Below are 57,671 nucleotides of genomic sequence, written 5' to 3' on the forward strand. Positions count from 1 at the left end.
TATTCCTCACTCGCTTGCTTTATGCCGATTTGGCAACTTTGTGCAAATCTACTCATTCCCAACTGTTTACGTTCCAACCTCTCTTATTCTCCTTTGGCTGCTTTAGAGCTTTATGTTAATAATTCTAACTCGCCGTTTTGCGCCCCGCAACTCATACTTTTTCAGAGTGGAAAACATAGAGTTGAGCACTTAAACACTTTGTTTACAATAAAATAGAAAGATACAAAATGGCATAAGAAATCTTCCTCAGTTCCTCAGTTCCTCAGTTCCTCAGTTTTTCTCTGACCCTTCACTTTTATCTTAATTTAGAAGTTTATTATATATGTAATATATATTATATATATAATAAAATATAATTACTTACAATTTGTAAGTATCAAGTATACCCCCTAGAACAAAACTGAGGAACTGAGGAACTGAGGAACTGAGTCATTATCGCAGTGGTTTAAGTACGTGTGTTAGTAGTAACTCGAAAGCTCCAAAATAACTTTTTTCGCTCGTATTTTATGATTATCAATGAAAGGAATAATATTGTAAAATGCTCAATTATTTGCATGTTTCTCAATTTTTATCAGAAAACTCTTGCAGGTATGAAAATAAAATCGTAACTTTGCTGATGCAATAGAAATATTAATAACATTGGGATTATGAAGCAGGTAGAAGAAAGATATATCAATTTTGAAGCCAGCAAGATGGCATATCGTGATATCAAGAATTCGATAGATACCGCTAAGCGAGAAGGGAAAGAAGAAGGCCTGGCTGAAGGCAGGGAGAAGGGCCTGGCTGAAGGCATGGAAAAGGGCTTGGCTGAAGGAATGAAAAAGGGCTTGGCAGAAGGAGTGGAAAAGGGCTTGGCTGAAGGCATGGAGAAGGGCATGAACAAGCGAAGCCTTGAGATTGCCAGAAAGATGCTGGCGAATGGTATGGATGCTGCCACGGTGATGGAAATAACAGGATTGTCGGAGAGTCAGTTACAGCAGCTGAAAGGATAAGGAACTGCCTGGAGAAACGAATGATCTCCGTGGCTGCATCTTTGATATCTATTGTGTAACCGACGATGGCAAGCATTTTATCGTTGAGATGCAGAACAGATGGGTACCTTTCTTTGCGGCTGCTCCCTTTCGGCTTGCCCCACACGCCCTGAAGGGGCAGAAGCTCCTAGCCCAGGGCAACACCCTGGGTATTAATGAAATATAAACCAACGCCCTGTAAGGGCAAAAGCTTCAAAAATATTCGAATTTTAAACTATAGGCTTATGGTACATGTAAATGAAACAATAGTTATAAAGAGCTCTTCTCCCAAGCTGGCAGAATGGGTGAAGAGACTGAAGACTCATAAAGCTGAGCAACTGGAGAAGTTGCGCAACGTGGAGAAGTGTGACTTTGAATTTCAGTTCTGATGCGAGCCAATATATGATACCAGCCTCCCCTAATACTTCCTGATAACTTTTTCTAAAACTTTTTCCCGATTTTCTTGCATGTTTCGAAATATTGTTGTACTTTTGAAGGAGAATATAGAAAAGAAGAATCTTTGCCCGAAGAGACAACATTTGAAGTCATTCCTAAAATATGGGAAGGATATTTCTAAAATGATATAGTAGTTGAGGCTTTGCCTCTTATATATATAGAAAGTGTAATTTAATATATAGGATTATGAGAAATTTTACTTTAAGAAAAGGGTTCTTGGAGAGTAAATGTGGAACCCATAGCTCTTTTAAGGGCTTTGTCATGCTTGTTGTTATGATGCTCATGATGGCAAGTTCTGCGATGGCTGAAGTCATTGATGGACTTCGTTATATGTTGGATTCTGATACGAAGACTGCTATGCTCTTGCCTAAAAAGGATGGTAAATATTCTGGTGATATCGTCGTTCCGGAAAAAGTGAAGGGTAATGATGGTGTAGAGTATGTTGTTACCTCATTGGGTAATGAATGCTTCAGTTATTGCAGTGGTTTGACCTCAGTTAACATCCCTTCCTCTGTTACTTCATTGAGCTATGCTTGCTTCAAAGGTTGCAGTGGTTTGACCTCAGTTAACATCCCTTCCTCTGTTACTTCATTGGGTAGTGGTTGCTTCGAAGGTTGCAGTGGCTTAACCTCTGTTTCTATCCCTTCATCTGTTACTTCATTGGGTAGAAGTTGCTTCTGGAATTGCAGTGGCTTAACCTCTGTTTCTATCCCTTCATCTGTTACTTCATTGGGTGATGATTGCTTCTATTATTGCAGTAGTTTGTCCTCAATCACCATCCCTTCTTCTGTTACGTCATTGGGGAATAGTTGCTTCTCAGGTTGCAGTGGTTTGACCTCAGTTACCATCCCTTCTTCTGTTACGTCATTGGGGAATAGTTGCTTCTCAGGTTGCAGTGGTTTGACCTCAGCTACCATCCCTTCGTCTGTTACGTCATTGGGGAATTATTGTTTCTCTGATTGCAGTGGTTTGACCTCAGTTACCATCCCTTCGTCTGTTACGTCATTGGGTGTTTGTTGTTTCTCTAGTTGCAGTGGTTTGACCTCAATCACCATCCCTTCTTCTGTTACTTCATTGGGTAGTGGTTGCTTCTGGAATTGCAGTGGCTTAACCTCTGTTTCTATCCCTTCATCTGTTACTTCATTGGGTGATGATTGCTTCTCTGGTTGCAGTGGTTTGACCTCAATCACCATCCCTTCTTCTGTTACTTATGTGGGTAGTGATTGCTTCTCAGGTTGCAGTGGTTTGACCTCAATCACCATCCCTTCTTCTGTTACTTATGTGGGTAGTGATTGCTTCATTGGTTGTGATAATATAGAAACTGTTTATTTTAAAGGTAAATATTGTAATTCAAGTTACACTGACTTACATATACCAAAGACAAGTATTATTAAGGTCCCTACTGAATATTTACAGGATTATAAAGATGCTTTTGGATTTAGTTATAAATATATCTATGCCTGGAATCCTAGCGAATCTGGTGATGATACCAAGCCGGTTACTCCATGCGCAACGCCATCCATTTCTTACGAATCCGGCAAATTGAAGTTTGCTTGCGAAACTGCAGGAGCAAAGTATCATTATACTATCAGCGATAAGGATATGGCAACAGATGCACTTAGCGAAGACGGAAATGTATTCCTTTCTGCTGCTTATGACATATCAGTATATGCAACAGCTGATGGCTATAAAGCATCTGATAAGGCGGAGGCAACTCTGTATTGGATTAATGCTAACCTGGATAATGGTACCAACATCAACCAGGTAAGAACACGTGGCGTGGTGGCTTCGGCTCATGATGGCATCATCAGCCTCTCGGGTCTTGACGATGGCGAGGTGGTGAAGTTCTTCGCTGCTGACGGCAAGTATCTCGGCTCTACGGTTGCAGCCAACGGTGCTGCCTCTTATGCCGTATCCGAGTCTTTGGTTATCGCCAAAGTGGGTAAGGATTCTATCAAGATTGCGATGAAATAAGGATTGTGCAGAGCGATGCACCTACCGTAAAATCATAAAAAGTAAGGGGAAGAAGGCGAGTAACGTAAATTGCTCACTTTTTTCCCCTTTTTCTTGTTATTCTATAGTAAAATATAGTTTAAATATTAATGTTTTTGAAAAATATATCCGGCTATTCATGGTAGCTGGGGAGTCGGCTTTGCTGTTCAAATAATTAGTTGTAAATTCGCATAAATTTACACTATTATGTTGGATATTGCAGAACATAGACAAAAGTTGATTCTGAAGAACTTAGCTCAGCTAGACGACAGAATCAATGAGATACAAGAAGAGTGCATCATCTTGTATCTAAAGTCTTTTATAGGTGATGGAGCTGAACTGCTATCTCCATATCAGTTCTCTAATATTACGCATATCAAGTATGATACAGTAATAAATGTGTTGAAAAGAAAAGTGAAGTTCAAGCCTTACCAGCAGCGGCGGTGGTGTTATTGCATCCTTTATCATTGGGATACTATCATTGATACGCTGAATAAGAAACATGTTGCGGAGAGTAAAAATTTTGAAAAAGATAAGTTCGAAAAGAACTTCAATGAGGCTTTTTGGTACTGGGCTACGATAGGGAGAGACTTGAAACAACTTGACAAGTTGAAAGAGAAAGTAGAAGAAATGCAAAGCAATTTTTCACCTCGCAATAAATAATTGAGCAACAAAAAAATATCATGAGATTTTAGCCGTGCATAGTGCTTGCGCAGCTATTATAGAGAAACAATAACAATTAATAACTTAAAAACAGAGTAAAAATGAAAAATTCAACATGAAATCGGGGGAGGCATTCCTCATACTGCTCTGCAGCTCAATGTCTCCGAAGTAAGGATTCACCCTGGAAAACTTTCAGGGGCCACCTCTTCTTCCAAGATTGAGGAAGTAAATTTAGTCTATCTTAAATGGAGAAGATATATGACTAAAATATTTTACGGATTGCCGATCTGTCTGGCACAGGCTGGACTGGTCTGCATCGAGGTAGTTATTAACGTAGAATTTAGTGGCAATAGCAAATTGGTCATTGATTCTGCTAGTTTCAAACAGTTAATGGATATGGAAGATGAGTATTAGAATAGGTAAAATCGTCTTCCGTGATCAATCCAGAATGATTGTTGGTAAAGATGATGATCAGCAAAAGGAGAATGAAGAGAGTGAAGAGGAAGAGACTGGAACGGGGTCTGCAGGAGCGAGAGACAGAGCTCCTACGGTCGACTTGGAAGTGGTGAATGACCAATCTAAACCTGAAAAAGATGAAGAACATACACCGTCTTGTTTCCTATTGGAAGGCAGGGTTGTTCCTTTTGAACTTTGCAATGCCAAAGCAACAAAGATATTCCGACTACTTAGAGACGCTCAAATCCTGAATGATGATTTCAAGCCCGTCAACAAAATGCCGTGGTGGAAAAGAGGGGAACTTGCCGATATACTGGCAACGGAACTGAACATCCAGCACACCTGGAAAGTGTTTGGCATTTTCTGGGATATGGATGCAGAAAGTTTGAGAGGTGGATTCAATAAAGCTAAGGATCATGCTTATAAATATGATTTTGATGAGGAAATCATGGATATTTTGAGATAATTTACCCCCGAAATTCAGAACCGATATGGTCTGAGTTTCGGGGGCTTTTCATAGAAGTATGCTCACTGCAATGCAACTATGGAACAAAAGGACAGTTAGCCTTGCTCCAGCAGTTTTTTACGTTCAAATATCATATTAGAGTACTATTTTTGATACTGGTATCACATTTTACACCGCAAAGATACGGAGAAAAAATGAAATTTGAATAAAAAATATAGAAAAAATCGAATTTCCGCACTTTTTTAACATATGATATTGGGTGTTTCCGCAGTTTTTGTTTTAGCAGTATTATGCTGTTTCCGCAATTTTCTGTAGTTATTCATTTTGAGATAATTTTTGGTACGATGTGGTACGACCGTACTTCATCGTACCATAGCAGTGTCGCAGAATCGCCGTACATTTGCCCCCGGAATTCAGAACCGATATGGTCTGGGTTTCGGGGGCTTTTGTGTATAGGCACATCAACCGTTGTGGGAGCGCCCAACTGTTTTAAAAAGGAATTTATAAGATGAAAGCAATGAAACCTTTTTATTTTGCTCATCCGCAGTACGGAAAACTGAGGGTGGTGGTGATTGACGGGAAAATCTATTACTGCCTGATGGACGTGAAGAACATCTTCAAGAAGTCGGTACAGAAACTCTATGAGACGATTGCTGACTCGGAGGGGGAACTGAAAAATCTGAACATCGTAATGATGAAGAATATGAAAATCAAGTATAACCTCTTCTTCGAGAACCAGGAAATGGGGAAGGAAGAAGCGGAGGCTGAGAACGTGAATGCGGATATCAACTTCTGCGATGAACAGCTGGTGAAGGACCTTGTTGACAAGGATGTTGCCGCCGAGAAACTGGCTGCTAAATGGGTGCTAGGATTCGTCAAGAGCAGACTGAATGATGCCGAGAATGCTTCGCTCTTCGAGGCGAACGGGGTTGACGATATTTCTGATAACTCGCTGATTCTGCCTATCAATGTAAGTTATGGTAGCGGGTATATCATGATTAACAGCGAAGTGTTCGATTAATAAAAATATGGAGGTAAAATGGAGATAGTACATGTAGTGGCAATTAATCCTTATCGTAAGGGAAATAAGGGGAAAGTTTTTTCTTACAATATTGATACTTATGATAAGGTCATCGGGTCGGAGGAAATCAAGAAGATGATTCAGCAGATTCGGGGTGAATTGCCGATTGACGGAGTGGATTTGAACGATGCGCAGGCGGTGAAGAAGGCGCAGGAGAGGCTCAAGAGCGAGCTGCCTTTCTTCTGTCCGCACTACGGCATGTTCAAGAATAATGTGCGCAGACAGGAGAATGCCTTGCCGGAAAGCTTTCTCTTCCAGACGATTATCGATGTGGATGATAAGGAGTATGTGGAGAAGGCTATCGAGAAGGCGCGCGAGTTGAACTGCTCTTCGGGGATATGGAACGGCTCGTTGCTGCATCTCTGCTATAGCGCTCGCAAAAAACTGCATATCGGGATTAGAATGCCGATTGGGATGACCATAGAGGAGACGCAGAAGGCGTATTGTGAGGCCCTGGGCGTGCCTTATGATGAGAGCTGCATCACACCTGAAAGAATGATTTTCCTGACGGATAAGGACTCGGAAATCTACCGGTCTAAAATGTGGTGCGCAGTGCTGAGTAATGAAGAGATTATGAAGCGCAGGCAGGCGTTCCTCGACCGTGGACTGACGGTTGACGGAAGAGGGGATGCAAAAGTTAATAGTTTACAGTTTACAGTTAATAGTAATGACAATGTTCAAAACAATAGACTTTCGGGCAATCATGGCGATTATGCTGCTCCTGCTGGCACTGCTGTTCAGCCTGCCCAATCTGGTAATAGCAATCATGCTGATGATTCTCATCTCGGGAATCCTGGAGGCAATTATGGCACTGGTGAACTGGGAGAGGCCAGTGAGAAGAATCTGATAGCCTTTGATCTGTTCGTTCAGTCGGCTGGGCTTGAGGGGATGGCGATTGATACCGTTGGTTCACGACACTCTTCGCTGCTCGCCATCATGAGCGCAGGCGCTTCGAGGGTGATGAGCGAGGAGGAACTGATGAAGGTGGTGAGGACGAAAATGCCAAGCTACTATCAGGAGGATGACTGCCATCAACTTATCCATGATTTCTATGCGAAATATGCTGACAGCTGCAAGCCGATGTCGAGGGATGTGATAAGGGTGAATGCGCTGGCGGAAAAACAGGCCAGCCAACAAGTTAATAGTTTACAGTTGAAAGTTAATAGGGCAGATGGTAATCATACAGTTCAAAGTTCAAATCTCCAAGTTCAAAGTACCGAGGAGGATTATCCCGAACCGCCAGAGATGCCGGAGAAACTGCCGAAGCTGGTGGAACTGCTGATATCTCGGACACCGGAGATTTATAAGCCGGCTGTGGCGCACGCTATCTTTCCACCGCTCGCTACGCACCTCTGGCAGACGAGCTTCCGGTATATTGATAATGTAGTACATGAGGCTACGCTTTCTACTTGTTTGTTGGCTGGTACGGGTGCAGGTAAATCGTCTGTGGATAAGCCGATTAGGTATATCATGGAGGATATCAGAAAGCGGGATGCGGAGAATCTGAAACGTGAGAAGGAATGGAAGGAGGAGGTGACGCGCAAGGGTGCCAACAAGGATAAGCGCAAACGACCGGATAATCTCGTTATACAGGAGATTGATGCTGATATGACCAGTCCGGCATTCGTGATGCGAACCGCTGAGGCGCAGGGGCGTTTCCTCTATACTTCGCTTAACGAGCTGGACCAGTTTGATGCTCTCCGGGGTAGCGGCAACCAGCAGTTCCGCATCATGTGCCTCGCCTTTGATCCATTCAACCTCTTTGGCCAACAGCGCGTGGGCGTTCAAAGTGTGACAGAAAGGGTAACGATAAGGTTCAACTGGAACGCATCTACCACTATCCAGAAAGGGCAGCGTTACTTCTCAAAAGTTTTGACAGACGGTCCGATAAGCCGTATCAATTTCTGTACCATTCCGGAGCGTGAAATCGGTGATGAAATGCCTGTTTACGGCGATTACAATGATGCTTACCGTGAGGCGCTGAAGCCTTATATCGAGAATCTGAACAACGCCAGGGGACTGATTGACTGTCCTGAGGCATTCCAACTTGCCCTCAAACTGAAGGATGAGAATGCTGAGTTCTCACGTCTGTCGCAGGATAGGGTTTACGAGAACCTTTCTTTCCGTGCCAACGTCATCGCCTACCTGAAGGCGTGTGTGCTGTATGTGGCGAACGGTTGCAAATGGGAGCCGGAGATTGACGAGTTCATCCGCTGGAGCGAGCGTTACGACCTCTACTGTAAGATGCGTTTCTTCGGTGATGCCATCAAGAGGGCGAATGATACAGGCGAGAAGTCGAGCAAGCGAGGACCTTCCAACATGCTGATGCAGTTGCCGGATGAGTTTACTTACCAGCAGGTGATAGACTTGCGTGTAGCAAACGGGATGAGTCAGAAAGGTACTTCCAAGATGTTGGGAAACTGGAAGGATCGCCATTACATCAGGGCTAAGGAGAACGACTCAGTTCCTCAATTCCTCAGTTCCTCAGTTTTTATTAAACTTAAATTCAGAAAGGAGAATTCATAGCGTATGGAAATAGTAGTAAAAAGAATAGCAAAGAAGAAGACTTATACGATAGGTCATCTTTATATCCTGAGCGATAAGGACGTGAAGCGTACCTGGCGTTCGGGGGTAAAAATAGGCGACAAGCGTATCTTTGAGCACAGCTTCGATAAGGCGAAGTTGGACAAGGAGCATTACTTCTGTGATACCCTGGAGCCTACGTGGAGAAACCTCCTGGGTGTCGAACTGAAACCGGAAGAGGAGGATGGACGGTACAGTAGGGTATCGGGTAAGAAAGCCCGCAAGATACCGGGTCATACGGCGATACCGGAGGGCTCGTATCCTGTTGTTATCTCGAAATCGCCAAGGTTCAAGAAGTGGCTTCCGCTGGTGCAGGGTGTTCCTGATTTTGAGGGCATCCGCATTCATGCCGGTAATTATCCCGATGATACGCAGGGGTGCATTCTGGTAGGTGAAAATAAATTACAGGGTGCCGTCTTTAATTCCCGCATCTGGCTGCATCGGCTTATGAATGCCATTACCGCAGCAAGGGAACGGGAGGAGAGCGTTTGGATTACGGTCATTTAGTGTTGAATGTTGATTTTTGAATGTTGAGTTATTAATTTTTAAAAACAAATTATTATGGTAAAGTCAGTTAATACAAATAAAGTAGAAATGGATAAGAAGGCAGCATTTGCTGTCGTGTTTGAAAACTCTGAATTCGGTAAGGTTCGTACCTTGACCGATGAGAATGGGGAGCCATTGTTCTGTGCAAAGGATCTCTGTAATGTACTGGGATATAAGAGAGCGAATGATGCTGTAGATCAGTTAGTTAAACCACTTGATACGGCGAAACGCCGTACATGGGTAGCAACCGGTCTGAAGAAGGATGGAACCTCGGCGATGCGTCGTACTCAGATGCTCTATGTCAACGAGAGTGGTTTCTATGCTTTAGTTCTCGGCTCTAAGCTTTCTACTGCCGTGAAGTTCAAGAACTGGGTTACGGCTGATGTGCTGCCACAGATTCGCAAGACGGGCGGTTATATCCCGGTACAGCAGGGTGAAAGTGATGAGGAGACAATCCGACATGCTGAAGGAATCCTCCGTGCTACGCTCAAGGAGAAGGAGAATCTGCTGAAGAAGCAGCGTCTGCAGATTGAACAGCAGAAGAAGCTTATCGGCGAACAGGATACAGAAATCCGCCGCTTGAATGATGTGGTAGACGAACAGGTGGTTCGCATCGCTAAAAATGGTGATAATATCATCCAGTTGGAGAATCAGGTGGGTAATCTTCTGCCGAAAGCGCTTTACAGCGATAACGTGCTCGATTCCGTTTCCTGCTTCACTACTACGCAGATTGCGAAGGAACTCGGTATCACAGCGCAGGAACTGAACCGCTCGCTCTGCGCTCTGCATATCCAGTACTACCAGAGCGGTCAGTATCTTCTTTATGCCGATTACGCCCACATGGGTTTAGCCAAGAGCCGTACCCGCTACAGCGCCTTCCTCGACCCGAAGAGCGATGGCAGACAAGAAAAGATGGGCAGAGCCTACACCCATACCTATCTCGTATGGACCGAACGAGGACGAAAGTTCATCCACGACCTTGCCCAGCGATACTGGGAACTGTGTGAAGTTTATAGTTAATAGTTTATAGCCCCTGGTGTGTTCTTACATCAGGGGCTTTTTGCCTTCGGGGGACCAGCGATGGAATCGCTGGGGACGGGGACGAACGGGGGTAGGCCTTTTTTTACCTTTTTACCTTTTTACTTTTTTACCTTTAAAAGCCCCTTCAGGTCGGCGATGATGGCCTGGGTGTAGGCTCTTATCTGAGATTCTGACAGATCGCTGATATGCTCGGGAGCGAGGGCGGCGATGTGCTGGCGGGTCTCCATCTCTATCATCGTGGCGATAGGGAGGAGCTTGTGGGCTGTCTTGCCGATGGCTTCTATTGATAACTCGCCTTCTGTTGCCTGCTGGAGGTTCTGGAGATGGGATGACAACTCCTGCTTGACGGTGCTGAGTATCTCGGCTTCTGCCTCCGGATCGCCTTCTGCAAAGGTCAGAAGGGGTGCAAAGCGGGAATTCTTATTGGTTTTCTCTGCAATATCCTCTGCTGCTGATGATGTTTTCTCTGCCATATCCTCTGTTTCTGCTGCTGCATCCTCCAAACCGAGGATTTCTTTCAGCTTCTCTGTGCTGAACGGCTTGAAGAGGCAATCGTCGAAACCGGCTTCTTTCAACTCTCTGATGATGCTGGCATCGTGGGCGGTCATCGCTACTACCTTCATGTGGCTGTGGTTGATGTGCTGAATCATCCTGATGCCGTTCATCTCGGGCATTTCGATATCCATCATCATCAGCGCAGGATGCTCGTTGTGGAGCACGGTGAGCGCCTCGGCTACATGCAGACAGGCAAAGACTTGCCAACTGTCGCCTACCAGCTTCTTCAGCATTTCCTGAAGCAGACGGAGCTGCAACGGGTCGTCATCGAGCAGCAGTATCTTGTGATTTTCGAAATGGGGCTTGGTTGGGGCGAGCGGCTTCTGCTCTTCTGCCTCTTCTACTGCAGGAGCGGTGCCTAAGGCAAGCGGAATGGTGACGGTGAAGGTGCTGCCCTTGTCCTTGACGGATTCCAGACGCAGGGTGCCCTGAAGCAGATTAACCAGTTCCTGGGTGATGTTCAGTCCGAGACCGGTGCCCTCGATGCCCTGGGCACTCTTCAGACGGGTAAACGCCTGGAACACCTTCTGGCGCTCTTCGGTGGTCATGCCCTTGCCGGTATCCCTTACCGAGAAGGTGAGGAGGTGCTGGGGACTGATGGCTGCCTGGATGGTGACGCTGCCCTTATCGGTATACTTGATGGCATTGCTAACCAGGTTGTTGAGTATCTGACGGATGCGGAAGGCATCGGCACGGTAGTAGGTCTGAGGACTGCTGATGCCATCGAGCTCCAGATGCAGTTCCAGTCCCTTCTCACGGCTCAGGATCTGCATCTCTCCGGCACACTGGCGGAACATGTCGGCAGGCGAGAAATCTACCGGGTTCAGCTTCATCAGTCCGTTTTCCAACTGGTGATAATCGAGCAGGGCGGCAACGAGCCGGGAGAGATGGGTGGCAGAACCCTTGATGCTGTTGAGACAGGAGATGCCCTGCGGGTTGTCGACATAATCCTTCATCAGGTCGATGAAGCCCGAGATGCTGGCAGCCGGAGCCTTGATGTCGTGGGTGATGGTGAGGAGCAGGCGCTCGCGCTGGTTCATGATGCGCCTGATTTCCTCGTTAGCCTCTTCGAGATTCTCGCGGTAGATGCGTTCCTTCTGCGTATCGCGGTAGATGTAATAGACGAGGATGACGGCGGCTGTGATGGCTACGATGGCAAGCAGACCTATCTGCCAGAGTAGATTCTGGCGCGCCTGCATCGCCTGGTTGATAGCCTGCTGCATCGCCTGACGTTCGCGCTGGTGGATATCGTTGAGCTGCTGGGAGGAGCGCAGGGCGAGGCGGGCATTGGTTATCTGCAGGTCTCTCACCTCGCGGTTGATGGCTTCGTGGTTATCGTGCGTAGACTGCTTCTCCTTGCGGTCAATCTGTTCCAGGATATCGGCTACGTTTCCGGCTAAGTTGACCGGGGTAGAGAGGGTATCGGTGACAGCCTGGTTGCTGTCGCGTCTGATGCTGAGCGTTTCGGCATGTTCCTTCTTGAAGGCATCGGCAAGGCGGCGGAAGAAGCCCTTGCGGGTTTTCATCACTTCTACGGTGGTGTTCTTTGCCACATGAGTCTTGGGTGCCTTGGAATGCACGACAACGGAATCTTCGCCACTGTTGAGGCTGTTCATCTTCTCGTGCAGATAGTTGTGGGATGACTTGCCCTGCATGGCGCGGGTAAGCTGCTGCAGATTGGTCTGTTCCTCCTTGAGCAGGTTGGACATGGTACTGTCGGCTGCCTGGCGCTTTTCGATATAGTCGCGGGTTGCCTGGTTGATAGCGAGCAAGGTTGTGGTGTTGCGATATACCAGCCCTATCGCCAGAATCAGTACGATGGCGACGATGATGTAACCCAGGGCTACCTTGAAAGGAACGTTTGTTTGCTGCATCTTCTTATCTTTTAATGTTTTGAGTCTTTTTGCTATTTGCGTGCAAAGTTAATCAAAAATGCGATATAAACCAACGAAAACAGGAGATAAATGCCAAAATCTGGTCATCTATCTCCTGTTTCATTGAAAGCGACGCGTAATTACTATTTTCTGAAGGTGGATTTACTCTGCTACGGTTGAATCCACTGTTGCAGCTGTCGTGTCTGTAGGAGTCTCTGCTGGAGTCTCAGCTGGTGTTGCTGTTGTGTCGGCTGGAGCTACTGTGTCTACTGGTTCTGAACCTGCAACGTTTACCATTCTGTTACCTGCAAATACATTGCTAACTGATACCATTGCTACTGCTGCGATAACTGCAAATACTAACTTTTTCATAATTCTTTTGTTTTTTAATTGTGAATATTATTGTTTATTAATTCTCTTGCTGAAACTCTTTTGCGAGTTCGCTAAATAATATCACAATAGGCGTGCCAGAAAATGGTGAATTTGGTTAAGTATCTGATAATCAGTGAGGATGGTGTTTTGTGCCAGAAATGGGATGTGGGGAAAGTGGGGAAAAGGTGTAGAAAAATTCCCCAATATAGTGTGGAATATATTGGGGAATCGGGGTGTGGCATGTTTTACTCCATGCCGTATTTCTTCATTTTGTTGTAGAGTGTCTTGCGGTCGATGGCAAGCAGTTGGGCAGCCTTGCTCTTGTTGCCGTGGGTGGCTCTCAGGGCAGCGGCGATGCTTTCCTGTTCCGACTGTTCGCTGTGCAGCTGCATATTGATTGGTCGGGCTGTGGAGGTCTGTGCCATCGTCTTCTCCAGTTCCTGGGCACCGATATACTTGCCCCGGGTGAGCAGGGTGGCGCGCTTCATCACATTGTTCAGTTCGCGCAGGTTGCCCGGCCAGTCGTATGAGGCAATGATTTCTGAGGCTTTGGCATCCATTCCGAGCACATTCTTGCCCAGTTCCTGGTTGGCATGCTTGATAAAGAGGTTGGCAAAGAGGAAGATGTCGGCACCTCTGTCCTTGAGGGCAGGCATGTAGATGGTAAACTCGTTGATGCGGTGATAGAGGTCCTCTCTGAACTTGCCTTCGGCTACCGCCTGCGCCAGATTCTCGTTGGTGGCACAGATGAGTCGGATATCCACATCAATCTCCTGCGTGCTGCCCAGCGGACGGATTTTTCTCTCCTGCAAGGCTCTGAGGAGCTGCACCTGTACTTCGTAGTTGAGGTTTCCCATCTCATCGAGGAAAACCGTTCCGCCGTTAGCTATCTCGAAGGCACCCTTCTTATCCTGTTCGGCTCCGGTAAAGGCACCCTTCTTATATCCGAAGAATTCAGATGCCGCCACCTCCTTAGGAATGGCGCCGCAGTCGATGGCATAGAAAGGTTTGTCCTTGCGCAGACTCTGTTCGTGGATGCTGCGCGCCACATATTCCTTTCCGGTGCCGCTGGCTCCGAGAATGAGCACTGACATCGGGGTTGGGGCAACGAGCGAAACGAACTCGTAGAGCTGTTTGGAAGCCTCGCTTTCACCTTTTATATATCTAGGCACTTCCGTAGCGCCCTGCTGCTGTTCTTGGGGCGCATCCTGCATGGCGGCAGATTCCGCACGCTGAGGGGCTGAAACCGCAGAAGCAGCCGACTGGATAGCCTCATGGATTTTCTCTAAGAGGATTTCGGGATGGAAGGGTTTAGCCACGTAATCGGTAGCACCCGATTTCATGGCACATACAGCATTCTGAACCTCTGCATAGCTAGTCATTACGATAAAAGGCAGGTGGGCATCGGTCTTTCTGATATGCTGGAGCAATACCAGTCCGTCATGGTCGGGCAGGCGCAGGTCGGAAAGAACCAGATGGAATGCATCGCCGGCTCCCATCGCTTTGATGGCAGCGCCTACAGATGTTACCCTTTCTACATCGAATCCTTTCTTTTTGAGCCAAGTCTGTATCATTGTTCCGAATGCCAAATCGTCTTCAACAATCAATATCCTCTTCATAATGTTCTGTTTTATCCTCTTCTAAAATATCGTTATATATAACTTTGTGCAAAGGTACGGAAAAGTTGTATGGAAAGCTATTTAATTCACATTATTTAGCAATAAAACCTACTAAAATTCTACAAACCCTGTTCTATTATCTTATTTTTAGTGAAAAGAACAATTGTTTTCGGATAAAAGCATGCTAGTTGCTTTATTTTTTGTATCTTTGCATAAGATAAATAAGATTTAGAGTCATGAATCCGATAGTACAAACCATCATATTGTCAGCTTCGGCGGTGCGCATGTTGCCGCATATCGCTCTGTATCTGCTCCATAAGAAGGAGATAGATGCCGACCTGCTGAAGGTGCAGGACAGGAAGCCTACGGTGCTCAACCTGATTAAGGCATGCACCCGCGAAAGGAGTTTCCGCAATCTGTTTTATTACCGCATGGGCGAATACCGTTCGGTTTTCATCAGCTGGCTGTTGCCTCCCGAGCGCACGATGACCATCTGGTGCCCGCATATCGGGAAGGGTGCGCATCTGGAACACAGCTATGCCACCTATCTCAATGCAGAAAGCATAGGCGATGACTTCTACTGTCTGCAGATGGTGACGCTGGGCAACGGCAAGGGCGGCAGGCCTACCATAGGAAATGACGTGAAGATTTATACCGGAGCCACGGTCTTCGGCGGCATCCATATCGGCAACCACGTGACGATAGGAGCCGGTGCCGTGGTATTCCAGGATATTCCCGACGGGGCTACCGTGGTAGGGAATCCGGGGAGAATCATTCAGAAATAATCAATTTAAAGATAGAGAATATGAACTATGCATTGATCATAGCCGGAGGTTCTGGCAATAGAATGGGACAGGACATCCCAAAGCAGTTTATGCATGTAGACAACTGTCCTATCATCATCCATACGATGATGGCTTTTCAGAAGCATCCTGATATTCAGGGTATTGCTGTGGTATGTCTGGCAGGTTGGGAAACGGTACTGCAGTCGTATGCCAACCAGTTCTGCATTACCAAGCTGAAATGGATATTCCCTGGCGGAAGCAATGGTCAGGAGTCAATCCACAATGGTATCTATGGCTTGAAAGAGGCGGGATGCGGTGATGACGACCTGGTGCTGGTGCATGATGCCGTGCGCCCACTCTTGTCGCAAGACATCATCTCATCCAATATCGCCATCTGCCAGAAGTATGGCTATGCCATTACGGGTATCAAATGTAGAGAGGCTATCCTGGAGAGCGAAGATGGTTTCACGACTAACACCAGTATTCCGCGCGACAAACTGATCCGTACCCAGACACCCCAGACCTTCCGTTTGGGCAATCTGATAGCAGCCCACGAAGAGGCTAAGGAGAAGGGCATCACCAATTCGGTGGCATCCTGTACCCTGATGGCAGAACTGGGAGGCAGACAGATGCATATCGTGCCTGGTTCAGAGAAGAACATCAAGATAACCACCGTTGAGGATCTGGAGATACTGAAGGCACTGATGAAGGTTCAGCCTGAGGCTTGGTTAAAATAAACATGTTATGATAGGAAATTCACCATATAAGGAAGATATTGCGCGCCTTTTCCGGGAAGGTTTGGAATTGGGGCGTCTGCATGGCAAGACCATTCTTGTGGCTGGTGCTACAGGATTGGTAGGAGGCTGTGTGGTTGATGTGCTGATGCAGAATCCTGCCCGGTGCTACAAGGTGATAGCAGCCGGAAGAAACAAGGAACGTGCCCGACAGAAGTTTGCTGCCTATTGGGAGGATGAATCTTTCTTCTTTGCAGAGATAGACGTTACCCAGCCTGTCATCAAGAGCATGGACAGGATGATAGGGGAACCTGTCTATAATGAGTTGGCTGAGGGCGCTGATTACATCATCGATGCAGCCAGCAATGCGAGTCCTAACTTCTTTAAGCAGAACCCTGTAGAGGTGATGAAGGCAAACATCAACGGCGTATCCAACCTGCTGGAATATGGATTGAGTCACCGCATGCAGCGCATGGTTTATATCTCTTCGGGTGAAATCTATGGCGAGGGCGATGGCTCTGAATTTACCGAGAAGAGCAGCGGCTATGTGGATTGTGCATCGGTGCGTGCCTGCTATCCATCTTCCAAACGTGCTGCCGAAACGCTCTGCATGGCATACGGAGCAGAGTATGATGCCGATGTGGTGATAGCCAGACTGAGTCATACCTACGGCCCGGGCTTTACGGAGAGTGACAATAGGGTGTATGCCCAGTTTATCCGCAATGTTCTGAAGGGTGAGGATATCGTCCTGAAGAGTAAGGGTGAGGCTTTCCGCTCCTGGCTTTATGTGGTAGATGCCGCCCATGCCATCTTGCGCCTCCTGCTGGATGGCGAGAGGGCAAATGCCTATAATGTGGCTCATTCAGAATCGAATATCTCCATCCGCCAACTGGCAGAGCTGATAGCCCGGAAAGCGGATAGAAAGGTGGTGTTTGATATTCCTGAGGCGGATGCGCAGCAGGGCAATACCACGCCTATCACCAAGGCAACCTTCAGTACGGATAAGCTCAAGGCTTTAGGCTGGAAACCGCTCTTTGATGTAGAAGAAGGTTTCGGACATACCTTGCAGGAAGTGAGGGAAGGCTAAAGCTTTCTTTTAATCTCATCCCATGTTTCCCGCTTTTCCATGTTCAGATAGTAGCGAAGGTGTTTCTCTACTCTCTGTTCTACGGGTGGAAACTTCATATAGTCGCCAAAGAAGTGGCGCAGATAGGTATCAGCCTGCTCCGGCAGCAAGACGGTGGTATCCTCGAACGGGAATTCCTTGCCCTTGCCGAGCCATTCCTTCGGGAAAATCTCCTTATAGTGGTAGGAACCTGTATTCACCAGTACGTTCTTCGCCTTATCGAAGTCATACCGGTGACTCATCTCGTCCATCTGCTGGATGAGGCGGTGGCGCATCTTGCTGCGGCAGAAGAAGGCGATCGTCTTGATGGCAAAGCGGCCCCAGGTTTCCTTGTGCAGGAGCAGGGAGATGTACTCAAAGAAAGTATTGTGGGTGGTTACGGCGTTCAGACGGTTGATGGTCTTAGAGTATTTGCGATACAGCGCCTTTGCCGTTTCCAGGTCATCGTCGGTGGCATCAAGAGGGAAGATATCTACGTAAAGACCGATGATGCAGGGACGCTCCTTCTCCTCGATAAGGGTGGTTTCGCGATTCACGAGTTTGGAGAAATACAGAGGGTATGACTCGTTGTTGTACGGAGTTACTACCTCGTATTTGCCAAAGTCTTCATGCTTGGCGATTTCGAGCAGACGGTCGTAGTCGGGGCGTGGCATCAGTACGTCGATGTCATCGTCCCAGGGAATCATTCCGTGGTGACGGGCGGCTCCGATGGCGGTGCCGGCACAACAGTAATATCTGAGGTGATACTTGTTGCAGATTTCGATGAAAGCCTTCAATATATCGAGTATTGTGGCGTTCCATTCCTTCTTGATGTTCTTAATATCCATACTTTTTCTGTTTTACGGCTGCAAAAGTAAGCAAAAAGTTTTGAACTTCAAACTATTTATGCTACTTTTGCATTCTAAAAAGTAAAAACAAGTAATATTCCATATTTATCAGATAGAAACGATGGCAGAATCATTAAAGGAAAAAACCGCCAAGGGATTGTTCTGGGGAGCGATGAACAGTGGCTCTACCCAGGTACTCAATATCCTCTTTGGCATCTTCTTGGCGCGTTTGTTGTCGCCAGCCGATTATGGTATCATAGGCATCCTCACCATATTCACCCTGATAGCGGGCAATCTGCAGAGTAGCGGGTTTACCCAGGCACTGGTGAATATCAGAAAACCCACCGACAACGATTATAACTCGGTGTTCTGGTTTAATGTCCTGGTGAGTCTTACCATGTATGTGGTGCTCTTTTTCTGTGCGCCGCTGATAGCAGATTTCTTCCATCAGCCTTGTCTCACCTCCCTGTCACGCTTCGTGTTCCTGAGTTTCTTCATCTCTTCGTTTGGCATCGCCCAGAACGGATATATGATGAAGAACATGATGAACAAGGAGATTACCATCGTTAATTTCATGGCTCTGATCAGTTCGAACGTCGTGGGACTGGTACTGGCATTCAACGGCATGGCTTACTGGAGTCTTGCCTGGCAGCAGGTTATCTTTATCCTCGTGCTGAATATAGGAAGATATTATTATACGGGATGGCGCCCGAACTTTCATATCGATTTCGGACCGGTGAGGAAGATGTTCGGATTCAGCGTGAAACTTCTGGTTACCAACATCATCAATACGGTGAGCAACAATGTGTTGACCTTTGTCTTCGGCAGGTTCTATCCGATTAATGATGTGGGTAACTATAGTCAGGCATACAACTGGGACACCAAGGCTAATTCGTTTGTTGCCAATACGGTGGGACAGATAGCTCAGCCCGTCTTGGCTTCTATCCAGGACGATAAGAACCGCGAGTTGCTGGTGTTCAGAAAAATGCTCCGTTTCACGGCATTCCTTTCTTTCCCTTTGATGTTCGGCTTGACTTTGGTATCACGTGAATTCATTCTGATTACGATTCATGAGAAATGGATAGCCAGTGTGCCGCTGTTGCAGATTCTCTGCGTGAGCGGTGCCTTTATGCCTATTTACACGCTTTATCAGAATCTGGCTATCAGCAAGGGGCGTTCTGATGTATATATGTGGTGCAACATCGGTCAGGTAGTGGGTTTGCTCGCCTTGGTATTGTTCTGTCATCAATATGGCATCCAGACCATGGTGATAGCCTATACCGTATTTATCATCGCCTGGCTTCTGGTCTGGCAGTGGATGATGAAGCGTGTTGCCGGATTGCGGTTCCTGGATGTGGCAAAGGATATACTGCCATTCATGCTCTGTGCGGCAGCCACGATGGTAGTTACCTATTTCATGACCCGCAGCCTGCAGAACATCTATCTCCTGCTGCTGGTTCGTCTGCTGGTTTCAGCCACCATCTACTTCTGTATCATGAAACTGCTGAAGGTGCAGATATTAGAAGAGTGTATAGCTTTCTGTAAGCGAGGTAGATAAGATTCACCCTCTTGACAGGTACCCCCTTTTTGATGAACTTGATGATGAGTCGGATGAGGCAACTCTTAGGCTTGTAGTCGAGCGCCTGATCCACCTTTTCGAAGGCTACATGAGCGTTTGCTGCCCAGCGGTAGGCATTGACGATGCCTATCTCTGTGGCTCTGAGATACTGATGTTCCGTATCGTTCTGCTCAAAGAAATCGATGAGTCGGCGGGTTGACTTGAAGTATGACAGGAGGTTCTTTTCAGAGATGTTGTGATTGTAGGAATTCTCATTGTCGGTACGGTAATAATATACTGCATCATCGATGTTCATCTTTTTGCCATAGAACATAAACTGGGCATTCCAGAAAAGATCTTCCGCATAGTTGATGCCCTCTTCAAAGAATATCCTGTGCTCCATGATGAGCGAACGCTTATAGATTCTGCCCCACAGCCGGTTGGTGATGATGTTCTGGCAGACAAGCAGTTTGAGCAGCTTCTCATCAGAAACTTCAAAAGGTTTCTGGAGCATTCCTGCCTTTCCATCGCACCACTCCCGGTAGCCGCCATCAATCAGGTCGGCATGGCTACTATCTGCCTTTCCTGCCAGTTTCTCCACAGCATCTTCCGGCAGCATGTCATCGCTATCGGCAAATAAAAGATAATCGCCTGTAGCCGCCATCAGTGCCGTCTGTCTTGCAGCTCCCACGCCCCGGTTTCTGTCGTGGTGGATGATGCGTACCTGTTGTGCTCTTTCAGGATATTCTTTCAGGAGCGCTTGCAGGATACCGATGCTTTTATCAGGGGTACAGTCATCTACAAAGATGTATTCGATAGACGCATACGACTGCTCGAACAGTGAACGGGCGCACTGTTCGATATATTTTTCTACTCCATAGATAGGGGTTAAGATACTTATTTTCAGCATGATGGTTTTAATCTAAGATACTTTTTTATCTTGTCGGGTTCTCTTTTTTTATCTTGTGAGATACTGGAATATCAGCGTGCTGTTATAGAAGAACAGGAAGATGGTGATAACTGCGAGTGTTCCACGAAGATAAGGCAGATATTTCTCCTTACAGTTTCTGATGATATATCCGATACAGATTGGAATGATGAACGCCCAATGGGCAGCCATGATATAAACCTCGTTCAGTCCGAATCCCATGACCAGATGAATGAAGGCATCGCATGCCACCCATGAGGCTGTGAGCCAGAGAAAGGCCGATCTTCTTCCCATCCAAAAGCCCATACACAGCAGAATCACGATGATTCCCTCTATGATATAAGGAATAGGGGTCTGGTATTTCACGAAAATCGGGCGATGGCTGTGGATATCTTCCAGCAGATGTTCTCTGTGCAGAATAAGCGATTCGCCAAAAACGTTTTCAACCAATGATTCAGAACGGGAGATAGACATATCTGCCCATGAGAGCATGCCCCGTTTCTGGATATTTTTGCCAGCGATAGCCTTATCGTGCTTCTGTTTCTGGTCCATTTTTGCCCTAAAAGTACTGTCTTTCGCAGCTTTCTGAGCCACGAGCCGTTCTCCTTCCAGGCGATTAGGAATAATGAATGCCTTATTCTGGTAGATGCCTGCAGCACCTATCAGAAGGGTAGGCAAGATGATGCCCAATGCCAGATATTTCGGGCGGAAGAGTTTTTTGCCATTGGTAAAGAGGGCGGCAAGGAAGGTCTTGGCGCCATTGCTCAGCGTGATGCCTGCCGTGAAGAAAAAGAGCAGGGCTGTTTGCCACCAAGGCATGCTGCGGTGTTCCTGCTGCTGTTTGCCTGCCAGATAAAGTGTCATCGACAGGAAGAAAAGCGACATGCCGAAATGGTCATCTACAAAGGTGACGAGCAGCACGTAGGCAAAGGAAAAAAGCATCGCTGTGAGCACATTGCTGTCTATAGCCTTCAGCTGCATCACCTCTCTGAAGATTCTTCTGAAGAAGAGGGTGGAGTAGGTGGAGAAGAATGTCATCATCACCGCCACGATGGAAGTTGCCCAGTTGCGGGAGGTGAGTTCTATCAGCCAGCCGTTCAGTAGCGAGAAAGGATAGAGGAAGAAAGGGAGCATGGGATGGCGATACTCCGTGTAATACACCTTCCACTTCGAGAGGGTAAGGTAGGTGTAGGGGTCGAAACCTGAAATCTGAAAGTTTTTGGTGAAGAGCGTCCAGAATCCTGCTTTCGGTTTGCCGAAATCATCAAAATGATAGGTTATCATCAGCACATTGAAGGCGATGATAACGATGAGTGTAATCAAGGCAAAGAGCCTTTCTTCTTTTTTAATTCTAAATATATTGTTCATTCTCTGATTATTTTTTTGCTGGGCTGATGCATGCCGCATCTCCTTCTTAGCGCTGCAAAAGTAATTGTTTTTTCTGAATATTCAAAAAGAAAGGCTCTATTTTGTGTCTTTTTTCTGATAAAAACGGAGTTTTATTTTGTATTCTCTTTTATTTGGTGTATCTTTGTCGCAATGATGATGAAAAAGTCATCAGAACGGACAGTTGGATAATAAAGATAAATAATGACAATGAAACATGCTTTTTTGATAATGGCTCATGGCAGTTTACCGCTTCTGAGGGTATTGCTGTCGATGCTCGATGATGAGCGTAATGATATATTTCTGCATATCGACCGGAAATCGGATATGCTGGATGGTGCTGAACCGCTGGTTCTTTCCAAGGCACGCCTCTTTTTATTGGAACAGAGGGTGGATGTGCGTTGGGGAAATCTGAGCCAGATTAAGGCGGAGTATGTGCTTTTCGAGGAGGCTTTGAAGCATGGACCTTATGCCTATTACCATCTGCTGAGTGGTCAGGATTTACCTATCAAATCGCAGGATTACATCCATCAGTTCTTTGAGGAGCATCAGGGTAAGGAATTTGTGGGCATCAATCATGGTGAGGAATTTGAATGGGATTGCCGCCGGAAGATGATGCGTTATTGGCTATTTACCAGTCTTACCCGCTCGAAGTATGGGGCTTTGAATGCCATTACCAGGCGACTGAATAAATATCTTTCGATGCTGCTCATGCCGTTCCTGCATCGCCAGAAGATGGATTTTGCCAAGGGTGCCAACTGGGTGAGCATCACGCAGGCATGCGTGGAGTATGTGGTGAGCCAGAAGCCGTTTGTAGTGAAAAGATTCAATTATACTTTCTGCCCTGATGAATTCTTCCTGCAGACCCTGGTATGGAATCATCCCGATTTCCGGGCCGCCTTGTACTCAGAAAAAGATGAATATGAGGGCTGTATGCGACTCATTGACTGGAAACGGGGCAATCCATACGTCTGGACTTTGGCAGACAAAGAGGAGCTGGAACAAAGCAACCGCCTCTTTGCCCGTAAGTTTGATATGAAGCATGAGGATATCATCCGCTGGATCAAGGCTTCTTGCTAATATTTATCCTAGCATGTAGCCTGCCAGCAGATATCCGTTGCTTATCCACAGATAGAGGGTGATGGCGAGCATCAATCCTCTGAAGCCCCATTTCAGGCTCTTTCCTTTTGCCTTGAGCGCCAGGAAGGCGATGGCGATAGGAAGGGCATACATATAGTGGGCAGTCATGATATATACCTCGTTGATACCGAAGCCCAAACCGATATGTAGGGCAGTATCCATCAGGAAGAATGTCAGGGTGAGCCAGAGGAACTTTGATTTTCTTCCGGCAAGGATGCCAAGTAAGAAAAACACAACGATGCATGCCTCTACCACATAATTGACCGCAGACTGGTATTTCACGATAACCGGACGGTTGCGCAATACATCGCCCAGAAGGTTCTGCTGGTGCAGCATGATGCTTTCACCGAAGAAATTCTCGACCAGAGTTTGCGAGCGGGAAGTCGTCTTGTCGGTCCAGTTCATGAATTCGCCCTTGGCGATAGGCTTGCCCGTGTTCTTGTTCCATATCTGTTTATGGTCACGAACATATTTGGCATGCGCTTTATCCTTGATGATTTTCTTGACGGCAGCTTCTACCTTTGCCGAGTCTTTCACGCCAGTGCTGTCGCGGTATTGCTGGTAAATCTTGGCTGTGGCTTCCTTGTTTTTCTTCATCTTAGCCTCGTGTCTTGCCATCTCATTAGGCCATACGAAGGTGCGGTATTCCCATCTGGCGAAAGCCCACATGAGTGCGGCAGGAAGGATGACTCCTATCAGGAAGTATTTGATACTGAAGAACTTTCTGCCATTGGTGAAAAGGGCGGCAAGATAGGTCTTCAGACCATTGTTGAGCGATACGCCCGCTGTAAATACAAAGAGCAGGATAGTCTGCCAGATGGTAAGCTGTCTGCCTTTCTTCATGCATACGCCTGTGATATACAGGGTACAGAGGAGTATGATCATCGACATGATGAAATGGTCGGGTACCATCGCTGAAACCATCACATAGGCGAAAGAGAAATAGAAGGCAGAGAGCAGATTGGCATCAAAGCGCTCTGTACCAATCACTTCTCTGAATATACGGTAAAGAAAAATGAAGGAATAGAAGGCGCAGAACACCAGGATAGCTCCCACGACAAACTGAACGCAGTTGATGCCGGTAAGCATCATCAATCCTTGATTTATCTGATTCGGGATATACATGAAGAACGCCAGCAGCGGGTGGCGGTATACGTTATATTCTGTGTCCCAGTGAGATACGATGCTATAGGTAAGCGGGTCGAAACCTGCCACATGGAAGGTCTTGACAAAGAGTTTGTGATAATTATCTGTAATCTGCGAGAACTGGCTGTGGTATTTGATGACAGTCAGGGCATTGAGGGCACATGCTATGATGAGTGCGACGAGTGCTGAAACTCTTTCTTCTTTCTTGATTTTAAAAATATCGAATATCTTTTTCATATCTTTCTTTTATCGTGTTTTGGGAATCCCCTTATTTCTTCAGGAAGAACCTTACCAGGAGAAAGTTTACCGGGATGCAGATGCAGAGGGTGGGTATCATAGCCAGCTGTTTGGCTAGACCCAAGCCTACGAAGAGGTTGAGGCAGAGGGTCTGCATCGAGTAGTTGACGATGTGGGAGAGGGTGAATCCTGCTCCGCGTTTGGCATTCGCCTTTACCTTGAAGGTATAGCGGGTACTGGCGATGAAATTGAAGATGAAACTCACGATATAGGCGATGGTGTTGGCTGTAGTAGCCAGACTGTGGTCGCCCATGTTGGGGATGAAATGGGTCAGTGCCGGCATCATAGCCAGGTAGATGACATATTGCAGTACCGTAGCCAGTCCGCCTACGATTCCGAATCTGATGACTTCGCCCAGCTTCTCTCGCTTGGCATCATCCATATTATTTATCTTGTTCTTGATATTCATGTTGCAAAAGTACTTCAAAATCTCCAAATTACCAAATATATCCTGGTATTATTTATCTCAGCATCTTTCCTTTTCCGAAGAGATAAGCCAGATGGGTCTTCTCCATCATCTTGGCGATGCCGATGCTTCCGGCTATAGCGATGAAGATGGTAACGAGGGCAAAACAGATTTCGCTCCTGTCCCAGCTAAAGAGGGGATGATAAAACTTGGCTGCCATCGTAAAGATAGGGTGGAAGAGGTAGATGGGCAGCGTGTTGCGGCCTATATATAATAAGGTGTCTTCTGTCTTTCGGACGCAGGCATTATCCTGTAGGCGTTTGATGAGGCTGTGTATCCACATCAGGGATGAAATGCAGCACCAGCAGGAGAAGACGATGGCGAGCGTGCCCCAGTCGTACCATTCTTCTAAGCCCAGCAAGTTGATCCAGAGCAGCAGGGCTACCGGTGAAGGACGGAAAATTCTGTCAAAGCCGATATGGCATTGTCTGAGTACCGCTCCGATGAAATAATAGGTGGCGGCACTGGGCGAAAGAGCGGGTGTCTTGGACAGGAGCAGGAGTAGGGTGGCGAAGATGAAGAGGTTTGTGGTGGTGCTCATCGTCGTTTTTCCCTGTCTGAGGGCTCCCCAGGTTGCTCCCTTGAAACTGACGTAATAGAGAATGCCGCAGATAATCATGGTCTGGATGAACCAATAAGGACCGATGGAAGTAACGAATATCTTCTCGCAAATCTGAGAGAGTGACAGTTCCGTGATGCCATCTCTCACCGGCATGAAATAGGAGAGGACAGAGAAACCGGTTACCATGATGACGTAAGGCAAAACGAGACTCATCAGGTATCTTCCCATCTCCTTTGGGCTTTTCTCGATATTCACGAGATAGCCCGTGATGATGAGGAAGGTAGGCATCATGAACGAGAGAATGCCTGCCTTGAGCTGGGGGTATGCGTTGCCGAAACTCACGATATGAATCAATATCATGAGAATAATGAGTATGGCTCTTATCCAGTCGATGTCTGTATTCCTTTGTTTCATAATGAATATATTCAAAATCTTTACTTGTTGATGTTACAATTGGGGGCAAATATACATAAAATATTCTTTTCCTCAAAATCTTTTTGCCTAAAATCCCCCAAATTCTCAAAATCTTTTTGGTTGAAATCCCCCAGATTCTCAAAATCTTGCCTGTGTAAGTCTTAAAGAACTGTACGGCACGGGCTGAAAGCTCAAAAGCTCTTTGCCCAAGGGGATAATAGCAATCTACAAGGCATTCTATAGCCAAATCGAAGGAAAATTACTCGATTTGGCTATAGTATAACCTATTCTTTAGCCAAATCGAGTTAAAATTCATCGATTTGGCTAAAGAATCCTTGTTTTTCTTGAATAATTATCTTATATTTGCACCATCATTAAAGTTAGATTAAAAAGGTATGGAGCAAATTATCGGACGAAAGAAAGAAATCGAGCTGTTGACAGAATATTATCATTCTGGCAAAGCTGAGTTTGTGGCTGTATATGGCAGGCGTCGTATCGGCAAGACTTATCTTGTGAGAAATCTCTTCCGTGATAAGTTTGCCTTTGATATGTCTGGGTCTATAGAGGCACCAGCTGAGGCGCAACTCTCTAATTTCGGGTTTGCGCTGAGGGAATATGGAGATTCCAAACAGCCTATTCCTACGAATTGGACAGAGGCTTTTGAGGCATTAAAACAGTTGTTAAAGGCAAAAATGAAAGGAGAACGACTCGTTGTTTTTATCGATGAACTACCATGCTTGGATACGCCGAAATCTGGTTTCCAACAGGCTTTTGAGCACTTTTGGAACGGATGGGCAGCTTACCAAAGTGAAATCATGCTTATCGTTTGTGGCAGTGCCACGTCGTGGATGATAGCCAATCTGATAGATAGTCATGGTGGGCTTCATAATAGGATAACGCACGAGATGTATCTTGCTCCTTTTACTCTTCGTGAGACGGAACTGATGCTGCAAGCTTATGGATTCTCATGGACTCGCATTTCTATCCTTCAGATATATAGCATCCTTGGTGGGGTGCCTTATTATCTCAGTTTGTTGGATAAAAAGCAAGGTGTGGAAGGGAATGTCGACAGATTGTTTTTCTCATCCCATGCTGAACTGAAGCGAGAATATGGAAGACTATATTCGTCCTTGTTTAGAAATTCTGAGGTCTATATGCGTGTCATAGAGGCACTTGCCTCATGCAGACAAGGTATGACCCGAAAGGAAATCATGGAGAAATTGAAGCTGAAATCGGGTGGAACTTTGACAAAGGTTCTTAGTGAATTGATAAATTGCGATTTCGTAAGAGGGTATAATACCAGGGATAAGAAGATAAAGCAGAAAGATCAAATCTTTCAGCTCACCGACCTCTATACATTATTTTATATGACGTTTTGCCATCCTGGTACGACGGACACGGAATATTGGACTCACTTGATGGGAAAACCTCGTCAAAATACTTGGTATGGCTTGGCTTTTGAGCGAGTTTGCATGTTGCATATTCCTCAAATCAAGCATTTCTTGGGGATAGACCAAATCCATACCGAGTATTATTCTTGGCGAAGTAAGGTTTCAAAGCCAGCTGCGCAAATCGACTTACTGATAGAACGTGCCGATAATCTCGTGAATCTATGCGAAATCAAGTATTCGCAGATGCCTTACACGATCACTAAGGAGGAGGATATGCGCATTCGTAATCGTATGGCTGATTTCGTGGCAGAAACAGGGATAAAAAGTGGCATTATCCCAACGATGATTACTACTTTTGGCGTGCGCCTTACACAGTATGCAGCCTTGGCTCAAGTACAAATCACAATGGACGACCTGTTCGTATAAATTCGTATAAACAAATGGTGCTGTGTCATAAGTCCGTAATACTGGTTTGTAAGTCCGCTAGGCGTTGTTTGCCTTGACTTTTGGATAAAATCAGCCATTGTTTGCCTTGACTTTTGGATAAAAGCTGTATTCTTGGAGGCGTATATAAACACCCCAAAAGATACATAATCTTTACAATTCTATCTTTCGAAAGAATGCGGAAGATTAAATCAAAACAGGCTAACAAATGTTACATATAGGGACAGCATAACGAACATGCTGCCCCTTTTTTCTTATTGTTGGCATTACGCAAAATGGACTTTCGGGAGGCTCTGAGAGACGGAAAAGAGTGACTATCCGGCTACAAATGCTGCTCCGGATGACAGGAAGCCTAAATTGCTAATTTTTGTAAAACACCAGAGAGAAGCGACATTTTTATCGAAAAAATCCCTTTTAGTTGTCGCATTCCCCCACCAATGCGACACCTAAATGATAGGAATGCGACACCTAGGCAGGGGAATGCGACACCTTTTTCCAAATTATTTTTGTATATTTGCAGCATGATTGCTAGATTGGAGCCATGCCGGTTTGCTGTCCGACATACCTGTTCATCATACAGACAAGCCTCTTATGTTTCCAGGAATGATCTTCGCTCTGATGATCCAATGGACATGATAGCGAAGCCTATCCCATCATAGAGGAAATCTCCTGATCTTTGCGATAAACTGGCAAGCAGATATATAAGACAAAATATTAACATTAATCATTTATAACAAAACGTGTATGAAAAAGAAACAATTACACAAACCGAATTGGGCCGTCACGATGCTGCTGCTCGTGATGGCTATCCTCATGCCTTATGGGGGGGGCATGGGCACAAACACCGAAGCGGCCTGCCAGTGGTGATGGCAAAGTAGACAGTCCTTATAAGATATCCACAGCTGCCGAACTGGCGTGGTTCCGCGACCAGGTGAATAGTGGTTATACTACTATTTCAGCCACGCTGACTAAAGATATTGACTTGGCAGAGTTCTGCCATGCGAAGGATGGCACCAAGTATACTAAAGAAGTCAGTTGGACTCCTATCGGTAACTCTGATAATATTGAAAATATGTACCAAGGTACATTTGACGGCAACGGGAAGACCATCAGAAATCTCTACATCAATGACATCTCTGAGTTTATCGGTATCCCCTGCGAAGCCGGTTTCTTCGGCTATGCAGAAAAGGGCAGCATCAAGAACATCACTTTCGACAATGCAAAGGTAAAGACTACTGCTGATGATTATCGTACTGGAATTTTGGTAGGAGTTGCAGGCTCTTGTATTGAAAATATCAAGATCTTGGCTAACTGTTCGGTAGAAGGAAAAAACTACGTTGGCGGAATAGCAGGAATGGCAAGTGGCGACATCGGCAACTGCGAAAACCATGCAAAGGTGAATGGTGCAAATGTTGTAGGAGGTATTGTAGGTAACTATTGGCAATCCGTCAAATCCATCATTTCATGCGCCAATTATGGTGTCGTAACAGGAAGTGAGGAATGCGTTGGCGGCATTGCTGGATATTTTAACTCAGGAACCATTCAGAATTGTGCCAACTATGGCGATATAACTGGAGCTGATTTTGTCGGAAACCTGATAGGAGATGGTTATATATGTAATCTGAACAATGTGCTTGGCACTGGTAATGTTATTGCTACTTCTGATACAGAGAGTGCCGGTCTCCTTGTTGGACGCATACAAGATTCCTCCAGCACCGCTTCTGGCATCTTGGCATACAACAGCAGCGCGAAGCTTACCATCAATAAAATTGAGCAGACAGGTAATGCTGTCAAGGCTATCGGAAAAGGCTCATTGACTTATCCTGCCGGTAAGAATGAAGCTGACGTGGTCAAGGCATTCACCGCAGAGCAGCTGAACAGCGGCGAGGTGGCTTACCTGCTCAACGGAAGCAAATCAGAAGGTGAACTGGCTTGGTATCAGAAACTCGGCACAGATGCTTATCCTGTGCTTGTTGCAGAAGAGGGCAATACTGTATATAATGGAACATTCAATTACTGCGATGGAACGGCTTCCTCATATAGCAACAGTTCTTCTGATAGTGAATTAATTCACGTAGCATCTGCCACTATAACCAGTCCTGAGTTCGACTCAGCCAAGCACATCTACCACATGGGCTGCCGCAACGAAGGCTGCACTCTTCATAAGTATTTCGCAGATGCAGATGGAACACTGGAGGCTAAGGCAGAAGATGGCAAGTTCTATGTCAAGGATCTGATCCTTACCGATGATGCTTCTTTAGCCATCAACACCCAGGCTAAGTTCACGGTAAAGGACCTGCAGTATAGCCGTCAGCTTACTGAGGGACAGACGGGTTATGTAACACTCTGTCTTCCTTTCGATATCAAAGCAGCTGATGTTGCTGGTGCAGAGAAGTGCTATCCGGTAGGAGATATGATGATTCACATGCCTACAAATGATGCAAGTGTATTGAAATTCGTTCTTATGCTCGATGAGCAGACTGTTATCAAGGCTGGTACACCGATGATTGTTAAGCTTGGTGCAGAGGGCACTGCTCAGAAATTGGTTGCAACGGCACAGAATGTAGAGTACAACGCCAACTTCTTTGCAAATCCAGCAGCCAAGTCGCTGACTCTGAGAGACTGGGATGGCAAGTCGGGTATGATGCCTATCTGTCATGACTTGGCGAGTGCCACAATAGGCGGTGTCTATACAGCTACAACTCTGGGAACAGGAAGCTACAGTTTGCGTGAAGGTGGTAAATTCGGTGTTCACGAAGGCGAATTGTCTCCTTATCGTGTATATCTGAACATTCAGACATCACAGTCGGCTCCTTCCCGTGCCATGATGTTCAGCATCGGCATGCCAGACGACAGTTCTACCACCGGCATCCGCATCATCAATATGGCGGATGGCATGCAGACGGGTTCGTCCGTAAAGTCAGCAGCCATCTATACCTTAGAGGGTCAGCGCGTAAATGGCACCCCTGGCAAGGGCATCTATATTAAGAATGGAAAGAAATTTATTGTTAAATAATTAAACGATAAGGAATTATGAAAGAAACAATGAAAGGAATCATGAAGAAGAAAGAGTATTTTGCACCATCAATTCAGGTAATCGAGATGGAGCATTCCTGCAGCATCTTGGCAGCGAGTGGAGAAAAGCCAGAGGAGGATGATTACGAGAACTGGGGACCGGGTTATGGAACTAATGATCCAAGATATCCAGGTCAGGGATTGTAATCTGAGGATTCGGATTCTAACATAAGTAAGGGCTGCAAATGGTAGCAATGCCGTTTGCAGCCCTCGTTGTTTTAATGGCTGAAGCATCGAGATGCCATCTTGATTAATCCTGTTTAATCATTCAATATTATTCGTGTTCAATGTTACCGCCCAACGACTTTATTTTCATATCTGCAAGAGATTTCCGGTAAAAGTTACAGAAAAAGTTTCTATGGTTGCACGCAAGTACATGAAGAAGAATACTCAAGTGGCTCAGTCAGCCAGCTCAAGTGGCTCAGTTAAGCAATTCAAGTGGTTCAGTCAGCGAGTTCAGACGTCTCAGTTAGCTGATGCAGACGTCTCGATAAGCTTACGGATACGTCTCAGTTAGCTTACGCAGTAATATCTGTAACCCGATGCAGTCATATTCGTAACCCGATGCAGCCGTATCAATAACCCTGCGCAGCCTTCATATGAATAAGTTTTATGTAATCATCTATCATCCATCACGATTTACATCTATTATACATCTTAACATGCTAATATACAGATACTTGAATGGCGTGATAGATACTTCAAAAATGGAAAAATCCATCACGCTATCCATCACGATTTTGGGTTATCCCTCACGATTTTCAGGAAAGTCAACGTGAATTATAAATAAGTTTTAACCGAGTCAACTCGTCTTACAAATAAAACAAAAAGTGATCAACTAAAATCGTTAAACCACAAAGGTTACGGTTTCATGGCATGAAATATTTTATTTCATACCACGAAACTGTTCGTTTCAAGCGGAGAAACACTTTGTTTCATCCTGTGAAACGAACCGACACGTCTCGTGCCTGCTTTCGTCCATCTGCAAAGGATTTTGCTTTACTCGTAAATGAATTCGGTTACTTCTGCATAATGATTAGCAGAAAAACGTGATAGATAACCCAAAATCGTGATGGATAGCGTGATGGATATTGTAAACTTTTTGTTAATCTATCACGCTAAGTAAAAGAGATAATATCCTCATTATCAAATGGTTAAAGTTTTAAAAATAGAAAACGTGATGGATGTGAGGGATAAAACAGATTTTAAACTAAAAAAATGATGGTATTCTATTAGATACGCGAGTCCGTTAGGCGTTCTATTAGAAACGCAAGCCCGCTAGGCGTATCTCCCTAACGCCTAGCGGGCTCGCGTATACTTGATACGGCGTTTCGCCGTACATGGGTAGTTGGCAAGATACAGGCTCGTTTCTAAATTCTGAAGGGCTTGTAATGTCCTTTGTTGGCGAAGGCGAGCATCTCCTTGTCGCCTCGGCTGTCGCCAAATGCCTCTATCTCGTATTGCGCGCGGTCGAAAGATAATGAGGGGGTGCCGTAGGCATTGGCAGAGGTGGTCAGTGCCTCACAGATGCGATGCACCTTTTCCTCGCCATAGCAGTTGTTGCTCTTGAACTTGCCGGTAAGTCTGCCGTCAATCACTTCTATCTGGGTGCCTAAAACCCAGACTCCATCTAGACCGCGAACTTTAAAGAACGGGCGGACCCAATTGTCGATGCTGGCACTTACGATGAAAACCTGAGCACCTGCAACCAAGGCTTCGTGTACCAGCGTAACACCTTTGGGGCGCAACAGATGCTGGTATTCTTCGGCAAAATCGCGGCAGAGCGCATCAAACTTCTCGATACGCATGCCGGCAAAAAGATGGGCAAAGATGAGTTGCTTCGCCTTCCAGTTGGGAAAGAGATGCAGCTTCATTAGTACCAGGAGCGGACTGTACATCAGGAAAACCATCAGAAAGCGACCGGTACCCTTGGCATATCTGATGAATTCCAGCAGGGTATCGCTTGTTGTCAGCGTTCCGTCGAAATCGAAACAATATAATTTTTTCTTCATTTTCTTATACGATATAAATAAGAATCAGGAAGGAGAGCAACCAGGCAAGCACGATAAACTGGGTGATGCGGTCGCGCAGGATAATCTTCGTAGGGTCACCACTCTTCTGGTCTACCACAGCTATCTGGATGTATCTCAGCAAACCAACCAGCACAAAGACACTCGTAAGATAGAGATAATCAGTATGGAATTTATCAATCACCTCCGGACTCACCGTATACATGATGTAACATACCAGGGTTACGGAAGCCGTAATCGTAATAGCCTGGTTGATGAAGGTGAGGTTGTAGCGGATGGTATTCTTGCGTGGAGCCTCGCCCGTCTTCTCCATGCGCAGCACATCATCGCGGCGCTTGGCAAAACTCATGAAGAGGGTGATGAGGAAGGTCATCAGCACAATCCACTTACTGAGTACGATGCCCGTTGCTACACCACCTGCCAGCAGACGGAGTACGAAACCGAAAGCCACGATACACACATCGATGATGGCATATTGCTTGAATTTGGCGCAGTAGCCGAGATTCAGAAGCCAATAGAAAATGATGATTCCCATCGTCTCCCATGATCCGAGCAGGCTGCATACACCCATAGAGAGGGCAAACATCAGGAACATCAGTCCGTATGCCTGTTTGATGCTGACCGCTCCCGATGCTATCGGACGATGACATTTGACCGGGTGGCGGCGGTCGGCCTCCACATCATAGATATCGTTGAAACAATAGATGCTTGATGCGGCAAAACTGTAGGCGAAGAAAGTAATCAGACCCGCCAGCAGGGCATCTGTATGCAACAGGGCGCCGCCAAAGAACAGCGGTAAGAAGATAAAGCCATTCTTGATCCATTGTTTTGGGCGAACCAGTCGCAGCAGCGCAGCAAAACCTTTACTGTCTTCCAATTTATTCTCGTTCATAAAACTCCTATTTTTCTTAATAAATAAACTCCTTTTTACTTGATAAACTTAGCTAACTCTTTAGAAATCCATCCGGCTATCTTGCTCAGAATCCATGCTGCAGGCAGGGTGATGCCTATGCAGATGAAGAAGGTAGGCCAATAGCCCAAGTGATGCGGTTCTAGGTATTTCAGCACGAAGTGGATATGGAGCAGATAACACTCCAGACTCAGCGCTCCCACAAACATGAACCCCTTGTTAAACCAGCTCGGGGTGCGGCGGAAGATGCGGTTCAGCAGCAGGATGCTGGTAATGGTAAGCGGGATATAGAGCATGCGTTCGAGGAAGAGCGGAAACATGCCGTGCTTCTCCTGTTCCAGGAAGATGCTCGCCAGCAGCGTCATCAGGAACATGAGCCATATCATCCATATCGAAGCGCCGTCGAGCGTCTGTTTCTGTCTGACCATCTCACCCATGTTGATGCCGATGAAGAAGATAGGCACGCGGCTCCAGAAAATCTCCAGGTGTCCTACAGCCTGATGTATCGGGGTAACATATTGTACCAGGATGCACCACATGATCATCACCACCGGCAGCCAGCGGTAGATAGGATGGCGCTTGATGAGTTCCATGTAGGCAGGGGCAAAGAGATAGAGCATCATCGTAGCTGGGATGTACCAGAAGTTGAGCTCATCATGCAGCCAGAACCCCCAGTTGATGGTTATCTCGCCAAAGAGATAGATCCAGTTCCAAGTGCTTCCGCCCTGGAAAGAAGGGATATAGAAGAGGCAGGCTATGATGAGCCAGGTAGGGTAGATGCGCAGATAACGACGGATGAAGAAATGCTTGGCAGAAGGATTCTTCATCCACGAGAACCAGAGACCTATTCCGCTGAGAAAGAGGAACATGTCTACACCGACATTGCCCATTCTGCGAAGCCCGAAAAAGGCATCTTCTCTAGGCAATGCCACATGAAAGAGGATGATGAACAGCATGGCTGCTCCCATCAACTCGCCGCGAAACCGGCTGATATTCGCCAGTTCTATATCTTTTATCTTCATGATTTTCTTTTAATATTTCGGGTTTGGAATCTTCTTCATCAGTTGGGTGAAGAGCCATGCCAGGCAGATGCTCGATATGATGTAGAGGAGCAGACCGGCATAGATGTCGCCCTGACGGCTGATAGGGATGAATATCTTGCGGGTGATAGGGTGGCATACGAAGAGGGCGGCGGAGATGCTGCCCATCCACTCTAATACTTTATAAATACCTGATAGCCAGCTGATGTTCTGGAGCAGGTCGGCTACCAATACGCTCAGCAAACAGAAGAAGAAAGGCACGAAGGTCCAGCCAACCATGCTGCCGCTCAGACTGTAGATAAGCGATAAACAGAAGATGCAGCCAAAGAAGTTGGTGATAGGCGAATGGAACGTCATGAGTATCTTTTCGCCATATCTGGCATAGAGTATGCCCAAACCGAATGGCAGCATGCCGCCCATAAAGTTGTAGCGGTAGCGGTTCATCACTTCACTCTCCGGATTGTCAAAACCCAGGATGAGCTGGATGCCGATGCAGATGGCCATCAATCCTACGGTCCATCCCCAATGACGGCGATAGAGCAGCAGTTGATAGACGATGTAAAGTTGCAGCATCAGACCGAAGAACCAGTACGGACCCGGCCAGATGATGTTATCCGGATTTGGCAATACATTATTGAACATGCCCAGCATCGCAACGATGTCGAGCGCTGCATAGTGGTGAGAGCCAGGCGTGATAAGGTCGAGCATCGTGAATGCCACGAAACCTACTATCATCATCTTGAAGAGTTTCAGATAGTGATAGCGGATAAAGTGGAGCGGTTCGCGCCAGTTGATGCTTCCTGTAAGTTTCTTGCCCGAGATGTTGTACATTCTGGTCTGCTGTTCGGTAGAGAGATGAGGTTTAGCCTCGTATTTCATCACCAGTCCGTAAGCACTCAGAAAGAGGAATACGGGTACACCATAATGACCGAAGAACGAGAGCAGGTGCACAGGCAGGTTGAGGTCCATGCTGACCATTACCTGGTTCAGCCAGTCAACATTGTGCTGGAAGTATTGATACTCGTTCTCCTTGACAATAGGTCCCAGCCAATGGCAGTAGTTATGCAAGAAGATGCCGATGATGGCGAGTCCTCTCAGGGCATTGCATGCCGGGCGTGATAGAATAGCACTATTCATAATCAGTTTCTCCTTTCTTTCTTTTTTACCTTTTTACTTTCTTCCTTTTTTATCTTTTCCAGATGCGCATCACGAAGTTTGTCGTAATCGGCAGAGTTTTTGAGGATACGTGGTCGCATTTCGTCATATTTCGGACTCAGAATGTTATATTCCTCCTTATAGGTAGGTGTCTCAATGCCAGCCAGATACAGCAGGAGATGAGGCAGAGCATCGGTCATGAAGCGCTTGTCCTTAGCCTTGCGTATCTGACGGTAAATGTCGCGGTGGTTCCTGATATATTTTGGCGAACAGTATATCCAGAACGGAATTTCAAACTCATAGTGAGCCAGCGGCCAGTCGATTTCTGCAGAATGGTTACGGCAGATGAAGCCTCGGTTCTCTTCGTAGCATTCCTCGCCATGGTCGGGCACGTAGATGACGATGGCATCCTGCTTCTGGAAACGCTTTACAATCTGGGCTACGATAGAGTCGTTGTAGAGGGTGGCGTTATCGTAATGACTCAGCATCTTGCGCTGGGCATTGGTCAGTTCAGGGCGCTTGTCTTCATAACTGCTTGCCCAGAACCGGGCTTGCTTGGTACGGTAGCGCAGCTTATAGTTTACATGCTGGCCCATCAGGTGGAAGATGGTGAGGTTGTGCTCCTTCTGGAAGTTCTTCAGACTGTCATCATAATCCTTCAGCAGTCCGTCGTCCAGATCGTGGAGCTGGGTGTTGCGATGGTCAAACTGGAGTTTGCTCAGTTCCGGGTTGTTCAGGAAGAAACCGCCGCTGAAGTCGTAAACCGCCTCCTTTGCCTGTGGCAGGAATTCGTTGGTGATGAAGGTTACGTTGTAGCCTGCCTTTCGGAACACTTCAGGGAAGAGCGGATAGTCGCACCATTCGCCTTTCTCGCCTACCACATGGGTAGAGAGCATGTTCTTGAAAACGAAACTGGTCAGGTTCCAGCAGGTTACCACATCGGTAAACTTGGTGAGTTTGCGCGATTTCTCCAAGGCTACCTGCTGTGGAGTGGTATCCATAAAATAGCCGTACTGCTGGGAATGATGGCGGCCGAAGCTTTCGCCGATAATCAGCACGATGTTTGGCGAGCGGTAGCTGCAGCTGTCAACCTTTACTTCGTGGGCAGCATGAATGAGTTGGGTAATCTGATGCGCAGCCAGCTGGTTGGCATAGATACTGAATTGGAGTCGGTAGACAGGCAGATAGAGAACAGCATGATCCTTTTCTGTCAGGATATGCTCTACTTCGCCTATCGTTCTACCGTTCATGAGTTTATGGTAAGCCATCTTGTTGTGCCAGGAGGTGCAGCATCCTATGATGAAGATGATGAGGCATAGGATTCCGAAGCTGGCAGGCATGGCTGCAGTCATGCGGGGGATAGCCATCAGCCGTTTCTTGACAGAAGCCAACTCCAGAATGGTAATGATGAAAACGTATAGCTTGATGAGTTGCTTGCGGAAGATGGCGATGAGAATCTGGATGAGAGCCAGAAGCAGGATCCAGCCCACACTACTGAAGAGAACCTCGGCAGAGATGAGGGCTGAGAGGAAACTGCTAGCCTCTGAACTGTTGGTCTCGCCCACCAGCATCAGCATAGAAGGGTTGAGCGTAGAGCCGAAATTCACGTAGCAATAGGTGTCGGCGGCAGCTGTACTATATAATATAAGGTATAGTACGGCACGCAGACCCCAGCGCACCTTCTTGGGGAAGATGGCGACAACGGCACACACAACATAGAGGTCGACAAAGAGTTCCAGGAACAGGTTGTCGTATAAAGTCCCCTTGGCAGGTGTAGTCACGATAGAACTGATCATGCCCAGCAGGTACATGAACACAAAGAAGTTGGCATTTCTGCGAATCGGCGCAGAAGCCACGTTCAGACACTTCTTAATGATTTCTTTCCAACTCATTTTTTGCTGTTTGTTGTTTAAATATGATTTTAAGCGTTTTCGGAGAGAGGGATGCCTAGAGCTGCCTGTAGTTTCTGACAGCTAGTTGCTCGATGCATTCCGGCACCATTCCCCTGATGCTTTCCTCCTCTTTGATACGCTTTCTGATTTCCGTGCTGCTGATGTTGAGCAGTGGAGTTTCTACGATGGTAACGCCTTCTGGCACATTGCCTATGCAGGCTCCCTGGCGCGGATAAACCACGATGGGATAGTGGGCTAGGATGTCATCGTGGTGGTACCACTTGTCGAAAGCAGCCCAGTTGTCGCCACCGATCAGCAGGGTGAACTCGTTTTCCGGGTAATCCTTGCTGATGGCTTGCAACGTGTGCCAGGTATAAGATGGCTTAGGCAGGCGGAACTCGTAGTCGCATGCCTTCAGTTGTGGCTCGTGCTCCAGCGCTTTCTCTACCATTTCCAGGCGCAGCTGGTCGTCGAGCAAGTCGGTAGCGGTCTTCTTGAATGGGTTCATGGGCGAAACCATGAACCACACCTCGTCCAGGCAGGCCTTCTCGCAAAGGCTTTTCGCCAATGCGATATGGCCCGTATGGATGGGGTTGAAGCTACCGCCAAAGATTCCTACCTTCTTCATTTTTTACTCTGCGTCTAAGAAGGTCTTGACGAGCTGATAAACCTCCTGCTGAGCCTTCTCCAAGTCATCGTTTACGACCACGTGGTCAAACAGAGGGGCGAAGGTCAACTCATAGCTTGCCTTGGCAAGGCGCTGCTCGATAACCTCAGGCGCATCAGTATTGCGGCCAACCAGACGGCGGCGCAATTCCTCTACCGAAGGTGGCTGGACAAAGATGCTCAAGGCACGCTCGCCATAAAACTTCTTGATGTTTACACCACCCTTCACGTCAACATCGAAAATCACCGACTCGCCCTTGGCAAGCTGGTTTTCTACCTGTGACTTCAGGGTGCCGTAGAATCTGTCCTGGTAAACCTCCTCATACTCCAGGAACTCGTCAGCCTCAATCTTAGCCTTGAATTCCTCTGGAGAGAGGAAGAAATACTCTACACCATTCTGTTCTGTACCGCGTGGAGCACGAGAGGTGCAGCTGATAGAGAAAGCCAGCTTCAATTCCGGGTGCTCTTTCATCAGCCAGTTTACTATTGTGCTCTTACCGCTGCCCGATGGGGCGCTGAAAATTAACAATCCGTTCTTCATTTTTTATTCTTCTTTTCTTTATTTGCTGTTTGATAGGGGGCTTTTTGGACAGGCGATATCGCCTGGAACGGGGGCGAGGCTTTCAAAAACGCCACTTGAGGGAGCTTTTGAGGCGGCTCTTGAAGGGAGAGAGGAGGTGCCTGTCTCTTGTTTAGAGGGCATTCAGCACCTGCTCCTTGATCTGCTCCAGTTCGTCCTTCATCTTCACCACGATGTTCTGCATCTCAGCCTGGTTGCTCTTAGAGCCGGTGGTGTTGATTTCGCGTCCCATTTCCTGTGCGATGAAACCGAGTTTCTTTCCTACACCATGACCTTCCTCATTCATGGTCTCGCGGAAATACTTCAGGTGGTTGGCAAGGCGCTGCTTCTCCTCACTGATGTCGAGCTTCTCGATGTAGTAGATGAGTTCCTGCTCCAGGCGGTTCTTGTCGTAATCCACATTCGGAATCTGCTGCAGGCCGTTAACGATGTTCTGTCTGATCTTCTCCACGCGAGCCTTCTCGTATGGCTCGATGCTGGCAAGGAGAGTCTGGATGTTATCCACCTTCTCTGTGAATTTCTTCTGGAGAGCGGCTCCTTCCTGCTTGCGGAAGGCTACGAGATGGTTCACAGCCTCGCAAATTGCATTTTTTGCTACTTCCCACTCCTCATCGCTCAATTCTTCCACATCCGTCTTCGTTGTTACATCAGGAAGACGCAACAGAGTGCTGTACCAGTCGGTTGGCTCAGGAATGCCTGTTTCAGCCGAAATCTTCTTGATTTGCTGGTAATAATTCTGTACAAGCGCCGCGTTGATAGGAGTGGCATCTGTAGTAGCATCCTTATCAATCCAGATGGCGAAGTCAACCTTGCCTCTTTCTAGATTTTTAGAGATATACTGACGGATTTCCATCTCCTTCTCTCTATAGAGCGGAGCAATACGAGTAGAGAGGTCAAGCGTCTTGCTATTTAATGACTTTATCTCTACATTAATCTTCTTTGTTTTAAAGGCCGCGGTAGCTTTTCCGAAGCCTGTCATTGACTGTATCATATAATCTTTCGCGTTAAATTTCTGCAAAAGTACAAAAAAAAGCGAGAAAATGAGTATATTTGCACCTTATTTAAGAATATATTTTTTAATTATGTCGTGTATTTTGAATATTGAGACGAGTACGGACGTGTGCTCAGTGGCAATTAGTGATAGTGGACAGGTGATTTTCAACCAGGAAGATCACACAGGTCCTAACCATGCTGTTAAGTTGGGTGTGTTTGTGGATGAGGCTCTTGATTTCCTCGATTCTCATGGCCTTCCGCTGGAGGCTGTGGCGGTAAGTTGTGGTCCGGGTTCCTATACCGGATTGCGTATAGGTGTGAGTATGGCGAAGGGCATCTGTTATGGTCGCGGTGTGAAACTCATCGCTGTTCCAACACTCGAACTGATGGCAGTGCCTGTATTGCTTGGCGAACATCCTGAGGAGGAAGACGCCCTCATCGTACCTATGCTCGACGCCCGCCGCATGGAGGTATATGCCGAAGTGCTCGACCGCGCCCTGAAGGTGGTTCGCCCTATTCAGGCTGATATTGTGGATGCTGATACCTACAAGGAATATCTGGACCAGCATCATGTGTACTTCTTCGGAAATGGCGCTGCCAAGTGTATGGAGACCATCAACCATCCGAATGCTCACCTCGTAGAAGGCATTGAGCCTTTGGCTAAGAATATGGCTCCGCTGGCAGAGAAGCGTTTCGTAGAGGGCAAGTTCGAAGATGTGGCATATTTCGTGCCTTTCTATCTCAAGGATTTCGTGGCTAAGATGCCAAAGAAACTGCTCTAGAATTATTGATTATATAAAATATTGTAAGAATGAATATAGAAGGATTAGACTATAATACCCAGAGAGCTAAGCTCATTCTGCCTGAGTATGGCCGTGAGATTCAGCAGATGGTAGACCATTGTCTGACGCTTACCGACCGTGAAGAGCGCCAGCGCTGTGCAGAGACCATTATTGCAGTCATGGACCGTATGTTCCCTGAGAACAGAGGGGTAGAGGATCATGAGCAGAAACTTTGGGACCAGCTTGCCATCATGAGCAATTTCCAGCTCGACATCGATTTCCCTTATGATGTATCGGATGCTGTGAAGATAGCAACCAAGCCGGAGCCTTTGCCATATCCTATGCAGCACATCCCGGTGCGCCATTATGGAGCTATGCTCTTCGAGATTTTCGAAAAGCTGAAGACGATGGAACCAAGTGAGGAACGCGATAAACTCGTGGAGCTTACTGCCAACCAGATGCATCGCGACCTGGTAACCTGGAGTCATGGTTCCAGCGATGTAGCCAAGGTAGCTTCCGATCTGGCACGTTTTACCGATGGCAACATCCAGCTCGATCTCGATACCTTCGTTTTCGAGAAGATTGAGGCACAGCCTAAGAATGTAAATAATAATAAGAAGAAAAAGTAATCCACATTATTATATATAGTAGACAAGCTTATGGAGTCTTTCATCATAGAGGGCGGTCATCCGCTCAAAGGTACTATCACACCTCAGGGCGCCAAGAACGAGGCGCTGCAGGTTATCTGTACCACAATCCTTACCGACGAGCCTGTGCGCATCACCAACGTGCCGGACATCCTGGATGTGAACAACCTGATTAAGTTGCTCCAGGAGATAGGTGTCAAGGTAACCAAGCACAGTCGTCACGACTATACATTCCAAAGTGATGAGTTGAAACTCGATTATCTCGACAGTCTGGAGTTTGTGAAGAAATGTTCTTCTCTTCGTGGTAGTGTGCTCATGATAGGTCCGCTGCTCGGTAGATGTGGCAAGGCTACCATAGCTCAGCCGGGTGGCGATAAGATAGGTCGTCGCCGTCTGGATACTCATTTCCTGGGCTTCAAGTATCTGGGAGCCAACTTCGTTCACGATGATGAGCGTAATGTTTACCAGATACAGGCAAAGAAGCTGAAGGGCTGCTATATGTTGCTCGATGAGGCTTCGGTTACCGGTACCGCCAATATCATCATGGCATCCGTATTGGCAAAGGGCACTACCACCATTTATAATGCAGCTTGCGAACCATATATCCAGCAGCTCTGCCATCTGCTCAATGCGATGGGCGCTCAGATCAGCGGCATCGCCAGCAACCTGCTCACCATCGTGGGTGTTGATAAACTGCATGGTGCCGAGCATCGCATCTTGCCTGATATGATTGAGGTAGGTTCGTTCATCGGCATGGCGGCAATGTGTGGCGAAGGTGTGCGCATCAAGAATGTATCTGTCAAGGATTTGGGTATTATTCCTGATGCATTCCGCCGCCTGGGAGTGAAGATAAAGATAGAGGACGATGACCTTGTGATTCCAGAACAGAAACATTATGTCATCGATTCGTTTATTGACGGCACCATCATGACGCTTGCCGATGCCCCTTGGCCAGGACTCACTCCAGACCTTCTCTCCGTGCTCCTCGTAGTGGCTACCCAGGCTCGTGGCAGCGTCCTCTTCCATCAGAAGATGTTCGAGAGCCGCCTCTTCTTCGTGGATAAACTGATTGATATGGGTGCGCAGATTATTCTCTGTGACCCTCACCGTGCAGTGGTGGTAGGTCATGACCATAAGATCAAACTGCGTGCTGGCAGAATGACCAGTCCTGATATCCGTGCCGGTATTGCCCTGCTGATTGCTGCCATGAGTGCCAACGGTACCAGCCGCATTGCCAATATCGCCCAGATAGACCGTGGTTATGAGGATATCGAGCATCGCCTTAATGCGCTGGGTGCCAAGATAACCCGTGTCAGTGATTAATCAATGTTAAATGTTGAATGTTGAATGATTAGACGCGACGAAGTATATAAGATAGGCAAGTTGGGAAAACCTCATGGCGTGAAGGGCGAGATTACTTTCGCCATTACAGATGATGTTTTCGACCGTGTAGATGCCGAGTACCTGGTACTCGACATCGATGGCATCCTCGTGCCTTTCTATTTAGAGGAATATCGTTTTAAGAACGATGAGAATGTGCTCGTGAAGTTTGAGGATATCGATACCCAGGAGCAGGCACGCAACTATACCGGTTGCGAGGTTTTCTTCCCACGTCATCTCTCTGACAGTGATGAAGAGAACATGAGCTGGGCAGAAATCATTGGTTTCCATCTGGTAGATGCTGTAAGCGGCAAGGTGGTAGGTACCATAGAACATGTAGACGATTCCACCCTCAACCTTCTTTTCGAGGTAACAACCGATGCAGGTGATGAAATCCTCATCCCTGCCAGCAACGACCTCATTGAAGAGGTGAGTGCTGAAAAGAAAGAAATCAGAATGGCAATTCCAGAGGGATTGCTCGACTTATAAAGTGAAGAAATATGAAGAAACAACAGATATGTATTCTCGGTTCTACGGGAAGTATCGGTACACAGGCGCTTGATGTCATCGAGCAGCATAGTGACCTTTACGAGGTGTATTGCCTCACCGCCAACAACCGAGTGCAGGAACTTGCCGAGCAGGCTCGCAAGTTCCATCCGGCTGCTGTGGTCATAGCCAATGAGGCTCGCTACGAGGAGCTGAAGGATATGCTCAGTGATGAGCCTGATATCAAGGTTTATGCCGGTGCTCAGGCGCTTTGCGATATCGTACAGGCTGAGCCTATCGATATGGTGCTGGCTTCCATGGTAGGCTTCTCGGGCCTGGAACCAACCATCCATGCCATCAAGGCGCGTAAGAAGATATGTCTTGCCAACAAGGAAACGCTGGTGGTTGCGGGTGAGCTGATCTGCAATCTTGCACAGGAATATCATGTGCCTATCCTCCCTGTTGACAGCGAGCATAGTGCCATCTTCCAGAGTCTGGTGGGTGAGGGCGACAACGAGGTAGAGAAGATTCTCCTGACCTGTTCGGGTGGTCCTTTCCGTAATTATACCCACGAGCAGTTGGAGAAGGTGACTGCTGCCGATGCCCTCAAGCATCCTACCTGGGATATGGGTGCCAAGATAACCATCGATTCGGCTTCGCTCATGAACAAGGGCTTCGAGGTGACAGAAGCTAAATGGCTCTTCGGGGTTCCGGCTGATAAGATAGAGGTGCTTATCCATCCGCAGAGCGTTGTGCATAGTGCCGTTCAGTTTGTTGATGGTGCTGTCAAGGCTCAGTTGGGTGTGCCAGATATGCGTCTGCCTATCCAGTATGCCTTCTCTTTCCCTCAGCGTCTGCATCTGAATGGCGATCGTCTCGACCTCTTCAAGACGCAGGATTTGCAGTTCTTCAAGCCTGATTATCAGAAATTCAAGTGCCTGCAACTGGCTTTCGATGCCATCAGAAAGGGTGGTAATATGTCATGTATTGTGAATGCTGCCAACGAGATAGTGAATGCCGGCTTCCGCAAAGGAGAGTGTGGCTTCCTTCAGATGGCTGATATCATCGAAGAGACGATGGCGAAGGCTACTTTCGACAGTAATCCCGACCTCGATGTCTATCTGCAGACCGATGCTGAGGCTCGCCGCATAGCTACAGAGCTGATGCTCAAGTAATAGTTTATAGTTAATAATTAAAATGAACGTAGGATATAGGGCTCATCATAAAGTTCAAAGTTCCAAGTTCAAAGTTCCAAGTAAATAAGTTCAAAGTTCAAAGTAAATAAATGGAAGTATTTTTGATCAAAGCGTTGCAGCTGATGCTGTCGCTTTCCATCTTAGTGTTGCTCCATGAGGGCGGACACTTCTTCTTCTCCAAACTCTTTGGTGTAAGAGTGGAGAAGTTCTATCTGTTCTTCGACCCTTGGTTCCATCTCTTCGAGTTCAAGCCAAAGAATTCGGATACTACCTATGGTTTGGGATGGTTGCCGCTCGGAGGATATTGTAAGATTTCGGGTATGATAGATGAAAGTTTCGATACCGAACAGATGAAACAGCCGGAACAGCCATACGAGTTTCGCAGCAAACCGGCATGGCAGCGCCTGCTCATCATGATAGGTGGCGTGCTGGTTAACTTCGTGCTGGCTCTCTTCATCTATTCCATGATTCTGTTCCATTGGGGCGACAATTATGTGGCTACCCGCGATATGAGTTATGGTATGAAGTTCAATACCGAGGCAAAGGCATTGGGCTTCCAGGATAAGGATATTCTGGTAAGCACCGATCTGGGTGAGTTCAAGACCTTTGATGGCGATCTGTATCGTAATCTCTCTGAGGCTAAGCAGGTCAATATCATCCGTCAGGGCAAACCGATGACGCTTAATCTGCCAGGTGATCTCGATATGCTCAGTATGATTAAGAGCAGTCCTCGCTTCGTAGATGTGTATGTACCGCTGCAGATTGATAGTGTGATGAAGGATTCACCTGCCAGCAAACTCGGTTTGACAAAGGGTGATCAGATTCTTGCTATTAATAATAAAAAGGTAGTCTCTTTCAACGAATTTCAGATAGAATTGGGTAGAGTAGAGGATGTGCTTGCTTCGGCTGAGACGCCGCAGGATAGTGCCAGAGCACTTACAGCTCAGGTTACTTATCTCAAGGCTTCTGGCGATACCGTCAAGTCGAGTGTTCTCCTGCAGTCTACCGAAGAGGGTGTGAAGTTTGGTTTCTACAATCATCCTGTCATGCTCGATTATAAGATTACTCATGTCAACTATGGCTTCTTCGAGAGTTTCCCTGCCGGCATCAAATACGGCTGGAATGTCTTGGCCGGTTATGTGGGCGATATGAAGTATGTCTTCTCTAAGGAAGGCGCCAAGAGTCTGGGTGGTTTCGGTGCGCTGGGCAGTCTCTTCCCATCTGTATGGGATTGGCATGCATTCTGGCTTATGACAGCGTTCCTGAGTATCATTCTTGCCTTCATGAACATTCTTCCTATCCCTGCTCTTGATGGTGGACATGTGTTCTTCCTTCTCTATGAGATTATCACAGGTCGCAAACCGGGCGATAAGTTTATGGAGCGTGCTGAGTATATTGGTTTCGGCATACTGATTCTTCTGCTTGTCGTTGCCAACCTGAACGATGTATTGCGACTCTTCGGCATCTTGTAATGCCGGGGGATCGCGAAAATAAAGGTCAAAAAAAAAGAGGGTGTGTCATAAATTAATGACACACCCTCTTTTTTTTTGAGTTTATTCTTTTATACGTATTATACGTATCTGATAATCTGTCCTACACTAACCTTCTTGTCTTTGCGGTAGCCGTTGAGTCTGCAGATCTGCTCTACAGTTACGCCACGCTTTTCAGCGATAGAACTAAGCGTTTCGCCTGGTTTCACCTTGTGGTAGAGCTTCTCGTGGCCAGCAGGCAGTTCGTAGTATCTTCCCACTTCGCCGCCGTTAACCTGCTCTCTGGTGTAACCACCATTGCCAACCTTGCCGCGGGCAGCATTGGCATCAGCTGATTCGCTTTCGTAGGTATTACGGTTAAAGCTGTAGAAGTCGCCTGTAACGTCCTGGTTGCGGAAATCGAAGAAGAGTGCTGGGTTCAGAGCCACACCACAGAGACGAGTCTCAAAGTGGAGATGCGAACCGGTACTTCTACCCGTATTACCACCCAAGCCAATCACATCGCCGGCTCTTACCTCTTCGCCCTCAGTAACGAGCTGCTTAGAGAGGTGACCATAGATAGTCTCCAAACCGTTGTTGTGACGAATCACGATGTACTTACCGTAACCACCACCTTCATATCTTACGATGCGAACTCTGCCTGAAAAGGCTGAGCGGATTGAGTCGCCAATATAAACCTTGATGTCCATACCTTTATGTTGGCGGCCAAAGCTAGCACGGTAACCGAAGTTACTTGTGACAACGCGACTAGGAGTTGGCATGCAGAAATGACGGAGATCGATGCGGAAGTGCTCAGGCAAGGTTGTAGCCCTGTGAGCGTACTTGTTAGAGAAATCCTCATACAGCTCGGCTGCAGGGTTTTCTCTATCTTCAATCATTCGATAATGCGACACAGCGAGTGTGTCGAGCGATTTCATTCTGTGGTCTACAGGTGCCTGTCTTGCCAACAGGTCTTGTCCGCAAACGGGAGAAGCTGTTAGCGCCAACAAAGCAACGACCGAAATTTTCTTTATACTCTTTTTAAAACTCATACTACTTTTTCTATTTTCTTTTTTAGGTTCGTGTCAACAGCGCAGAATCATACAAGAAATTCTGCAAAAACCACTAAGGCAAATGCCTTCATGTAGCGGTTTTGTTATATAGACGTTGCAAATATAACAAAAAAACTTCAAAAAACCAAAGTTGTTAAAGCCAAAAGGGCGATATTTAACGCCCTAGCCTTATTTTTAACTTACATTAGGAAAATAAGATGCAAGGAGTTGACTTTTAGTACGTTTCATGCTTTTGTAGCATTCTCAACAGAGCCACGGCAGGAGAATGCCCCATGAAAATATACTTTTTTACTTCCGGACTGGTGAATCGGAGGCATTCCTGATAAGCGCGGTAGAGGTCGTTGAGATTGATGGTAAATTCCTTACCCGATGACTCTCTGATACCGATAATCATCTTTGCCGTGACATGCAGTTTGACGTATCTGATGCCTGTTGCGCTTTCTATTTCTGTAATGTTTTCGAGAATGGCTCTCATTTCTTCCAGGGTTATTTCTGGTCGCGGCTCTCTGATAGCCGGCTTTCTTCTTCTATCCATTGCTTTTTACTTTGAACTTTGAGCATTGAACTTTATGATTACTTCTAACTGTAAACTTTTAACTATTAACTTTAACTGATGGCTGCCCAGTTGATATGGGTTTTCTTCAATTCCTTGAGGCGGTTCCAGAGTAGGGCGTTATGAGGAGCATTGCATTCGGGATCGTTGTCGATGATTTCCTGTGCTTCTGTGCGTGCCAGTTGTACCAGCTGGCCGTCTCTGGCTATATTCGCTATCTTCAGGTCGAAAGCCATGCCGCTCTGCTGCGTTCCCTCCAGGTCGCCGGGACCACGGAGTTTCAAGTCGGCCTCGGCGATACGGAAACCGTCGTTCGTATCGCACATGATATCAATACGTTTGCGGGTTTCTTCAGAAAGCTTATAGTTGGTTACCAGAATGCAGTAGCTCTGGTCGCAGCCTCTTCCTACACGGCCTCGCAGCTGGTGCAACTGGGAGAGACCGAAGCGCTGTGCATCTAGGATAACCATCACAGAAGCATTGGGCACATTTACACCAACTTCTATTACGGTAGTGGCAACGAGAATCTGTGTTTCGCCCTTCACAAACAGTTCCATTTCTACCTCCTTCTCGGCAGATTTCATTTTTCCGTGTATCTTGCTCAGTCTGAACTCCGGGAATGCCTGTTTCAGCGTTTCGTAACCTTCTTCCAGGTTCTTCAGGTCGCTCTTCTCGCTTTCCTTGATCAACGGAAAGACGATATATACCTGTCTGCCGAGATTAATCTGGCGGCGGATGCTCTGATAGAGACTGGTGAGTTGGGTATCAAACTTATGTAGCGTCTGTATCGGTTTTCTGCCCGGTGGCAGTTCATCAATCACGCTCACGTCCAGGTCACCATAAATGGTCATGGCGAGGGTGCGGGGGATAGGAGTGGCGGTCATCACGAGGATATGAGGCGGATTCTCGCTCTTGTTCCACAGCTTGGCTCTCTGCGCCACACCGAAGCGATGTTGCTCATCGATGACGGCTACGCCTAATCTTCTGAAAACTACCGGGTCTTCGAGGATGGCATGGGTGCCCACCAGAATCTGGATGTCGCCCGTAGCCAGATCGGCAAGAATCTTTTCTCTCTTCTTCCCCTTTACGATGCCTGTGAGCAGTTCTACCCGGATATTCATTCCCTGCAGGAAGTCGCAGATAGTTTGCAGATGCTGCTCGGCAAGAATTTCGGTAGGTGCCATCATACATGCCTGATAACCGTTATCCAGCGCAATGAGCATGGTCATGAGTGCCACGAGCGTCTTGCCTGAACCTACATCACCCTGCAGAAGACGGTTCATCTGTCTGCCGCTGCACATATCGGCTCTGATTTCATGCATCACCCGTTTCTGGGCCCCTGTCAGTTCGAAAGGCAGATGATGGGCGTAGAACCCGTTGAAGATATCAGCGATGCGGTTGAAGACATATCCCCTGAACTTGCGTCGCTGGTCGGTGGCATACCTTAATATATTAAGCTGCACATAGAAGAGTTCCTCAAATTTAAGGCGTACCTGTGCTTTCTGCATCTCCTGATGGGAATGCGGATAATGAATCATGCGGATGGCTGCATCGCGCGAAACCAGATGCAGACGGTCTACGATATGGTTTGGCAGCGTTTCGGGAAGTGGAGGAAGGATGGTGACCAGCTGCTTGGTCATCTTCTCTATGGAACGTGAGGTGTAGCCGCGTTTTCTCAGGTTCTCGGTAAGCGAGTAGTAGGGCTGCATGCCCATCTCTGAAATCTGGAGATTGGTGGCATCGTCCATGTCGGGATGGGTAAACTGGAATCTGCCGTTGAAGACGGTTGGCTTTCCGAAAACGAGATATTCGGTTCCCACCTTATAGGTCTTCATGATGTATTGGGCGCCGCGATACCAGATGAGGTCAGCCACACCGTAGCCGTCTGAGAAATGGGCTACCAGCAGTTTGTTGCGCTTACCGGTATCTATCTCATCGTAGCTGAGTATCTTGCCTTTGAGTTGTACAAAGGGCATGTCGGCATTGAGTTCGCTGATGTGGAAAACCTTGGAGCGGTCTACATATTTATATGGATAGTATTCCAGCAGGTCACTATAAGAGTTGATGCCGAGCTCCTTGCTCAGTATCTCTTTCTTCTTGGGTCCTACCCCTGGCAGGAACATGATGTCTTGGTCTAAAATACTATTCATAATGATGCAAAAGTACAACATTATGGCAAAACAGCCAAAATGTTTAACTTATTTTTAAATAGTGACGTTACAAAACGGAGCGTCTTGCGTCTTTATTCTATAATCATTAGAAACAAACTCTAGAACAATGATAAAGATAAAGAATAAACTGTTCATCATCTTATGGTTGCTGTCCTTGGGCTTTGCAGTCCAGGCACAGGATCTTTATGTGTCAACCTCTTTCCACGAGCCGGCAACCGACGGCTTGCGGTTCATCTATAGTAGGGATGCTGTCCATTGGGACAGTATTCCGGGCACCTTCCTGGCTCCTAAGGTAGGTAAGCAGAAAGTGATGCGCGACCCTTCCATCATCCGTACCCCAGACGGTGTGTTCCATCTGGTATGGACCAGCAGCTGGCGGGGCGACCGTGGCTTCGGTTATGCCGAGAGTCGCGACCTGATGCATTGGAGCGAACCGAAATTCATCGAGGTGATGGACGATCCTACCACGGTGAACGTATGGGCACCGGAACTCTTCTGGGATGAAGACCGCCAGCAGGCAATGGTGGTATGGGCATCGTGTGTGCCTAGCCAGCACTTCGCCCTGGGTATCGAAGACGAGAAGAACAATCACCGTCTCTACTATTCCGTAACCAAGGATTTTAAGACATGGACCAAGGGCAAGCTCCTGATAGATCCGGGATTCAGTTGCATAGATGCCACTCTGCTGAAGCGTGGTAAGAACGATTATGTGATGGTATTGAAGGATAATACTCGCAATGCCCGCAATATCAAGGTGGCTTTTGCCAAGAACCCGATGGGACCGTGGAGCAAGGCTTCTGAACCGTTCACCGGCAATTTCATGGAAGGACCAACCACCGTCAAACTGCCTAAGAACAGTCCGCTGGGCAATGGTTTTCTCATTTATTACGACCGTTACCGCCTCTTCGATTTCGGCGCTCATTTTACCAAGGATTTCGTTCATTTCACCGATGTGAGCCAGCAGGTGAGTGTGCCGAAGAACCACAAGCACGGCACCATCTTCCGTGCTCCGGAACGCATCGTGAAGGCTTTGCTCGAACAGGACCGCATCCACTATACCGGAACCACAATGGCAGATCCGTCTCGTCATGACGGAGCCTTGTCGCCAGTGGTAGGAGTCCACAATATCCAGACGCTCCGTGCCAACCGCGAGCATCCTTCCCAGGCAAATGGCGGGGGCTGGACCTATAACCATCAGCCGATGATGGCGTATTGGAACGGCAAGCTCTACATGCATTTCCTGAGCGATCCTGCTGAGGAGCATGTACCCCCATCGAGAACCCTGATGCAGGTTTCTGAGGACGGATACAACTGGAGCCAGCCACAGATTCTCTTCCCTGAATATGATGTGCCAGCCGATTTCAGAAAGGCGAAATACCAGCCGAAACCGGAACTGCAATATCCTGATGTCTACAAGCAGAAACCATTGAAGGCAATCATGCACCAGCGTGTGGGCTGGTATGTATCCAAGGGCGGCATCCTCCTGGCTACCGGAAACTATGGTGTGGCATTGGACAGAAAGGACGACCCGAACGATGGTAACGGCATCGGACGTGTGGTGAGAGAGGTGAAGAAAGACGGTTCGCTCGGACCTATCTATTTCATCTATTACAATCATGGATTCAATGAGAAGAATACCGCTTATCCTAATTATAGGAAAGCATCCAAGGCGGTAAGAGCGGCTTGCGAGGAAATCCTTGCCAACCCACGTTACCGCATGCAATGGGTGGAAGAGGCTGATAGGGGCGAAAAGCTGATACCTGTCAACAATGGTTACAAGGCTTATTGCGACTATACCCTGCCGGATGGCAGAATAGCCAGTCTGTGGAAGCATGCCCTTACCTCGCTGAGCTTGGATGGCGGCAACACCTATACCACTACCAACCGTGCCCTGGGATTCGTCAACAGCAATGCCAAAATCTGGGGACAGCGGTTGAGCGATGGTACTTATGCCACCGTCTACAATCCATCTGAATACCGCTGGCCGCTGGGCATCTCGCTGAGTGGTGACGGATTGGAATATAAAACGCTGAATCTGATTTGTGGCGAAGTACCACCGATGAGATATGGTGGCAACTATAAGAGTCGTGGTCCGCAGTATGTCCGTGGCATCCAGGAAGGCAATGGCGTTCCTAAGGATTCTGATATGTGGGTGAGCTATTCCATGAACAAGGAAGATATCTGGGTGGCGCATGTACCCGTTCCGGTCAAGACCGTGGCTACTGCCCATGCCGATGATGATTTCGCCCAGTATCAGAAACTTGGCGATCTCAAGACCTGGAATATCTATTCTCCGCTGATGGCGCCGGTTTCACTCCGTCAGGAGTGGCTCGAACTGAAGGATGAAGATCCGTTCGACTATGCCTGTGTAGAGCGCAAGATTCCAGCTTCTTCCTACCTGAAGGCATCCTTCGATGTGCAGGCAGCTCAGACCCGCAACGGTTCCCTGCAGATTGAATTCCTCGATGAGAAGGGCATCGCCTGCACCCGCATCGAACTGAACAAAGAAGGAATGATACGTGTGAAGAACGGAGCGAGATATGGCAATGTGATGCCTTATCAGGCTGACCAGACCTATCGTTTCGAAGCTACATTGGATACCCAGCACCGCCAGCTCAACCTCACCGTGAGCACACTCGGTGCAGATGGCAAGGCATTGCAGAGCAAGAGCACCAAGCGCATCTTCTACGCACCTGTGCATCAGATAGAGCGCATCCGTTTCCGTACCAGCGACCTCCGTACCTTCCCTACCATCGACACTCCTGCCGACTGGTTCGGTACTTTGAAGCATGCCGGTGATACTGATACCACCGCCCTCTACCGCATCGCTCATGTCAAGACCGTGAGTCTGGATGCTGATGCCGGTTCGGCTGTGCTCAAGACCGCAGATTACAAGCATTATGTAGACGATTTCAATGCAATGGAGCCGGAGGTTCTCCATACTTCTGCCATCCCGAATGCGCAGGCATGGGACTGGATGAAGCAGAATGTGCCCCTCTTCGACTGCCCGCAGCGCAACTTCGAGGAGATGTATTATTTCCGCTGGTGGACGCTCCGCAAGCATATCGAAAATACACCTGTAGGCTATGCGATGACCGAGTTTCTCGTGCCTCGCAGTTATGCCGACAAGTATAATCTCATTGCCTCTGGAGTAGGACATCATATCCACGAGAGTCGCTGGATTCGTGATGGGAAGTATCTCGACGGCATCTTGAATACCTGGTATCATGGCAACGATGGTAAGCCGATGGCTAAGATCAATTTCTATAGCAGTTGGATGCCTGCCTCTATCTGGGAACGCTATCTCGTAGACGGCAACCGGAAGGAGTTTAAGTCGTTGGTGAACGACCTGGACAAGGAGTATAAGCTGTGGGATGACCACCGCTGGGGCAACGGACTCTATTGGCAGTATGATGTGCGTGATGCGATGGAAGAGACCATCAGTGGTGGCAGAAGAGAAAAGAATGCCCGTCCTAGCATCAACAGTTATATGTATGGCAATGCGATGGGCATCGCCCAGATGGCAAAGACCATCGGCTATCAGGACTTGGCTAGGAAGTATGAGGCTAAGGCAGATACCCTGAAGCATCTGGTAGAAACCCAGCTCTGGGATGCCGACCATCAGTTCTTCGAGGTGTATAAGCCGAATGCCGGCGAGGCGAAGGAGGTAACCACGAAAAGAAGTTTCCAGCCTAGTGGCAATGCTGCAGTATCAGCAAAGGTGCGCGAGGCAATCGGTTTTCTGCCTTGGTATTTCAATCTCCCTGCCGATGAGGCGAAGTTTGCTGAGGCTTGGAAACAGACAGCAGACAGCAAGGGCTTCTCTGCTCCTTACGGACAAACCACCGCAGAGCGCCGCCATCCGCAGTTCCGCTCTCATGGAGTAGGAAAGTGTGAGTGGGATGGTGCCATCTGGCCTTTCGCTACCGCCCAGACCCTGACAGCGATGGCGAATTTCATCAACAATTATCAGGTGAAGCCATCTGCCCTCGCAGTTTCTTCAAAAGGTAGTCTCGATATGGACAGCCTTTACTTCAATGAGATGGAGAAGTATGTGCAGAGTCAGAGCATGCGTGGCAAACCTTACATCGGTGAGTATCTTGATGAAACCACTGGTTACTGGTTGAAGGGCGATCAGGAGCGCAGCAGATATTACAACCATTCTACCTTCTGCGATCTCATCATCACCGGCATCGTGGGTCTTCGTCCTCGTGCCGATCAGACCATCGAGGTGCGTCCTATCATCCCAGCTGGCAAATGGCAGTACTTCTGTCTTGACAAGGTGCGTTATCATGGTCACGACCTCACCATCCTCTACGACCAGGACGGTTCCCGCTATCATGTGGGCAAGGGCTTGCAGGTATGGGTAGATGGAAAGTTGGCTGGTCAGCGTGATACGCTTGGCAAACTCGTAGTGAAGGATGCATTCAAATAATGTAGAATAAGATATGAAACAGAGAAAATATTTATTGATACTGATAGGACTTTTGGGCATGATACAGATTCATGCTCAAAAATCTGTTGCTTTTAAGGCGGATAATGAAGCGCCTCAGCCACAATGGATTGGAGCGATAACCGATGAGAATGCGCACATTCCGAGTAACCGAGATTATGTAGGAACGGGAACGGTGAATGCGAAGGGAAAACCAGACTGGAAGGCTACGGATCCATTGTCAAGACAAAGCATCTGGCTGAAGAAAGAAATGAAACTCCCGGCTGATGTCCGCAAGGCAACGATGAAGATTGTGGGACTGGGTTTCTATGAGCTCAGCATCAACCGGCAGAAGGTGACGGATGCCGTTTTCGCCCCTCTGTGGAGCGATTACGACAAGACCGTCTTTTACAATACTTGCGATGTGACTGCGTTATTGAAGAAAGGCAAGAACCAACTTTCGGTATTGCTGGGCAACGGATTCTATAATGAGCAGGGTGGAAGATACACCAAGATGAAGGTTTCCTATGGTCCTCCTACGCTCTACTGTTCGCTCGAAATAGAACTGAAGAATGGCAGAACCGTCTGCATTGTCAGCGATGGCTCATGGAAATATTCGCCTAGCAGCATCACCTTCAACAGTATCTATGGTGGTGAAGACGAGGATGCCCGCATCACGCCTTCTTGGAAACCAGTGGTGATACAGAAGGGACCTCGTGGCATTCTGCGCCAGCAGATGGCACAGCCGGTGAAGATGATGGAATACTTCGGTGTGAAGAGCCGTCATCAGCTCACTCCTCAGCAAATCGCCAAGGCTTCCAATGCCAAACATCCTATTCCGGCAGGAACCTTCGTACTGGATATGGGACAGAATCTCGCAGGTTTCCCACAGGTCAAGGTCTGTGGAAAGGTAGGACAGCAGGTACGGCTCTATCTCTCAGAGACCCTGACTGCACAGGGAACCTGCAATCAGAAACAGTCGGGTAGTCCTTACTATCTTACTTATACGCTCAGCGGAAAGGGCGAGAAGTCGGCTGACGGCAAGCGCATCGAGACTTGGCATCCGCATTTCACCTATTATGGTTATCGCTATATCCAGGTAGAAGGTGCCGTAATGAAGGGTGATGAGAATCCTGATGGCAAGCCAGTGATAGAGGATATCCAGTCGTGCTTCGTCTATAATTCAGCTGCGAAGATTGGCAACTTCGAATGTTCTAATCCGATGTTTAACCGTGCTTCTCAGATTATCGACCGTGCCATCCGAAGCAACTGGCAGGCTGTCTGGACCGACTGTCCTCATCGTGAGAAACTCGGTTGGCTGGAGCAGGATTGGCTCAATGGCGAGGGATTGGTATACAACTACGACTGTCGCTCGATGATAGAGCAGACGATGCAGAATATCGCCGATGCCCAGCATGCCAACGGTGCCGTTCCTACAACCGCTCCTGAGTATATCTACTTCAAGGGCAAGTGGCTCGACCCGTTTGCAGAATCACCAGAGTGGGGCGGTGCCCTGGTAGCGCTTCCATTCCTTTATCTGCAGCATTACGGCGACGACCGGATGGTGAAGAAATATGCACCGCAGATGTTCCGCTATGTGGATTATCTCCAGAGTAAGGACAGTTGCCATATACTGAAACAGGGTTTGGGTGACTGGTATGATTACGGAAAAGGCCGTTCGGGCTTCTCTCAGAATACCCCGATGCCGCTGGTAGCTACAGCCCATTATTATCAGTGGGTAAAACTGACACAGAAGGCTGCGGCAATGAGCGGAAAGACAGCTGAAGCCAACCGCTATGCCATCTTGGCTTCTGAAATTCTGCAGGCTTTCCAAAAGGAATTTCTGCATGTTGAGAAGGCTGCATCTTCTGAGCAATCTTCTTCGGATGCAGTGGTAAAGGATGCTGTAGAAAAGGTATATTACGGTTCGGGAAGTCAGGCTTCCAATGCCATTTCTTTGGCGCTGGGCATGGTTCCATCCCAGTATCGCAAGCAGGTTCTCCAGCATCTGGTAGATGATATTCATGCACATCACGACCGGCTGACAACCGGTGATGTGGGCAACCGCTACCTCTTCCAGGCATTGCTCAGAAACGGATATGCCGACCTCTGGTACAAGATGCTGGCGCATGATGATGTGCCGGGCTACGGCTTCCAGATCAAGAAGGGAATGACCACGCTCACCGAACAGTGGAATCCGGAGATGGGTGCTTCGATGAACCATTTCATGATGGCGCATATCAACAACCATTTCCTGCCGGATATTGTGGGCATCCGCATAGAGCAGGGCAGACTCATCATCGCTCCTCAGCCGATGGGCGACTTGACCTGGGCTAAGGGAAGTACCCGACTCAGCGATGGCAAACAGATTGCCGTGGTTTGGAAGAAATTGGCTGATGGTAAAATAGAGGTAACGGTAGATACCGATAATGATATAGAATACGAAATCAAGATAGATTATGATGAAACAGAACATAATGATGGCACTTATCGCGGCAAGCATGTCTTTGTCGGCAAGTGCGCAAGATAACGGTAACCAGCCAGAGGCTGATGCTCAGAACAGTTATCAGGGTCATTTCACCCGTAGTCTTCACGATGTGATGCAGGATGTATCGCAGCGCTGGGGTGTCCGCTTCAAATATAATGTGGATACCGTCGGTAGGCAGTTGCCTTATGCCGACTTCCGCATCAAACCCTATTCGCTGGAGGAAACCCTGACGAATATCTGCAAGTATTTCGACTTCAACTGGTGGAAGCAGAATGGTAATGTATATAAGATTAAGCCTTATGAATATCCCCGTCGCCATACCGAAGAGGGTGAGCAGATGCTAGCTTATCTCAAGACACTCTACCAGAACCGGGAACAGTTTGAAGCACGCAAGGATTCTGTACGCAAGGAGGTGCGCTGCATCCTGGGTATCGACCGTTATATGGATTCCCTGGTTCATAAGAAACCGATTTTGGGAAAGGTACGCAGGTATGATGGTTATACGGTTCAGAATATCTGCATCGAGACCTTGCCTGGCGAGCATGTCTTCGGTTCCATCTATACGCCCGCCAAGAAGGGTAAGCATCCTTTGATTATCTGTCCCGACGGTCATTTCGGTGGTGGCAGATATCGTGCCGATGAGCAGCAGCGCCTCGGAACCTTGGCAAGAATGGGTGCTATCTGTATAGATTTCGACCTGTATGGCTGGGGACAGAGTGAGGCTGAATATGGCAA

Annotated in this window: 47 protein-coding genes and 1 pseudogene (1 of these 48 running past the window's edge); 28 read left to right on the forward strand and 20 right to left on the reverse strand. The window is 47.3% G+C overall.

All coding sequences use genetic code 11. The features are described 5' to 3' along the window. The first annotated feature begins 647 nt into the window (after positions 1 to 647). The 11 genes and pseudogenes from NNC77_RS02665 (at position 648) to NNC77_RS02715 (ending at position 10,273) form a co-directional block, all read left to right on the forward strand. Complete coding sequence (locus tag NNC77_RS02665) at positions 648 to 992, forward strand: Yae1 family protein (protein WP_254969867.1); 345 nt, start codon at positions 648 to 650, stop codon at positions 990 to 992. Positions 993 to 996: 4 nt separating this feature from the next. Next, positions 997 to 1,107, forward strand: a pseudogene (locus NNC77_RS16675) (PD-(D/E)XK nuclease family transposase); the annotation flags it as partial. A gap of 148 nt (positions 1,108 to 1,255) precedes the next feature. Further along, positions 1,256 to 1,399, forward strand: coding sequence for a hypothetical protein (locus NNC77_RS02675; RefSeq protein ID WP_233338486.1), 144 nt, complete (start codon positions 1,256 to 1,258; stop codon positions 1,397 to 1,399). A gap of 253 nt (positions 1,400 to 1,652) precedes the next feature. Beyond that, positions 1,653 to 3,440, forward strand: coding sequence for a leucine-rich repeat domain-containing protein (locus NNC77_RS02680; RefSeq protein WP_233338485.1), 1,788 nt, complete (start codon positions 1,653 to 1,655; stop codon positions 3,438 to 3,440). A 225-nt stretch (positions 3,441 to 3,665) separates the two neighbouring features. Further along, complete coding sequence (locus NNC77_RS02685) at positions 3,666 to 4,121, forward strand: hypothetical protein (protein WP_233338484.1); 456 nt, start codon at positions 3,666 to 3,668, stop codon at positions 4,119 to 4,121. 258 nt (positions 4,122 to 4,379) lie between these two features. Further along, on the forward strand, positions 4,380 to 4,535 hold the full coding sequence (locus NNC77_RS02690) for a hypothetical protein (RefSeq protein WP_182384343.1): 156 nt from the start codon (positions 4,380 to 4,382) through the stop codon (positions 4,533 to 4,535). Continuing rightward, complete coding sequence (locus NNC77_RS02695; RefSeq protein WP_118065735.1) at positions 4,525 to 5,043, forward strand: hypothetical protein; 519 nt, start codon at positions 4,525 to 4,527, stop codon at positions 5,041 to 5,043. The genes NNC77_RS02690 and NNC77_RS02695 overlap by 11 nt, the downstream gene beginning before the upstream one ends. Positions 5,044 to 5,551: 508 nt before the next feature. Next, positions 5,552 to 6,064: a spore coat protein gene (locus NNC77_RS02700; RefSeq protein WP_254969865.1), complete on the forward strand. Its 513-nt coding sequence runs from the start codon at positions 5,552 to 5,554 to the stop codon at positions 6,062 to 6,064. An 18-nt stretch (positions 6,065 to 6,082) separates the two neighbouring features. Then, complete coding sequence (locus tag NNC77_RS02705) at positions 6,083 to 8,650, forward strand: hypothetical protein (RefSeq protein WP_254969864.1); 2,568 nt, start codon at positions 6,083 to 6,085, stop codon at positions 8,648 to 8,650. Positions 8,651 to 8,653: 3 nt separating this feature from the next. Continuing rightward, the gene (locus tag NNC77_RS02710) at positions 8,654 to 9,214 is read left to right on the forward strand and encodes a DUF5675 family protein (protein ID WP_254969863.1); all 561 of its coding nucleotides are present in this window, start codon (positions 8,654 to 8,656) and stop codon (positions 9,212 to 9,214) included. A gap of 54 nt (positions 9,215 to 9,268) precedes the next feature. Then, positions 9,269 to 10,273, forward strand: a complete 1,005-nt coding sequence (locus NNC77_RS02715) for a phage antirepressor (RefSeq protein ID WP_254969862.1) — start codon at positions 9,269 to 9,271, stop codon at positions 10,271 to 10,273. A gap of 119 nt (positions 10,274 to 10,392) precedes the next feature. On the opposite strand, the gene NNC77_RS02720 is transcribed toward NNC77_RS02715, so the two are convergent. The 3 genes from NNC77_RS02720 to NNC77_RS02730 all read right to left on the reverse strand — a co-directional run bounded on the left by NNC77_RS02720 (position 10,393) and on the right by NNC77_RS02730 (position 14,714). Continuing rightward, positions 10,393 to 12,723: an ATP-binding protein gene (locus NNC77_RS02720; protein WP_254969861.1), complete on the reverse strand. Its 2,331-nt coding sequence runs from the start codon at positions 12,721 to 12,723 to the stop codon at positions 10,393 to 10,395. A 162-nt stretch (positions 12,724 to 12,885) separates the two neighbouring features. Beyond that, complete coding sequence (locus NNC77_RS02725) at positions 12,886 to 13,095, reverse strand: hypothetical protein (protein WP_118192097.1); 210 nt, start codon at positions 13,093 to 13,095, stop codon at positions 12,886 to 12,888. Between the two features lie 245 nt (positions 13,096 to 13,340). Further along, positions 13,341 to 14,714, reverse strand: a complete 1,374-nt coding sequence (locus NNC77_RS02730; RefSeq protein ID WP_254969860.1) for a sigma-54-dependent transcriptional regulator — start codon at positions 14,712 to 14,714, stop codon at positions 13,341 to 13,343. Between the two features lie 236 nt (positions 14,715 to 14,950). On the opposite strand from NNC77_RS02730, the gene NNC77_RS02735 reads away from it, so the two are divergent. Genes NNC77_RS02735 through NNC77_RS02745 form a run of 3 tightly spaced genes read left to right on the forward strand, consistent with a single transcriptional unit; the run spans position 14,951 to position 17,320 of the window. After that, positions 14,951 to 15,499 carry a serine O-acetyltransferase gene (locus tag NNC77_RS02735; protein WP_022120365.1) on the forward strand — a complete coding sequence of 183 codons (549 nt, stop codon included), beginning with the start codon at positions 14,951 to 14,953 and terminating at the stop codon, positions 15,497 to 15,499. A 20-nt stretch (positions 15,500 to 15,519) separates the two neighbouring features. Next, on the forward strand, positions 15,520 to 16,236 hold the full coding sequence (locus tag NNC77_RS02740) for an IspD/TarI family cytidylyltransferase (RefSeq protein ID WP_118080252.1): 717 nt from the start codon (positions 15,520 to 15,522) through the stop codon (positions 16,234 to 16,236). A 7-nt stretch (positions 16,237 to 16,243) separates the two neighbouring features. Continuing rightward, positions 16,244 to 17,320, forward strand: coding sequence for an NAD-dependent epimerase/dehydratase family protein (locus NNC77_RS02745; RefSeq protein ID WP_200756370.1), 1,077 nt, complete (start codon positions 16,244 to 16,246; stop codon positions 17,318 to 17,320). Here the strand turns inward: NNC77_RS02745 and NNC77_RS02750 are convergent. Next, the gene (locus NNC77_RS02750; RefSeq protein WP_118192090.1) at positions 17,317 to 18,186 is read right to left on the reverse strand and encodes a LicD family protein; all 870 of its coding nucleotides are present in this window, start codon (positions 18,184 to 18,186) and stop codon (positions 17,317 to 17,319) included. The genes NNC77_RS02745 and NNC77_RS02750 overlap by 4 nt on opposite strands. 121 nt (positions 18,187 to 18,307) lie before the next feature. Here NNC77_RS02750 and NNC77_RS02755 point away from each other — a divergent pair, with 121 nt between their 5' ends. Next, positions 18,308 to 19,744 (forward strand): lipopolysaccharide biosynthesis protein, encoded by a 1,437-nt coding sequence (locus NNC77_RS02755; protein WP_118139785.1) that lies wholly within the window; start codon positions 18,308 to 18,310, stop codon positions 19,742 to 19,744. On the opposite strand, the gene NNC77_RS02760 is transcribed toward NNC77_RS02755, so the two are convergent. Continuing rightward, the gene (locus NNC77_RS02760) at positions 19,680 to 20,654 is read right to left on the reverse strand and encodes a glycosyltransferase family 2 protein (protein WP_254969859.1); all 975 of its coding nucleotides are present in this window, start codon (positions 20,652 to 20,654) and stop codon (positions 19,680 to 19,682) included. The genes NNC77_RS02755 and NNC77_RS02760 overlap by 65 nt on opposite strands. A gap of 48 nt (positions 20,655 to 20,702) precedes the next feature. Beyond that, entirely contained in the window at positions 20,703 to 22,040 is a 1,338-nt protein-coding gene (locus tag NNC77_RS02765; RefSeq protein WP_254969858.1) for a DUF6080 domain-containing protein, read from the reverse strand. A gap of 228 nt (positions 22,041 to 22,268) precedes the next feature. Here NNC77_RS02765 and NNC77_RS02770 point away from each other — a divergent pair, with 228 nt between their 5' ends. Further along, positions 22,269 to 23,138, forward strand: a complete 870-nt coding sequence (locus tag NNC77_RS02770; RefSeq protein WP_254969857.1) for a beta-1,6-N-acetylglucosaminyltransferase — start codon at positions 22,269 to 22,271, stop codon at positions 23,136 to 23,138. Positions 23,139 to 23,141: 3 nt separating this feature from the next. On the opposite strand, the gene NNC77_RS02775 is transcribed toward NNC77_RS02770, so the two are convergent. Genes NNC77_RS02775 through NNC77_RS02785 form a run of 3 tightly spaced genes read right to left on the reverse strand, consistent with a single transcriptional unit; the run spans position 23,142 to position 26,083 of the window. Then, on the reverse strand, positions 23,142 to 24,581 hold the full coding sequence (locus NNC77_RS02775) for a DUF6080 domain-containing protein (protein WP_254969856.1): 1,440 nt from the start codon (positions 24,579 to 24,581) through the stop codon (positions 23,142 to 23,144). A gap of 31 nt (positions 24,582 to 24,612) precedes the next feature. Then, a complete protein-coding gene (locus NNC77_RS02780) occupies positions 24,613 to 25,050 on the reverse strand; it encodes a GtrA family protein (RefSeq protein WP_153080216.1) in 438 nt (145 codons plus the stop codon). 52 nt (positions 25,051 to 25,102) lie between these two features. Beyond that, positions 25,103 to 26,083: an acyltransferase family protein gene (locus tag NNC77_RS02785; protein ID WP_254969855.1), complete on the reverse strand. Its 981-nt coding sequence runs from the start codon at positions 26,081 to 26,083 to the stop codon at positions 25,103 to 25,105. Between the two features lie 395 nt (positions 26,084 to 26,478). Here NNC77_RS02785 and NNC77_RS02790 point away from each other — a divergent pair, with 395 nt between their 5' ends. From NNC77_RS02790 to NNC77_RS02800, 3 genes are all read left to right on the forward strand, one after another. Then, entirely contained in the window at positions 26,479 to 27,900 is a 1,422-nt protein-coding gene (locus NNC77_RS02790; protein ID WP_254969854.1) for an ATP-binding protein, read from the forward strand. Positions 27,901 to 28,738: 838 nt separating this feature from the next. Then, entirely contained in the window at positions 28,739 to 30,934 is a 2,196-nt protein-coding gene (locus NNC77_RS02795; RefSeq protein WP_254986855.1) for a hypothetical protein, read from the forward strand. Positions 30,935 to 30,951: 17 nt separating this feature from the next. Beyond that, positions 30,952 to 31,140: a hypothetical protein gene (locus tag NNC77_RS02800; RefSeq protein ID WP_153092394.1), complete on the forward strand. Its 189-nt coding sequence runs from the start codon at positions 30,952 to 30,954 to the stop codon at positions 31,138 to 31,140. Positions 31,141 to 32,363: 1,223 nt separating this feature from the next. Here NNC77_RS02800 and NNC77_RS02805 read toward each other — a convergent pair. From NNC77_RS02805 to NNC77_RS02840, 8 genes are all read right to left on the reverse strand, one after another. Beyond that, positions 32,364 to 33,005 (reverse strand): HAD family hydrolase, encoded by a 642-nt coding sequence (locus NNC77_RS02805; RefSeq protein ID WP_254969852.1) that lies wholly within the window; start codon positions 33,003 to 33,005, stop codon positions 32,364 to 32,366. 4 nt (positions 33,006 to 33,009) lie between these two features. Continuing rightward, positions 33,010 to 33,915 (reverse strand): decaprenyl-phosphate phosphoribosyltransferase, encoded by a 906-nt coding sequence (locus NNC77_RS02810; protein WP_254969850.1) that lies wholly within the window; start codon positions 33,913 to 33,915, stop codon positions 33,010 to 33,012. Positions 33,916 to 33,950: 35 nt separating this feature from the next. Beyond that, the gene (locus NNC77_RS02815) at positions 33,951 to 34,955 is read right to left on the reverse strand and encodes an acyltransferase family protein (RefSeq protein ID WP_119237660.1); all 1,005 of its coding nucleotides are present in this window, start codon (positions 34,953 to 34,955) and stop codon (positions 33,951 to 33,953) included. A 9-nt stretch (positions 34,956 to 34,964) separates the two neighbouring features. Further along, positions 34,965 to 36,110 carry an acyltransferase family protein gene (locus NNC77_RS02820; protein WP_254969849.1) on the reverse strand — a complete coding sequence of 382 codons (1,146 nt, stop codon included), beginning with the start codon at positions 36,108 to 36,110 and terminating at the stop codon, positions 34,965 to 34,967. Between the two features lie 2 nt (positions 36,111 to 36,112). After that, on the reverse strand, positions 36,113 to 38,020 hold the full coding sequence (locus tag NNC77_RS02825) for a phosphoethanolamine transferase (protein ID WP_254969848.1): 1,908 nt from the start codon (positions 38,018 to 38,020) through the stop codon (positions 36,113 to 36,115). A gap of 55 nt (positions 38,021 to 38,075) precedes the next feature. After that, positions 38,076 to 38,648 carry a nicotinate (nicotinamide) nucleotide adenylyltransferase gene (gene nadD / locus NNC77_RS02830; RefSeq protein WP_153080210.1) on the reverse strand — a complete coding sequence of 191 codons (573 nt, stop codon included), beginning with the start codon at positions 38,646 to 38,648 and terminating at the stop codon, positions 38,076 to 38,078. Positions 38,649 to 38,651: 3 nt separating this feature from the next. Next, on the reverse strand, positions 38,652 to 39,227 hold the full coding sequence (gmk, locus tag NNC77_RS02835) for a guanylate kinase (protein WP_153092384.1): 576 nt from the start codon (positions 39,225 to 39,227) through the stop codon (positions 38,652 to 38,654). Between the two features lie 151 nt (positions 39,228 to 39,378). Then, positions 39,379 to 40,257 carry a YicC/YloC family endoribonuclease gene (locus NNC77_RS02840; RefSeq protein WP_022120347.1) on the reverse strand — a complete coding sequence of 293 codons (879 nt, stop codon included), beginning with the start codon at positions 40,255 to 40,257 and terminating at the stop codon, positions 39,379 to 39,381. Positions 40,258 to 40,348: 91 nt separating this feature from the next. Here NNC77_RS02840 and tsaB point away from each other — a divergent pair, with 91 nt between their 5' ends. The 6 genes from tsaB to rseP all read left to right on the forward strand — a co-directional run bounded on the left by tsaB (position 40,349) and on the right by rseP (position 46,222). Next, a complete protein-coding gene (gene tsaB, locus NNC77_RS02845) occupies positions 40,349 to 41,041 on the forward strand; it encodes a tRNA (adenosine(37)-N6)-threonylcarbamoyltransferase complex dimerization subunit type 1 TsaB (protein ID WP_040553267.1) in 693 nt (230 codons plus the stop codon). Positions 41,042 to 41,070: 29 nt separating this feature from the next. Then, positions 41,071 to 41,670 (forward strand): DUF4290 domain-containing protein, encoded by a 600-nt coding sequence (locus NNC77_RS02850; protein ID WP_006847970.1) that lies wholly within the window; start codon positions 41,071 to 41,073, stop codon positions 41,668 to 41,670. Positions 41,671 to 41,700: 30 nt separating this feature from the next. Then, positions 41,701 to 43,011 carry a UDP-N-acetylglucosamine 1-carboxyvinyltransferase gene (gene murA / locus NNC77_RS02855; RefSeq protein WP_022121310.1) on the forward strand — a complete coding sequence of 437 codons (1,311 nt, stop codon included), beginning with the start codon at positions 41,701 to 41,703 and terminating at the stop codon, positions 43,009 to 43,011. A 24-nt stretch (positions 43,012 to 43,035) separates the two neighbouring features. Then, entirely contained in the window at positions 43,036 to 43,557 is a 522-nt protein-coding gene (gene rimM / locus NNC77_RS02860; RefSeq protein WP_117728768.1) for a ribosome maturation factor RimM, read from the forward strand. Positions 43,558 to 43,568: 11 nt separating this feature from the next. Further along, complete coding sequence (locus NNC77_RS02865; protein WP_118065781.1) at positions 43,569 to 44,729, forward strand: 1-deoxy-D-xylulose-5-phosphate reductoisomerase; 1,161 nt, start codon at positions 43,569 to 43,571, stop codon at positions 44,727 to 44,729. Positions 44,730 to 44,839: 110 nt separating this feature from the next. After that, a complete protein-coding gene (gene rseP / locus NNC77_RS02870) occupies positions 44,840 to 46,222 on the forward strand; it encodes an RIP metalloprotease RseP (RefSeq protein ID WP_254969847.1) in 1,383 nt (460 codons plus the stop codon). Positions 46,223 to 46,320: 98 nt separating this feature from the next. Here the strand turns inward: rseP and NNC77_RS02875 are convergent, their stop codons facing one another. The 3 genes from NNC77_RS02875 to recG all read right to left on the reverse strand — a co-directional run bounded on the left by NNC77_RS02875 (position 46,321) and on the right by recG (position 49,995). Further along, complete coding sequence (locus NNC77_RS02875) at positions 46,321 to 47,271, reverse strand: M23 family metallopeptidase (RefSeq protein WP_118154162.1); 951 nt, start codon at positions 47,269 to 47,271, stop codon at positions 46,321 to 46,323. 235 nt (positions 47,272 to 47,506) lie between these two features. Further along, the gene (locus NNC77_RS02880) at positions 47,507 to 47,827 is read right to left on the reverse strand and encodes a hypothetical protein (protein WP_006847964.1); all 321 of its coding nucleotides are present in this window, start codon (positions 47,825 to 47,827) and stop codon (positions 47,507 to 47,509) included. Positions 47,828 to 47,898: 71 nt separating this feature from the next. Next, positions 47,899 to 49,995 (reverse strand): ATP-dependent DNA helicase RecG, encoded by a 2,097-nt coding sequence (gene recG, locus NNC77_RS02885; protein ID WP_254969846.1) that lies wholly within the window; start codon positions 49,993 to 49,995, stop codon positions 47,899 to 47,901. A gap of 1,018 nt (positions 49,996 to 51,013) precedes the next feature. On the opposite strand from recG, the gene NNC77_RS02890 reads away from it, so the two are divergent. The 3 genes in view from NNC77_RS02890 to NNC77_RS02900 are tightly spaced (at most 13 nt apart) and all read left to right on the forward strand, a layout consistent with a single transcriptional unit that may run on beyond the window. Then, positions 51,014 to 54,451, forward strand: a complete 3,438-nt coding sequence (locus tag NNC77_RS02890; protein WP_437183272.1) for an MGH1-like glycoside hydrolase domain-containing protein — start codon at positions 51,014 to 51,016, stop codon at positions 54,449 to 54,451. Between the two features lie 13 nt (positions 54,452 to 54,464). After that, positions 54,465 to 56,978 carry an alpha-L-rhamnosidase gene (locus tag NNC77_RS02895; RefSeq protein ID WP_254969845.1) on the forward strand — a complete coding sequence of 838 codons (2,514 nt, stop codon included), beginning with the start codon at positions 54,465 to 54,467 and terminating at the stop codon, positions 56,976 to 56,978. Next, positions 56,911 to 57,671, forward strand: partial view of an alpha/beta hydrolase family protein gene (locus NNC77_RS02900; RefSeq protein ID WP_117586438.1) — the 5' portion only. 574 nt of this gene lie beyond the right edge of the window; the window shows 761 of its 1,335 coding nt (coding positions 1-761); the start codon lies at positions 56,911 to 56,913; its stop codon lies beyond the right edge, outside the window. Before NNC77_RS02895 ends, NNC77_RS02900 begins: the two co-directional genes overlap by 68 nt.

Origin of the sequence: Segatella copri, from assembly GCF_024330485.1 — a bacterium.
In the GTDB taxonomy this organism is placed as follows: Bacteria; Bacteroidota; Bacteroidia; order Bacteroidales; family Bacteroidaceae; genus Prevotella; species Prevotella copri_L.

Coding starts and splice junctions, on each gene's coding strand:
- NNC77_RS02665 (WP_254969867.1), top strand. CDS start 648: ATGAAGCAGGTAGAAGAAAGATATATCAATTTTGAAGCCAGCAAGATG.
- NNC77_RS02675 (WP_233338486.1), top strand. CDS start 1,256: ATGGTACATGTAAATGAAACAATAGTTATAAAGAGCTCTTCTCCCAAG.
- NNC77_RS02680 (WP_233338485.1), top strand. CDS start 1,653: ATGAGAAATTTTACTTTAAGAAAAGGGTTCTTGGAGAGTAAATGTGGA.
- NNC77_RS02685 (WP_233338484.1), top strand. CDS start 3,666: ATGTTGGATATTGCAGAACATAGACAAAAGTTGATTCTGAAGAACTTA.
- NNC77_RS02690 (WP_182384343.1), top strand. CDS start 4,380: ATGACTAAAATATTTTACGGATTGCCGATCTGTCTGGCACAGGCTGGA.
- NNC77_RS02695 (WP_118065735.1), top strand. CDS start 4,525: ATGAGTATTAGAATAGGTAAAATCGTCTTCCGTGATCAATCCAGAATG.
- NNC77_RS02700 (WP_254969865.1), top strand. CDS start 5,552: ATGAAAGCAATGAAACCTTTTTATTTTGCTCATCCGCAGTACGGAAAA.
- NNC77_RS02705 (WP_254969864.1), top strand. CDS start 6,083: ATGGAGATAGTACATGTAGTGGCAATTAATCCTTATCGTAAGGGAAAT.
- NNC77_RS02710 (WP_254969863.1), top strand. CDS start 8,654: ATGGAAATAGTAGTAAAAAGAATAGCAAAGAAGAAGACTTATACGATA.
- NNC77_RS02715 (WP_254969862.1), top strand. CDS start 9,269: ATGGTAAAGTCAGTTAATACAAATAAAGTAGAAATGGATAAGAAGGCA.
- NNC77_RS02720 (WP_254969861.1), bottom strand. CDS start 12,723: ATGCAGCAAACAAACGTTCCTTTCAAGGTAGCCCTGGGTTACATCATC.
- NNC77_RS02725 (WP_118192097.1), bottom strand. CDS start 13,095: ATGAAAAAGTTAGTATTTGCAGTTATCGCAGCAGTAGCAATGGTATCA.
- NNC77_RS02730 (WP_254969860.1), bottom strand. CDS start 14,714: ATGAAGAGGATATTGATTGTTGAAGACGATTTGGCATTCGGAACAATG.
- NNC77_RS02735 (WP_022120365.1), top strand. CDS start 14,951: ATGAATCCGATAGTACAAACCATCATATTGTCAGCTTCGGCGGTGCGC.
- NNC77_RS02740 (WP_118080252.1), top strand. CDS start 15,520: ATGAACTATGCATTGATCATAGCCGGAGGTTCTGGCAATAGAATGGGA.
- NNC77_RS02745 (WP_200756370.1), top strand. CDS start 16,244: ATGATAGGAAATTCACCATATAAGGAAGATATTGCGCGCCTTTTCCGG.
- NNC77_RS02750 (WP_118192090.1), bottom strand. CDS start 18,186: ATGGATATTAAGAACATCAAGAAGGAATGGAACGCCACAATACTCGAT.
- NNC77_RS02755 (WP_118139785.1), top strand. CDS start 18,308: ATGGCAGAATCATTAAAGGAAAAAACCGCCAAGGGATTGTTCTGGGGA.
- NNC77_RS02760 (WP_254969859.1), bottom strand. CDS start 20,654: ATGCTGAAAATAAGTATCTTAACCCCTATCTATGGAGTAGAAAAATAT.
- NNC77_RS02765 (WP_254969858.1), bottom strand. CDS start 22,040: ATGAACAATATATTTAGAATTAAAAAAGAAGAAAGGCTCTTTGCCTTG.
- NNC77_RS02770 (WP_254969857.1), top strand. CDS start 22,269: ATGAAACATGCTTTTTTGATAATGGCTCATGGCAGTTTACCGCTTCTG.
- NNC77_RS02775 (WP_254969856.1), bottom strand. CDS start 24,581: ATGAAAAAGATATTCGATATTTTTAAAATCAAGAAAGAAGAAAGAGTT.
- NNC77_RS02780 (WP_153080216.1), bottom strand. CDS start 25,050: ATGAATATCAAGAACAAGATAAATAATATGGATGATGCCAAGCGAGAG.
- NNC77_RS02785 (WP_254969855.1), bottom strand. CDS start 26,083: ATGAAACAAAGGAATACAGACATCGACTGGATAAGAGCCATACTCATT.
- NNC77_RS02790 (WP_254969854.1), top strand. CDS start 26,479: ATGGAGCAAATTATCGGACGAAAGAAAGAAATCGAGCTGTTGACAGAA.
- NNC77_RS02795 (WP_254986855.1), top strand. CDS start 28,739: ATGGGGGGGGCATGGGCACAAACACCGAAGCGGCCTGCCAGTGGTGAT.
- NNC77_RS02800 (WP_153092394.1), top strand. CDS start 30,952: ATGAAAGAAACAATGAAAGGAATCATGAAGAAGAAAGAGTATTTTGCA.
- NNC77_RS02805 (WP_254969852.1), bottom strand. CDS start 33,005: ATGAAGAAAAAATTATATTGTTTCGATTTCGACGGAACGCTGACAACA.
- NNC77_RS02810 (WP_254969850.1), bottom strand. CDS start 33,915: ATGAACGAGAATAAATTGGAAGACAGTAAAGGTTTTGCTGCGCTGCTG.
- NNC77_RS02815 (WP_119237660.1), bottom strand. CDS start 34,955: ATGAAGATAAAAGATATAGAACTGGCGAATATCAGCCGGTTTCGCGGC.
- NNC77_RS02820 (WP_254969849.1), bottom strand. CDS start 36,110: ATGAATAGTGCTATTCTATCACGCCCGGCATGCAATGCCCTGAGAGGA.
- NNC77_RS02825 (WP_254969848.1), bottom strand. CDS start 38,020: ATGAGTTGGAAAGAAATCATTAAGAAGTGTCTGAACGTGGCTTCTGCG.
- nadD (WP_153080210.1), bottom strand. CDS start 38,648: ATGAAGAAGGTAGGAATCTTTGGCGGTAGCTTCAACCCCATCCATACG.
- gmk (WP_153092384.1), bottom strand. CDS start 39,227: ATGAAGAACGGATTGTTAATTTTCAGCGCCCCATCGGGCAGCGGTAAG.
- NNC77_RS02840 (WP_022120347.1), bottom strand. CDS start 40,257: ATGATACAGTCAATGACAGGCTTCGGAAAAGCTACCGCGGCCTTTAAA.
- tsaB (WP_040553267.1), top strand. CDS start 40,349: ATGTCGTGTATTTTGAATATTGAGACGAGTACGGACGTGTGCTCAGTG.
- NNC77_RS02850 (WP_006847970.1), top strand. CDS start 41,071: ATGAATATAGAAGGATTAGACTATAATACCCAGAGAGCTAAGCTCATT.
- murA (WP_022121310.1), top strand. CDS start 41,701: ATGGAGTCTTTCATCATAGAGGGCGGTCATCCGCTCAAAGGTACTATC.
- rimM (WP_117728768.1), top strand. CDS start 43,036: ATGATTAGACGCGACGAAGTATATAAGATAGGCAAGTTGGGAAAACCT.
- NNC77_RS02865 (WP_118065781.1), top strand. CDS start 43,569: ATGAAGAAACAACAGATATGTATTCTCGGTTCTACGGGAAGTATCGGT.
- rseP (WP_254969847.1), top strand. CDS start 44,840: ATGGAAGTATTTTTGATCAAAGCGTTGCAGCTGATGCTGTCGCTTTCC.
- NNC77_RS02875 (WP_118154162.1), bottom strand. CDS start 47,271: ATGAGTTTTAAAAAGAGTATAAAGAAAATTTCGGTCGTTGCTTTGTTG.
- NNC77_RS02880 (WP_006847964.1), bottom strand. CDS start 47,827: ATGGATAGAAGAAGAAAGCCGGCTATCAGAGAGCCGCGACCAGAAATA.
- recG (WP_254969846.1), bottom strand. CDS start 49,995: ATGAATAGTATTTTAGACCAAGACATCATGTTCCTGCCAGGGGTAGGA.
- NNC77_RS02895 (WP_254969845.1), top strand. CDS start 54,465: ATGAAACAGAGAAAATATTTATTGATACTGATAGGACTTTTGGGCATG.